The sequence below is a fragment of the Phaeobacter sp. CAU 1743 genome (assembly GCF_039839315.1).
GTDB classification, from domain to species: domain Bacteria; phylum Pseudomonadota; class Alphaproteobacteria; order Rhodobacterales; family Rhodobacteraceae; genus Phycobacter; species Phycobacter gallaeciensis_A.
Map to the genome: position 1 here is coordinate 1 of NZ_JBDOQR010000032.1, position 53,339 is coordinate 53,339.

The following is a 53,339-nucleotide window of genomic DNA, read 5'->3' on the forward strand; positions in this document are numbered from 1 at the left end:
TTCGCAAAGATCAAGGAATTCAGAGCCATAGCGACCCGCTACGAAAAGACAACGTCCAGCTACGCCGCCAATTGGCATCTCGCGGCTGCCATCATCGCCTCACGATGAATGTCCACAGACCCTAGATCAGCCCTGCGAAATGCGTCCTTCGACCATGTCGCGGACCTTCACCGCATAACGATCCGTCATGCCCGAGACGAAATCGCCAAGCGAATGCAGCGCGGTATACTCATCCGTTACCCCGCGCAGGTCCAGATCGACGGCCCGGATCAGTTTCGCCCAATAGCCATGCCGCGCCTTCAGCGCCTCGACGTCCCAGCCGCAGGCCTTCAGATCCTCATAGAGCCCGCTGAAGTGATCCAGCAGCCCATGCAGCACCTGACGACCTGAAATCTCCAGCTCGGTCTTGCGCCGCGCGGTAAAGATGCGGGCGTTCGAGATCTCTTTCAGCTTGGCAAAGGCGTCCGCCTTGGTGGACACCTCCATCAGCCCATCGCTGAACTCCCCCATCATGATGGCATCGTAGTGCGCCATAAATGCCTCGACCGCACTTTCGATCGAGGCCCCGATGGCCATGGCCCGCAGCATTCCGACGCGGTCCCGCAGGGGCATCGCCGCATCGCCCGGGTGGTTCGCCTTGCCGGTGATATCTTCCAGAATGCCCGCCACCAGATCGCTGTCCAAATCGCCCACCGTGGCGGCATCCTCGATATCCAGAATGCGGTAGCAGATGTCATCCGCCGCCTCGACGAGGAAGGCAAGCGGATGGCGCCGCCAGACCTGCGCCGCTCCCGTGCCGTCCGAGGGCAGGCCCAGCGCCGTTGCAGCCTCGGCGAATAGATCGCGTTCAGATTGGAAGACGCCGAATTTCTTCAGGCCCACGTAATTCCCCGAGGACAGCGCCTTGGCCTCTGCCGTGCAAGGGTATTTGGAAAAGGCCCCAAGGGTCGCATAGGACAGGCGCATGCCGCCTTCGCGCTGGCCCATCTCCAGCCGGGCAACGATGCGAAAGCCTTGCGCGTTGCCTTCAAAGGCCTCGAATTCGGGACGCACCTTGACAGGCACAGCAGCGGCAAGGCCGGTGCCGCTGGCAAACTGGCGCGCGAACCACTCGCCGATACTGTCCTCGCCGGAATGACCAAAGGGCGGGTTGCCGATGTCATGCACCAAACAGGCCGCCTGCACCACGCCTGCCATCACATGCTGCTGCCCTTCGGCCAGACTGCCGCGTTCAACCAGTTTCTGCCCCACCTGAATGCCAAGGGAGCGCCCCACGCTGGAGGTTTCCATGCTGTGGATCATCCGGTGATGCACGTGGTCATGGGAATGCAGCGGATGCACCTGCGTCTTTTGCGCAAGACGGCGAAACGGTTCGGAAAACAGGATCCGGTCGTAATCCTGCAAATAGGCGGGGCGGCCCGGCTTTTCCTCAAAATCGGGTCGGCACAAACGCCCCGGGTTCAACAACCTGTCCCATTCCATCGCCATGTGCTGCGCTCCTGCCCTGTGCCTCTTTGGCATGGGTTAAACGGAAACTGGTGCGGAAATGCAATCACCTCAGCGCGGAGATATACCCGTCTTCTCCAGCTTGTGCTCGGGCTCCACGTGGATGTTCACCTTTGCCTCTGGCAACTCGGCCCGGATCGCGTCCTCTACCCGGTCGCAGATGTCATGGGCCGCACGCACCGTCATCATGCCCGCAACCACCATATGAAATTCAACGAACAAAGCTGTGCCCGCCCGGCGCGTCTTTAGCCCGTGCACCTGCAGGGCACCTTCTGCAGAGCGGTGGATGATTTCCTCGATCTCCTCCCGCTCGTCCGGCGGAGCAGCCGAATCCATCAAGCCGTTGACCGAAGAGGCCACCACTCCATAGCCCTCGCGCAGGATGTTAACCGCCACGATCAGTGCCAGCGCCGGATCCAGCCAGCTCCACCCTGTCCACAGTGCCAGACCAAGGCCGAACAGAACCCCAACCGACGTCCAGACATCACTCATCAGGTGACGCCCGCCCGCCACCAGAGCCGGAGACCGCAACGCCCCGCCCCGCCCGATCAGCAGGCGCGCCCAGACCAGGTTGGCCACCATCGCGACAGCGTTGATCCAAAGACCTGCCATTCCCCAATCAGCGGGCGCGATAGGCCGCATTAATGCATAGATCGACTGCTCAAGGATCAGGAAGGCAGCGATGATGATCATGATGCCTTCGGCAACGGCCGAAAAATATTCCGCCTTGTGGTGCCCGAACGGGTGGCCGGCATCCGCAGGACGGCTTGCATAGCGCACCGCAAGCCACGCCAGGAATGCCCCGCCCACATTCACCAGGGACTCAAGAGCATCGGAAAACAGCGCAATGGACCCGGTGACCCACCAGGCGACAAGCTTGAGCGCCAGAACAATCAAGGAGATCGCGATTGATCCAAGCGCAAGCTGGCTTGCATTCAGACGGTTGCCCATGTCGGTCTTCCTGCCCCTGCTTGTCGTCTTCAGGCCCGGATCTGTCTAATCAACGGATACTGATCACAGCATCAGCGCGCGGCGGAGCAAATTCAACCCCGCAACCAGCAGGACGAACAGCGTCAGACGGCGGAAGGCAACCTGATCGATACGATCATGCAGACGTCCGCCGATCCACATGCCCATCACCGCGGGCAGGATCAGTGCCACCGAAAACGGCGCGGTTTCAGCCCGCATGACACCCGAGCCGATGTGCCCCGCCAACAGGGCGACCGCCCCCATGCCGTAGATCACGCCCTGCACACGGATTTGCTCGCTCTTTTCCGTGCCAAGGGCGGTCAGATAGGCCACCGTCGGCGGCCCCCAGATGCCCGACATGCCGCCGATCAGCCCGGCAAAGCCGCCCACCAGCACTTCGGACCGGGGCGTGGGCCTGGCGAGTGTCAGCTGCTTGCCCATCAGCTGTGTCAGGGCGAACAACGATACCGGCACGCCGATAATCAGCAGCATCACCTGCTGCGGCAGAACCCGCACCAGCTGGGCACTGGTCAGAAGAAACACCAGCCCCACCAGAAGGAACAGCCGGAAGCGTTTCAAGGACTGAACCGCTGCGGCAAAGCCGTGACGAAAGGCCTGCATTCCGTTGGTCACAACCGTCGGCAGGATCAGCCCCGCCAAGGCGATTTCCGGCGGCATGAACATACTGAGACCAGAGACGAGAATCATCGGCATGGCAAAACCAACCATCCCTTTGACCGTGCCCGCGACCAGCGCAACAGCAAAGGCCGCCGCCAGTTCAGACGGTGTGAAAGCGGAAAAAAGACTTGTCATGCCTCTTCATAGCGATAGGTCCAGACCGCTGCACCAGCAAAATAAACACGAAACTTTTGGTCGATATGCCGCATCGCGGCGTATTTTTATTGCGCTGCACCTGCGAAATGTTTACCACCAAGCGACCGAAGAAGGATGTGACTCATGGCCCACGACGGACAGGACTTGCAAATGAAGCAGATTGTACTCCCCGACCTTTTGACGCTGACCGCAGCGACGCTTGGCCCGCTTGACCAACTGCTGGAGACTGCCCGCGGCGCGGTCCGCGATCTGGTCACAGCCGATGGCCGCGTTTCCGGCGCACTGGTAGAGCAGCACCAGACTGCGGCCCACGGGCTGTCCTGGCTTGCCACCTACGTCTACAGCCTGCGCCAGATGCAGAACTGGGCCGAGCGGATGCAATCCGAGGGCAAGTTCAACGAAATGGAGCAGCTGATCCACCAGATCGCCTTTGGCGAATACCTGGCGCAGATGCGCGGCGGCATCCAGATGAACCAGGGTGAGATCATCCGCCTGAATGATCTGGGACTGGACGCCTCGGCCCAAAGCCTGCTGGATAGCGCAGAAATCACCACCCTGTGCCAGGCTGGCAACTCCGCTGCCGCCCGCACGCGTCTGGTCGAACTGATGCAGGAACAGGCTGGGTCCGTCATGTTCGGCGCTTCGGGCCTTGATGAAGAGCTGGAGATGATCCGCGACCAGTTCCGCCGCTACGCGCTGGAAAAGGTCGAGCCCTTTGCTCACGAATGGCACCTCAAGGATGAGCTGATCCCGATCGAGATTATCAACGAGTTGGCCGAGATGGGCGTCTTTGGCCTGACCATCCCTGAGGAATTTGGTGGCTTCGGACTGTCCAAGGCGTCGATGTGCGTGGTCTCCGAAGAGCTGTCGCGCGGTTATATCGGTGTCGGCAGCCTTGGCACCCGCTCTGAAATCGCGGCCGAGCTGATCATCGCTGGCGGCACCGACGAGCAGAAGGCGAACTGGCTGCCCAAGATCGCCAGCGCCGAAATCCTGCCCACGGCCGTCTTTACCGAGCCGAACACCGGGTCGGACCTTGGCTCCCTGCGTACCCGCGCGGTGAAGAACGCCGATGGCGATTACGAGGTTACCGGCAACAAGACCTGGATCACCCATGCGGCCCGGACCCATGTGATGACCCTGCTGGCACGCACCAACCCCGACACCACCGATCACCGCGGTTTGTCGATGTTCCTGGCGGAAAAAACGCCCGGCACTGATGAGAACCCCTTCCCGACCGAAGGCATGACCGGCGGCGAGATCGAGGTGCTCGGCTATCGCGGCATGAAGGAATACGAACTTGGCTTTGACGGTTTCAAGGTCAAGGGCGAGAACCTTCTGGGCGGCGAAGAGGGCAAAGGCTTTAAACAGCTGATGGAGACCTTTGAATCTGCCCGTATCCAGACCGCAGCCCGCGCCATCGGCGTGGCACAATCGGCGCTGGATATCGCCATGCAATACGCGCAGGACCGCAAGCAGTTCGGCAAATCCCTGATCAACTTCCCACGGGTGTCGTCGAAACTGGCGATGATGGCGGTTGAGATCATGGTTGCCCGCCAGCTGACCTATTTCTCGGCTTGGGAAAAGGACAACGGCCACCGCTGCGACCTAGAGGCCGGCATGGCCAAACTGCTGGGCGCCCGTGTTGCCTGGGCGGCAGCGGACAACGGTCTGCAGATCCACGGCGGCAACGGCTTTGCGCTGGAGTACAAGATCTCCCGCGTGCTGTGCGACGCCCGGATCCTGAACATCTTCGAAGGGGCCGCCGAAATTCAGGCGCAGGTCATTGCCCGCCGACTGCTGGCCTGACCCCCTTCACACCTATCACTCCCCGGGGACATCCCCGACTGGCCCGGCCTTGTGCCGGGCCTCTTTTTTTATTGAGGTAACGGCTCCCGGCAGGCGGTTTTCCTTTCAATCATCGCTGCGTGCCCCCCATGAAGTGAACCATTTGGTTACCGGTCGGCGCTGGTGTCCCACGGCAATCTGTCCTACCACGCGACGAACCTAATCCCCCGTCGGTTGAAGATCCGCAAAAATTGATCGCGGATTGCTGCTCTGATTGAATACGAAGAAGGCTGCCCTATGCCCGTTTCCCATTTCACAAAAATGATTTCATGGCCCGCCCGTCTGGTACCGGTCCTGCTGGTTGCCCTAACTGCCTGCGCCGGGGACGAAACCCTGTCGGCCTATGGCGCGGCGGGCAAGACATGGCGGCTGAGCCAGATTGATGGCGCGCCCTTCAGCGCCGCCGCGACGCTGGAATTCCCCGCCCCCGGCAAGATCGCGGGGCAGGCGCCCTGCAACGCTTACCGCGCCGAAACCACCGCACCCTACCCCTGGTTCGATACCACAGGCCTATCATCGACCCGCAAGGTTTGCCCCGAATTGCTGGAAGAAACCCGTTTCCTAGAGGCACTGCAAACCATGGGCGAGGCCGAAGTCACCGGCGACGTGCTGATCCTGCGCAATGGGTCGGGGCGTGAGATGCTGTTCAAGGCCGACGGCTGATCAGATCCACCAGCCGCCCGCGCGCCTCGGGCAGCGGGCGATTGCCCAGGGCCCGCGCCAGATGGCTTTCGAGGAAATAACCAGTGGTGCGCAGGGCAATCGCGATCTCGGGATCCTCTGCCGCCCCCTGCCCCAGAAGCACTGGCGGTAACGGCAACAGACGGTCTGCCCAGTCCCCTGCCCCCGCCGCCGACACCGCGCGCCCGGTTTTGGGCGAGACATAGACCAGCCCCTCCTCTGCCCCGGTCACAGCGCAGGCCGTCAGATCAAGGCCAAAGCCCATCTCCTCCAGCAGTGCCACCTCCCAATGCAGATAGGCCAGCGGCCAGAGGTCTTCTTGCTCCAGAAGGTCCAAGAGTTGTTCGGTGCGCGCGTATAGCGCCGGGTAGGCTTCGCGTTCCGGCAGGCAAAAGGACAGAAGCGCCGTCACCGCATTGAGACCCGCGAGAGCCAACCGCCCGGACAGGGCCGCCGCCGCGCGGCTGCGCAGGGGTTCAGCCTGATAACTGCCCAAATGTTCCTCAAGCCGCGCGCGCCAAGTCAGATCCAGCTGCGCCCCCGGCTGCAGGATCGGTGCCATCCGCCGCCCAGATCCGCCGCGCACGACCCCGGCATGACGCCCGTGCCCTTCGGTAAAGACATCGATGATGGCGGCGCTTTCCCCGTGGCGGCGCACGGTCAGCAATATGCCGTGGTCACGCCAGTCCATCGCCTACTCCAGCCCCGGTTCATCCAGCAGGTGACGACCCTGCCGGTCCTCGACCTCGATCACCCAGAGGTCAGGGTCAAACTCGCCCTGCCGCCGGACCGAAGCATCGACATCAGTCTCTGGCCCTTCGGCCAGTAGAACCCACTTACGGTCACCGCTCATCAGATCGTAAGAGCGGTGAAAGGCCTGCGCCTGCCCATCAAGCGTGTTCAGCTTGACCAGAACCGCGCCAGCGGTGTCATCGCCATGCGCGGTCACAAAGGCCGGAATATCAGAAAACCGAAGCCGAGCCAGATAGGCATCGACCCAAAAGCGCGCGGTCAGACGGCTCATGCGTTTCCGTCTTTGAAATCAAGTCCCATCTCCGAATAGCGTTCGGATTCTTCGAGCCAGTTCGGGCGGACCTTGACCTGCAGGAACAGATGCACCTTGCGGTCCAGGAACTCTTCCAACTCGGCGCGGGCGGCCTGGCTGACGGCCTTGATGGTTTCGCCGCGCTTGCCCAGAACGATGCCCTTGTGACCATCGCGAACCACATAAATGATCTGGTCGATCTTGGCGGAGCCATCCTTGCGCTCTTCCCAGTTCTCGGTCTCGACGGTCAACTGGTAGGGCAGTTCCTGATGCAAGCGGAGCGTCAGTTTCTCGCGGGTCATCTCTGCCGCGATCATGCGCATGGGCAGATCAGCGATCTGATCCTCAGGGTAAAGCCACGGCCCCTCGGGGACCTGCTCTGCCAGCCAATGGCGCAGATCCTCGACCCCGTGACCGCGTTCGGCGGAAATCAGGAAGGTTTCGGAGAATTCATAGGCGTCGTTCAGCTTCTTGGTCAGCGCGAGGAGGTCCTCGGCCTGCACCTTGTCGATCTTGTTGATCGCCAGCGCCACAGTGCGGCCCTTGCCGATGTCGGCCAGCCCTTCAAGGATGCGCTCCACGCCTTCGGTAACGCCGCGATGGGCCTCGATCAGCAGCACCACGACATCCGCATCCGCTGCGCCGCCCCAAGCGGCCGCTACCATGGCGCGGTCCAGTCGGCGGCGCGGTTTGAACAGGCCGGGCGTGTCGACAAACACAAGCTGGCTGTCGCCCTCCATCGCCACGCCCCGGATTCGAGCGCGGGTGGTCTGTACCTTGTGAGTCACGATCGAGACCTTGGCCCCCACCATGCGGTTCAAAAGGGTGGATTTGCCTGCGTTCGGCTCTCCGATCAGGGCAATGAACCCGGCGCGTGTGGTCATGTGTCTTGCTCCAATCGTGTCAAAAGCGCCTTGGCAGCGGCCTGTTCAGCCTGCCGTTTCGACCCGGCGCTGGCCTGTTCCTCAGTCCCGTCATCCAGTCGGACCGCGATGGTAAAGATCGGCTGGTGATCCGGGCCTTCGCGGGCAACCTGCACATAGGCCGGCGGGTTCTGGCGGCGCGCCTGCACATATTCCTGCAAAGCGGTCTTCGGGTCGCGGGCGTCGTCCTCGACCTTGCCGATACGCGATCCCCACAGCCGCAGGATCATCTCCTGCGCTGCTTCGAACCCGGCGTCCTTGTAGACGGCGGCGATTACCGCCTCCATCGCATCGCCCAGCAGGGCCTCCTTGCGGCGCCCGCCGGACATCATTTCAGACCGGCCCAGTTTCAAGACGGACCCAAGGTCGATCTCGCGGGCGACATCGGCGCAGGCTTCCTTGCGCACCAGCGCGTTAAAGCGCGGCGCGAGCTGGCCTTCGGTCGCGGTCTTGTCATGTTCCAACAGCGCGGTGGACATCACGAGGCCCAGCACCCTATCGCCCAGGAATTCCAGCCGCTGGTTGTCCTTACGGTTCGGCGAAGACACCGAAGCATGGGTCAGCGCGCGCAGCAAAAGTTCGGGCCGGGCAAAGCTGTGCCCGATCCGATCCTCAAATGCCCGCATGTCTTTAGACAGTTTCACTCGATCCCCTTGAAGAAACGATCACCACGCCAGGTCCAGAAATACAGCATCGAGCGCCCGGCAGAAGAGAACATGATGCGATCCGCGCGCCCGATCAGGTTTTCAAACGGTACGAAGCCGACACCACCGGCAGATTGCGGCAGGCGGCTGTCGCTGGAATTGTCGCGGTTGTCGCCCATGAAGAAATAATGGCCTTCGGGCACCTGATAAACGCCCGTGTGATCCATGCCCTGATTGGCGATATTCAGGATTACATGCTCCACCCCACCCGGCAAGGTTTCGATCTGCCGTGATTTGGCACAGGTCGCGCCCTCACCCACCGGTGCGTTCTCGCAGCGCGGGTAAGAGCCGATCGGCCCCTGACGCTCCATCAGCTCCTCGAAATCGCCTGCGTCCTGCAGCGCGACAGCAGTGCCATTGATCTGCAGAACGCCATTGGTCACCTGAATACGGTCGCCAGGCAGGCCAATCAGTCGCTTGATGAAATCAGTGCCTGTCACCGGATGCCGGAAGACGACAACATCACCGCGCTCGGGCTCGCTACCCAGAATGCGGGTGTTTTCCCCATCCAGAAAGCCGCAGATGTCGCTGGCATCGACGTCGATCCCGATACTGCCCAGCCGTACGCTGGGGCAGGAAGCATAGGAGTAACCGTACGCCATCTTGTTCACGAACAGGAAATCACCAATCAGCAGCGTCTCCTTCATCGAACCCGAAGGGATCCAGAACGGCTGAAAGAACAACGTCCGGAACACGCCGGCAATCAGCAGCGCGTAGACAATGGTCTTTATCGTCTCAAGGATCGAGTGTCCGGCATGGGATTTGGCCGTCATCAGGCTCTCCGGTGTTGTAGGTTGGGTCGGGGGCTACATGCGGCCCGGCTGGGTCTAAGTCAAGCATCCCCGCCGGATTCCCCCGCTGCGTCAGCAAAGGGTCGCGCTTCGATCATCACGATGGCCTGCGCCCAGGGGTGATCATCGGTCAGGGTGACATGGATATGCGCCTCGTGGCCCGGCGGGGTCATCTTGGCGAGTCTGTCCGCAGCCCAGCCGGTCACATGCATGACGGGCTGGCCGGTGCGCAGGTTGCTAACGGACATGTCTTTCCAGGCGATGCCCATGCGCAGCCCGGTTCCCAGCGCCTTGGAACACGCCTCCTTGGCCGCCCAGCGTTTTGCATAGGTGCCCGCCACATCACGGCGACGCTCGGACTTGCGCTGTTCGACCTCGGTAAAGACCCGGTTGCGGAACCGGTCGCCAAAACGGTCCAGCGTGCGCTGGATGCGGTCAATGTTGGCCAGATCGGTCCCGATGCCAAGGATCATGAAGCACCCATGGCGGTCAGTCCCGCTCTTCTTTCTTGAGGATCGCGGTCAGTTGGGATTTCGCACCCATGCCGGTAAAGAACCGCACCAGCACAAGCCCCAGCGCCGCCTGCAGCAGCGCTCCCCCAAACAGGACACTGGCCCCAACCGGATCGCTCATCATCTGACGCAGCGGCGGCATGATGAGGCTGAGAAGCACCACGAAAATCAGGCTCAGCCCAAGGATCATCAGCGCCGCAGCCTTTGCAAACCGCCACAGGACGGCGCTTTCCGGCACCGCACGTTCTGCCTTGGCATATCGTTGCCCTTCGACCATCGCCGCAACGATGGCAGGAATGATGCTCATCCCGCCATTGGCAATGTTATGACCCAAAAGGACCTGCACGGCATAGACAACCGCGATCACCCCCAGGCCCGTAGCGACATAGACCAGCGTAAAGCGTTTGAGGTTCATGCCTCCGCCCCGCTGCGCGCGGCATCCATCCGGCGGCGCATTTCCGCGATGGCTGCAGGCAGCCCCACGAACAGGGCTTCGCCGATCAGGAAATGACCGATGTTCAGCTCCATGACCTGCGGAAGGGCGGCGATGGGACCAACGCTGTCGTAGGTCAGACCGTGTCCGACATGGACCTCCAGCCCCAGATCATGCGCATAGGCGGCCATTTCGGTGATCTTCGCCAGTTCGGCGTCGCGCTCATCCCAGCGACCTTCGGCCCAGGCATCCGCATAGGCACCTGCGTGCAATTCGATCACCGGCGCGCCGATGCGGTGGCTGGCTTCGACCTGAGCCTTGTCGGCAGCGATGAACATCGACACCCGGCTGCCCGCCTCGCGCAGGGGGGTGACATACTCGGCCAGCGCATTGTCATTCCCGGCCACGTCAAGCCCGCCCTCGGTGGTGCGCTCTTCGCGTTTCTCGGGCACCAGGCAGATCGCATGGGGCTTGTGACGCAGGGCGATGGCCTGCATTTCTTCAGTGGCAGCCATTTCAAAATTCAGCGGCGCCTGCAGCACCTGCATCATGCCTTCGATGTCGCTGTCGATGATATGGCGGCGGTCTTCGCGCAGGTGTGCAGTGATCCCGTCGGCGCCTGCGTTCTGCGCCAGCAGAGCGGCGCGCACCGGATCCGGGTTGTCGCCGCCGCGGGCGTTGCGCACGGTGGCCACGTGGTCGATGTTGACGCCCAGCCTCAACCTGTTCTGTGCCTTGTTCTCTGCCATGGTCCTCGGTCCTGAAAGGAATGTCCTGCGCCAGAGACTAGACAGGCAAACTCTGGGGGCAACCCCGATTTTCCATCCTGTTTCGGGAAACCACGGCGGTCTAATCCGCGCGGCGTTTCACACGCGCACCCAGCGATGACTTGAGGCTGGTTTTCAACCCCTTCTTCGCCGGAGGTTCTGTGCTTTCCGCACCTTCCAGCGCGGCGCGGCGTTTGATCTCTTCAAACTTGGCCTTGATCTTGGCCCGGCGGCGCTGCTGATAGGCCCGGATCAGCGGCAGGCTGACCATATAGCAAACCGTAGCGCAGATGATGCCCGGAATGATGCCGCCGATCATATAGGGATAGAACACCTCGTTGTAGAACACCTGCAACCCGTGCCAATCCGCCGGGCGGTCACTGTAGAGGGCAAAGAGGTTGTTCTTCAGATCGTCACCGGCAGCGAAAAATTTGCCCACCAGAGACTTGTCCACTTCCTCGTCAAAATGGGTGCCCAGCAGCCAGTGGCCGGTCTGCAGCGAGGCCACCCCGATCGGCACATAGGTCAGAGGGTTGCCGAAGAAGGTCGAGCTGAGCGCCGCAAGGATATTGCCATTCATCACCCGCGCGATGATCGCCGCCACAACGAAATGCATCCCGTAGAACGGTGTGAAGGTGGTAAAGACCCCAGCCCAGATGCCGCGGGCAATGCGTTCAGGCGAATCGGGAAGCCTGCGAACGCGGTGCTTGACGTAGTGAAACGCCCGGGTCCAACCGCCCCGAGGCCAGAAAAAATCCGCAACCGCACGAAGGGGCGGACGTCTGTCCCGGCGCCTGAATACCAACGGTCTGCGTCCTTCCCGGTTCCAGCCGAACCATTATCCCGGAATTGTGTGCTTTACCGGTTTTTCCCTGAACCGCACCACTTCGGCGACATGACTTTCCGCCTCCAACGTCAACATGAGGGAATGGAGCTGTTCCACATCCCGTAGCTCGACATTGATCATAAGCCGGTAAAAGTCTGGTTTCCGATCTACAAATTCCAGGTCCGAAATATTGGCCTTCTTCTCACCAATCAATGTACAAATCCGCCCCAGCACGCCTGCATCGTTGCCGACGATCATCTCAAGCGTGGTGTTGTAGACGGCCGGGTGGGTGCCGCTATGCCAATGCACATCGACCCAGCGCTCTGGCTGCTCTTCGAATTCGCCCAGCCGGTCACAATCGGCCGCATGCACGACTACGCCTTGGCCGCGGTAGGTGATGCCGATGATCCGCTCCCCAGGCAGGGGCTGGCAGCATGGCGCGCGTTCAAAGCTTTGCCCCGGCTCCAGACCGATCACCGCGCGGCGCGGCGAGATTTCCTCGCTCTCGTGGGCGGTCAGCTCAGGATAGACCGCCTGAACCACATCATGGGCCACGATCTCTGCCGCGCCCAGACGGGCAAGCAGTTCATCGACAGTGCCGACGCGCAGCGCCCGGGCCGCTGTTTCCAGCGCCTTGTCTGTTGCCTTGCGGTTCACATGCTCAAAGGCCGAGCGCGCCAATTCATGCCCCAGCTTGACGAAGCGTGCCCGGTCCGCTTCACGCAGCGAACGGCGGATGGCGGTGCGAGCCTTGCCAGTGGTGGCGATTTCCAGCCAGCTGACCTGCGGCGTCTGTCCTTCGGCGGTGATCACCTCGACCGACTGGCCATTGCGCAGCCGCGACCATAGCGGCACCCGGATGCCATCCACCTTGGCGCCAACGCAAGCATGGCCGATACGAGTGTGGATTGCATAAGCGAAGTCGATCGGCGTCGCGCCCTTGGGCAGCTTGATCACGTCCCCCTTGGGGGTGAAGCAGAAGACCTGGTCGGAATACATCTCCAGCTTGACCGCTTCGAGGAATTCATCGTGATCCTCCTCGGCGTCGAACTGTTCGGTGAGCGAGGAAATCCATTTCGCCGGATCCACCGCAAATGGGTTTTCCGAGCGCACGCCATCGCGATAGGACCAATGCGCGGCAACGCCGGTTTCGGCCACATCGTGCATCTGGCGGGTGCGGATCTGCACCTCGACACGCTTGCCGTCACGCCCCGACACCGTGGTGTGGATCGAACGATACCCGTTGGACTTCGGCTGACTGATGTAATCCTTGAACCGGCCCGGAACCGCGCGCCAGCGCTGGTGAATGGCGCCCAGCGCGCGATAGCTGTCTTCTTCGGACTGGGTGATCACACGGAAACCGTAGATATCGGAGAGGCGCGAGAACCCCTGATCCTTGGCCTGCATCTTGCGCCAGATCGAATAAGGCTTCTTGGCGCGGCCAAAGACTTCGGCTTCGATCCCGGCCTTTTCCAACTCGGCGCGCATATCGCCGGTGATCCGGTGGATCACATCGCCGGTTTCCCGCTGCAATGTCACGAAACGGCGGATGATCGACTGGCGGCCCTCGGGGTTCAGCACCCGGAACGCCAGATCCTCCAGCTCTTCGCGCATCCACTGCATGCCCATGCGTCCGGCCAGAGGCGCGTAGATATCCATGGTTTCGCGGGCTTTCTGCGCCTGTTTTTCCGGGCGCATCGCCTTGATCGTGCGCATATTGTGCAACCGGTCAGCCAGCTTCACCAGGATCACCCGCAGATCCTTGGACATCGCCATGAACAGCTTGCGGAAGTTTTCCGCCTGCTTGGTTTCCCGGCTCGACAGTTGCAGGTTGGTCAGCTTGGTGACCCCATCAACCAGCATGGCCACCTCATCGCCAAATCGGCGGGCAACCTCGTCATAAGACGCTTTGGTATCTTCGATGGTGTCGTGCAGGAGCGCGGTGATGATGGTCGCATCATCAAGGCGCTGCTCGGTCAGGATCGCTGCGACGGCCACCGGATGGGTGAAATAGGGTTCACCCGAGTGGCGGAACTGGCCTTTGTGCATCTCTTCGCCAAAGGCATAGGCTTCGGCGATGCGATCCGCGTTTGTTTTGGGGTTATAGTTGCGGACCAGAGCAATCAGATCTCCGGCGGAAATTTCAGCAGAAGTCATATCCGGTCCGCAGCCTCAGGTAGCAATCTCTGCGCCGCTCAGCCCTGGCTCTGGGCCTCCATCAGCGCACGCAGCAGTTTTTCCTCGGACATGTCGTCCTCGGAGGGTTTGTCGTTGTCGGCCCCCATCAGAAGCGCCATCGAATCCTCTTCGGGCTCGTCGACTTCGATCTGGGTCTGGTTGCTTTCGATCAGACGCTCACGCAGCTCGTCGGCGCTCTGGGTCTCTTCTGCGATCTCACGCAGCGACACGACAGGGTTCTTGTCGTTGTCACGCTCCACGGTGATCGGGGCGCCTGCGGAAATTTCGCGGGCACGATGGGCCGCAAGCATTACCAGCTCAAACCGGTTGGGGACTTTGTCTACGCAATCTTCAACCGTCACGCGGGCCATGGGCGACTCTCCAAAATATTAGTGGGTCCGGAAGGGAGACTTCTACGCCCATATGTTTTTATTGACAAGCGAAGAAAACCCCGAAACGGGTCAATATATCGGGATAACGCTGTCGATATCTGCTCTTGGCAGGGCATCCCGCATCTGGGCGGCTGTTTTTTGCAGCACAGGATGACACCAGTCCGGCGCGATGTCGCACAGCGGCACCAGAACAAAGGCGCGGTCCTGCACCCGCGGATGCGGTAGAATCAGTTGGTCCGGCGTTGCCTTCATCTGCACTTCTAGCGGCAGATCGCGCCAGCGGACATATTCATCCTGATCCGGCAGGACACTGTCTCCTAACGAGATCAGATCGAGATCAAGCGTCCGCATACCCCAGCGCTCTCCGCGCTCGCGGGCATAATGCGCCTCGATCTCGTGCAGCCGGGTCAGCAGTGCCTGCGCAGAAAGGCTTGTTTCGATCTCAACGACAGCATTGGCATAGTCGGGCCCGGCACCCGCAGGAAAACTGGGCGTCCTGAAAAACCGGGAAACCGCGCGCAAGGAAATTCCCGCACCGGGCAATTCCCCGACGGCCGCCGCAAGGGTGTCTTGCGGCAACAAATCGCGCAGGTTCAGGTTTCCCCCCAGCGCGATCAGTGATTTTGACCGGTTTTCGGTCATTTTGGCCTCGCTTCCGAAAATCCTTCCACTTGCGGCAGATGTCAAATAACTTACATTAAGTCCACCTGTTTCGCCGCTTTTTAGCATTCACTCACGGTACACTGGCGGAATAGTTATATCGGAAGGACAATTTTGATGTTTTACAAAGACGAACGGCTTGCGCTGTTCATCGATGGATCGAATCTATACGCAGCCGCCAAGGCATTGGGTTTTGACATCGATTACAAGCTTTTGCGGCAAGAATTCATGCGTCGCGGCAAGCTTCTGCGGGCCTTTTATTATACGGCACTGCTGGAAAATGACGAGTATTCTCCGATCCGTCCTCTGGTCGACTGGCTGCATTACAATGGCTTCACCATGGTTACAAAGCCAGCCAAGGAATACACTGACAGCATGGGCCGCCGGAAGGTCAAAGGAAACATGGATATCGAACTGACCGTCGATGCCATGGAGCTGGCGCCACGTGTGGACCATATCGTGCTGTTCTCAGGAGATGGCGACTTCCGCCCGCTGATCGCCAGCCTGCAGCGGCAGGGCGTCCGGGTATCGGTGGTCTCAACCATCCGCAGCCAGCCGCCGATGATCTCGGACGAACTGCGCCGTCAGGCCGACAATTTCATCGAGCTGGAAGAGCTCAAGGATGTGATTGGCCGCCCGCCGCGCGAATACCCGAACGAGCAGCGCACCCCCGCAGCGGCCCAGTCCTGACCTCACACAGCTAAATATTGGGGCTGCTCCGCCCTTCAGATATCAAAACAAAAGAAAGGCGCCCAACCACTCGGGGCGCCTTTCTTTGTATTCCGGTCCTTTGTCGAACAGAAACTGCAGGAAACACCGGCCGTTCTCGGCTCCCCCGCCCCCTTCTACCTTCGGGCTTTTATCCTCCGGCAGAACGGGCAGCAGGCGGTGGCCGCCCCAGCCCCTGCGGCAGCGCCGAGCCCGATGGCATATGAACGTTCAAAACCTTTTCAAGCGCGGCAATGGTCACCGGCTTTGACAAGTAGTCATCCATGCCCGCCGCAAGGCATTTATCCGCCTCCCCTTCCAGCGCATTGGCCGTGACGGCAATCACCGGCGTATGACCGCGCCCGTCCCGGGCCTCGGCCGCGCGCAGGGCGGCCGTCAGCTCAAACCCATCCATCGTCGGCATCTGGCAATCCGTCAGCACAAGGTCAAACTGACCGGTCTCCCAGGCCTCAAGGCATTCCTTGCCGTCCCGGACAATCGTTGCGGAATACCCCAGCAGTTCCAATTGGGATTCAAAAACGGCCTGATTTATCTCGTTGTCCTCAGCCACCAGGATGCGCCCGCCGACATGTCCCGACGCTTCAGAAACGGGGGCGCCCCGCGTCTGGTCCTGCGGCGCCGCCCTACCGGACAGGTAAGCCAGACCGTCCCAGAAATGTTTGGGGATCACCGGCAGGTCCTGAACCGAATACCGTCCCGGGGCGCGAATGCCCATGACATCAGTCCGGTCGCGGCTCAGGGACAGCAGCTTGACGCCTGGCGCTTCTTCTTCGATCCGGCTGCGCAGCCATTCACTGGTGCGATCCTGCTCGGTCGGTGCCGTCAGCACAAAGATCTTGTCGGGTCCCGCCTTGCGCGCGATCGCCATGTACTCATCCCGGTTTGCGACCCATTTAATATCGCAATCCGCCGCCAGCGCATAAGAAGACCAGCAGGCCCGATCAGTGCCCTTGGGCAGCATGGCAACGACTTGTTTCCCCGACAGCCGCAGGCATTTGAGCGGGCCGGAGGCATCCGCCACCGGCAGCCGCAGGGTAAAAGTCGCCCCGTCTCCCAGAGTACTATCGACCGAGATTTCGCCGCCCATCTTCTCTGCAAGCTGCTTGACGATGGTCAGCCCCAGACCATTGCCCTGGATCATACGCTTGACCACATCCCCAGAGCGTTCAAAGGGCTGAAAGATCGCCTTCTGAACCTCTGCATCCATGCCGATACCATTATCTTCGACAACGAACTCGATCCAGTCGTCCCCCTGCAACTGCACCCGCAAGCTGACCTGGCCAACGGGTTCATCCGACTGCGGTGCCGAAAACTTGATCGCATTTCCGAGCAGATTCAGCAGCACCTGACGCAGACGACCGGCGTCTCCCAAGATAGAATCCGGCAGGTTCGCCTGCACCGACAGGGACAATTCGACCCGTTTCTGATCTGCATGGGCCCGCAGGGTTTCGGCGACGCTTTCGACAACGGGCAACAAACGCATCGGCGCATTCGACAGCTCCATCTTGCCCGCTTCGATTTTCGACACGTCCAGAATATCGTCAATGATCCACAGCAAGGAAGACGACGACTCCTTGATCGCATGCAGGATACGCCGCTGTTCCGGGGAAAGCTCGGTGCTCTCCAGAATTTCGACCATGCCGATGACCCCGTTCATCGGGGTACGGATTTCATGGCTCATCGCGGCCAAAAACTCGCTTTTGGCACGATTGGCCTTGCGCTCTTTCTGATGCGATTTCCACAGTTCCTGACCATAGGAATCCGTCAGCTGCCCAAAGGCCATCATCTCGATCATGATAATGCCGAAGACGGTCAGCATGATCGGTATCGACAGGTAGGTCCGAGAAAATTCCTCGTCAAAGATCGGAGAGCCAAAGTAATCATAGCCCAGCAGCCGGTACCCGATCCAGGCACACAGAACCGCCACGATCAGCCCGATAATATAGGGCTTTTCCCGCTTCAGAGAGAAGGCCATGAACGGCCCGCCGAGAAGCGCCACGAACATGAACTCGACGCTGCTGGCCGGGTGCAGGTTGAAAACCCCGCCCAGAACCGTGCACAGGCCGGCGACGAACCAGATTAGCCGCGCCGCCATTTTGTGCCGCGTGCGCATCAGATACCAGGCAGCCGCTGAACCGGCGCCGGCGATCAGGGCGATTTCGACGACCGTCAGCTCTCCCATGTAGATGCCAAAACCCATCCACAGAACACTCATCACCACAACAAGATTGGCCGTGGTCCGTACCGTACGGAACCGGCGTTCCATACTGTCCTCGACCGCGCGCCATTCAGCGGTGCTGCTGATTTTCTTTGTACTCGCTACGTCCGCCACTCCGGCCCCCAAGACCAAACGCTCGCCCTGTAAAGAGGGTTTCGCGAAAACCGGTGTTTTCAGTCCCACACTCCAACCGCAGGCAAAGCACTGAAATCACCTTATCCAAAACAGTAGCCTGCCTGCATCAGGTTAACATTCCGTCATTTCTGCGACAATCTACAGTCGTTTTCAGCAGGATGCCCTAGGGTGGCCTGCAACAGGCAGCTGCCTCTGGACCTTGCGGCCGGAAAACCCTACCTCTGCCGTGCAAGGAGATGCGCGACCATGACTTCAGACCTGTCCTCCGGCCAGCAGGCCCAGACCAATCAGCCCGCGAAGCCGGCCCTGACCCTTTACCTAGCCGCCCCGCGTGGTTTTTGCGCGGGCGTGGACCGGGCGATCAAGATCGTGGAGATGGCGCTGGAGAAATGGGGCGCACCGGTCTACGTGCGCCATGAGATCGTGCACAACAAATACGTTGTTGATGGGCTGCGCGCCAAAGGCGCCGTCTTTGTCGAGGAACTGGACGAATGCCCCCTCGACCGCCCCGTGATCTTCTCCGCGCATGGGGTTCCGAAATCCGTCCCCGCCGAAGCGGAAAAACGTCAGATGGTCTATGTGGACGCCACCTGCCCGCTGGTGTCCAAGGTCCATATCGAGGCCCAGCGCCACGCCGAGGCGGGCCTGCAGATGATCATGATCGGCCACAAGGGCCACCCAGAGACAATCGGCACCATGGGCCAATTGCCCGAAGGCGAGGTTCTTCTGGTCGAAACCCCCGGTGACGTCGCCTCGGTCGAGGTCCGCGATCCGGACCGGCTCGCCTATGTGACGCAAACCACCTTGTCGGTGGACGACACCAAGGACATCGTTGCAGCGCTTGAGGCGCGGTTTCCCAATATCGTCGGCCCCCACAAGGAAGACATCTGCTATGCCACCACCAACCGCCAGGAAGCGGTAAAGGCCGTGGCGCCAAAATCCGACGCGCTGCTGGTGGTCGGCGCGCCCAATTCCTCCAATTCGCGGCGCCTGGTCGAAGTCGGTGCCAAGGCGGGCTGCGCTTATTCACAGCTTGTGCAGCGGGCCGAGAATATCGACTGGCGCGCCCTGGAAGGGATCCGCAGCATCGCCATCACCGCAGGCGCCTCTGCGCCGGAACTGCTGGTGAACGAGGTCATCGATGCCTTCCGTGCCCGTTTCGATGTCACCGTCGACATCGTGGAAACCGCGGTCGAGCGGGTCGAGTTCAAAGTTCCCCGCGTGCTGCGCGCCCCGGCCTGAAGCGGACCAGAACCGGGTCGGCCTTTATAGCAGACGGATCCCAAACACGCGCGACAGATCTGCCGCGTGCCGGGACTCCCCTGAACAGGCGCGGCGTGTTAGCAGTTGATCAACACCACTGCGCCGCAAGGAGGCCCGAGAGATGATTTCAATGCAGTTCCTGATCACCGCCCTTGTGGTTGTCATCGCGCCCGGCACCGGGGTCGTCTACACGCTGGCGCTTGGGCTTGGTCAAGGGACCCGGGCTGCCCTCTGGGCGGCGCTTGGCTGTACCTTCGGCATCCTTCCCCATCTGGCAGCTGCAACGTTGGGCCTTGCTGCCGTGCTGCACAGTTCCGCCCTGCTGTTTCAGGTCGTCAAACTGGCAGGGGTTGCCTATCTGCTGTATCTGGCCTGGCAGGCGCTGAAATCCGGTGGTGCCCTCTCGATCACCTCGGACAGCCGCCCGCAATCAGGCCTGCGCATCGCCCGGCGCGGCGCGCTGATCAATATCCTGAACCCGAAACTGTCGGTCTTCTTCCTCGCTCTGCTGCCGCCCTTCCTGTCGGGCATCCCGGAGAGCGCCACCGCCGAGATGACCCTTCTCGGCGCCGTATTCATGGTGCTGACCTTTGTGGTTTTTGTTCTTTATGGCATCTTTGCCGCCAAGGCGCGCGACTTCGTTCTTGGCTCTGAACGGGTGCTGACTTGGCTGAACCGTGGCTTTGCCGCGATTTTTGCCGCTCTTGCCGTGCGGCTGGCGGCAGAACGGGCATGAACCGTATCCCGCTTGTTCCTCTGATCCTGGGCCTCACCGGTCTGATCCCCTTTGTCTGGGGCGCGGCCACGCTTTGGCTGCCCGACCTTCAGGCCTGGGGCAGCAGCCATTTGGGTCCGCGGTTCGTCGGCCCCTATGTACAGCTGTTCTATGGCTCGGTAATCCTCAGCTTCATGTCCGGCGTCCTTTGGGGGTTTGCCACAAAAACGAGCGGTGCCAAGGCCGCCGCCGGGTACACCCTGTCGGTGATACCAGCCCTCTGGGCATTCTTCATGACCGGCGGCGGGCCGCTGAGTGCCGGAACCAACCTTATCTACGGTTTCGCAGGGCTGCTGCTGCTGGACTGCGTCTTTTCCATCTGGAACCTGACCCCGCCCTGGTGGCTGCGTCTGCAGGTGCTGCTGACGCTGGTGGTCATCCTCTCCCTCTCAGCCGGAGTATACCTGTGAGCGATACCGAAACCATCAAGGTCTATGATGCCCGCGCGAAAGACTACGCCGCGCTGAACCAGGACTACCTCAGCAGCGATCCTAGGCTAGCCGCCTTTATCGCGGCCTGCCCTGCGAATGGCCGGGTTCTGGATCTGGGCTGCGGGCCGGGCACCTCGGCCGGGGTGATGGCAGAGGCAGGCCTGCGGGTGGACGCCACGGATGCCTCCGCCGAAATGACTGCCCTTGCCGCGCAGATTGACGGCGTCAACGCCCGGCAAGCGCGCTTTGACGAGATCACCGGAGACGGGATCTACGACGGGATCTGGGCCAACTTCAGCCTGCTGCACGCCCCGCGCAGCGACATGCCCCGGCATCTGCAGGATATCCACCGGGCATTGAAACCCAATGGCGCCTTTTACATTGCGCTCAAGCTCGGTAAAGGCGAGGCCCGCGACACCATTGGCCGCCTTTACACCTACTACGAGGAAGACGAATTGATCGATCTGCTGACCACCGCCGGTTTCACCCCTCTGGACCGCAGCCACGGCAAAGGCCCCGGACTGGATGGCTCGGTTTCCCACTGGATTTCGGTGGCCACCCATGGCTGATCTGTTTGCCTATACCGATGGCGCCTGCTCGGGCAATCCCGGTCCCGGCGGCTGGGGCGTGCTGCTGCGCGCGATGGACGGCGATGAGATCGTCAAGGAACGCGAGCTGAAGGGCGGCGAGCCAGAGACCACAAATAACCGGATGGAGCTTCTGGCGGCGATCAACGCGCTGGAGAGCCTCAGCCGTCCGACGAAAATTACCATCGTTACTGACAGTAACTACGTGAAGAACGGCATCACCGGCTGGATCTTCGGCTGGAAGAAGAACGGCTGGAAGAACGCTGCCAAGAAACCCGTGAAAAACGCCGAGCTGTGGCAGCGTCTGGATGCGGCGCAGCACCAGCACGACGTGACATGGGAATGGGTCAAGGGCCACGCCGGGCATCCCGAAAACGAACGCGCCGATGAGCTGGCCCGCGCCGGCATGGCACCTTTCAAACCCGGCAAACGTAAATCGGCCTGAGACGGATCCGTCCCCGGCCCGGCTAACTCCGCAGCACCGCCCAAGGGTCATTGCGACCATGAGTTTTCTGACACTGCTTGATTACGCTTCGGTGCTGGTCTTTGCCCTGACCGGCGCGTTGGTGGCTAGCCGGGCACAACTCGATGTCGTCGGCTTTGCCTTTGTGGCCTGCCTGACTGCGGTAGGTGGCGGTACGGTGCGCGATCTGTTGCTGGACCGGCATCCGGTGTTCTGGGTGGATGATCCCAATTTCATCCTGCTGGCAGCGGGGGCCGCCGGTATCGTCTTTGTCACCGCCCACTTAGTGGAAAGCCGGATGAAATGGGTGATCTGGCTCGACAGTTTTGCCCTTGCCGTGGCGGTCCCGGCAGGCACTGGCGCAGCGCTGGCCATGGGCAAACCGCCGGTGGTCGTGGTCTTGATGGGCATGGCAACCGGATCGCTCGGCGGGTTGATGCGCGATGTGGTCTGCAACGAGGTGCCGCTGGTGCTAAAACAGGGCGAGCTTTACATCTCCTGCGCCATGGCGGGGGCGATCACTGCCGTAACCGCCATCTGGGCGGGGCTGGACACCGGGCCTGCCCTGCTGGCCTGCGGCGCAGTCTGCTGGGGACTTCGCGCGGGGTCCATCGCCTTTGGCTGGCACCTGCCAGTCTACAAAAGCCGACCGCCGCGCAGCTAAGGCTGCTACTTTTGCAGGTATTTCTGCCAGAGCCAGATCAGCAGCAGCGCCCCCAGCACCGCCCCGACCAGACCGGAGAGCATCCCCACCACCGCCAGCAGCGTGCGCAGCACCAACCCGCCAATCAGGGCGCCCGCGATGCCGATCGCCACGGTGGTGATGATATCCGCCTCGATCCGCATCATCCGCGTGGCCAGAAACCCGGCTGCGGCCCCGATGATGATAAGCGCGACAATGGACATCTGATTTCCTCCAATGGCTTGGCACGAGGATCAGCGCCCCGCTAGAGAAAAGGATGGCATTCACGCCCGGCAAAGGAAAGACGCAGCAGACCCGTTAAAGCCTGACACCCCTCGCCACCGGAAAGCCACGCAGAAAGATCTCGCGATCCTGCGCACCCTTGCCCGCCCGCTGCAGGCGCAACAGCTCGACCGCGCCGCTGCCACAGGCAACGGTCAGGGCATCGTCCAGCACCTCACCCGCTTCGCCGCTACCATCGGCAAGGCGCGAGGCAAGCAGTTTTACCCGCTGGCCATCAATCTCGCACCAGGCGCCCGGGAAGGGCGACAGGCCGCGAATCTTGCGATCCACCTCTTCCGCCGGGCGCGACCAGTCGATCTGCGCCTCGCTCTTGTCGATCTTGCTGGCGTAGGTGACACCGTCTTCGGGCTGCACCTCAGGCACAAGCTCGGTTAGCTTCTCCAGCGCCTCGACGATCAGGCCAGCTCCCATCGTGGAGAGCCGGTCGTGCAATTGCGCAGTGGTTTCTTCGGCCCCTATGGCGGTGGCGCGGCGCATCAGAACCGGGCCGGTATCCAGTCCGGCCTCCATCTGCATGATGCAGATGCCGGTCTTCGCATCCCCAGCCATGATGGCACGGTGGATCGGCGCCGCCCCGCGCCAGCGCGGCAACAGGCTGGCGTGGATATTGAGACAGCCATGTTTCGGCGCGTCCAGCACCGCCTGCGGCAGGATCAGCCCATAGGCCACCACCACGGCGACATCCGCGCCGAGAGCAGCAAACTCTGCCTGTTCCTCGGCACCTTTCAGAGAGACCGGATGGCGCACCTCAAGGCCCAGCGCCTCGGCTCGGGCATGGACCGGTGTCGGGCGATCCTTCTTGCCACGTCCCGCCGGGCGCGGCGGTTGGCAATAGACGGCGGCGATTTCGCGACCGGCCTCGACCAGCGCATCCAGCACCGGTACGGAAAAATCGGGCGTTCCCATAAAGACGACACGCATGGGCCAGATCTCCCTTAACCGGTCAGTTTCTTGGATTTGCGGATCAGCATATCGCGCTTCACCTTGCTGAGGCGGTCGATGTAAAGCTTACCATCCAGATGGTCGATCTGGTGCTGCACCGAGGTCGCCTCGATCCCGACGAAATCCCGCTCGGTGATCTCGCCAGTCTCATCCATATAGCGCACGGTGACAGCGCGGGGGCGTTTCACCTTGGCCGACACGCCCGGCAAGTTGGGCGAGGCCTCGTCATGTTCGCGCAGCTGGGTGGAGGAATGCAGGATCTCGGGGTTCGCCATCCGTACTGCCTTGCCGCGCTCGGTCGAGCCATCCACCACCGCAAGGCGCAGCATCACGCCAATCTGGTTGGCGCCAAGGCCAACGCCCGGCATCGCCTCCATCGTGTCGATCATGTCCTGCCAAATCTGCCGGATCTCATCTGTGATCTCTGTCACCTCTTCGGCGCGGGTGCGCAGGCGCTTGTCGGGCCAGGGCAGGCAGGGGCGGACAGTCATTCTGTGGTCCCTTTCCGGGCGTTGTATTCCGCCTCGACCACAGCGCGGGCCTCAGCGTCGAGGTGGTCAAAGGTCACGGTGCCATTGAGATGGTCGAATTCATGCTGGATGCAGCGGGCCTCGAACCCGTCGAAATCGGCCATGTGAATGTCCCCTTCGGCAGCGGTCCATTGCACGGTGACCGCCACGGGGCGTTCGACCTGGACCATGACACCGGGGATCGACAGGCAGCCTTCCTCCATTGTCACCGGCACGCGTTCAACCGCCATGATCGACGGGTTGATCATGACCATGGGGGAGCGCTTCCCCTCTTTCCAGGTGCAATCCATCACGAAAAGGCGTTTCATCACCCCCACCTGCGGCGCGGCAAGACCCCGGCCATTGGCCGCGTACATGGTGTCGAACATATCGGCGATCAGATCGTCGAGCTGCTCCTGCTCCACCGGGGCGCAGCGCTGGCTGAGCCGGGGATCAGGCCATTTCAGGATCGGTAGAACCGCCATGGGCAAGCCCCCTCTTTCAGCGTTCCGGGCAGAGCTTTACTGCTCCCGGGCGCGCTCGCGTTTCAGCTTTTGCATTTTGCGGGTGATCATCTGCCGCTTCAGCGGTTTCAGGTAATCGATGAACAGTTTCCCGTTCAGATGGTCGATCTCGTGCTGCACGCAGGTCGCCCAGAGCCCGTCAAAGGTTTCGCGCTGCGCATTGCCGTCCCGATCCATCCATTCCACTTCGACCACTTTGGGGCGGGTGACTTCGGCGTATTGCTCGGGGATCGACAGGCAGCCTTCCTCGTAGACGTTGGTTTCGTCCGAAGATGCAATCACAGCGGGGTTGAACATCACCAGCGGGCGCGCATCGCCCTCGCCTTCCTTGGCGCAATCCAGTGCGATCACCCGTTGCAGGATGCCAACCTGCGGCGCCGCCAGACCGATGCCCGGCGCCGCATACATGGTTTCCAGCATGTCATCAGCCAGGGTGCGCAGATCGTCCGAAATATCGGCAACCGGTACGCAGACCTTTTTCAGGCGGGGGTCGGGATGGATCAGGATAGGACGTTTCATGCGCTTGATTTAGGCGATTGCACCCCGCCCTGCAACGCCCCCCTTGCGCGCAGCGTCATTGTGCGTAGCTTCTCTGCCAAACAACCGGAGTTTAAACCATGGATTTTGACACCCTGATCGACCGTCGCGGCACCCATTGCGCCAAATGGGACATGATGGAGAGCCTTTATGGCGTCTCGCCCGATGAAGGGCTTGCGATGTGGGTGGCCGATATGGATTTCCCGGTGCCCCCTGCGGTCACCGACAAGATGCGTGAAATGGCAGATCATGGCGTGTATGGCTATGTAAACTGTGACGAACCCTACAAGAACGCGATCCAATGGTGGATGCAGAACCGCCACGGCTGGCAGGTCGAAGCCGATGCGATCTTCACCACGACCGGCCTCGTGAACGGCGTCGGCATGTGCCTTGATACCTTCACCCAGCCGGGCGATGGCATCGTCCTGTTCACCCCGGTCTACCACGCCTTTGCCAAAGTGATCCGCAATGCGGGCCGCGAAGTGGTCGAGTGCCTGATGACCAACAATAACGGGCGTTACGAGATGGATTTCGACGCCTATGACGCGCAGATGACCGGCAAAGAAAAGATGGTGATCCTCTGCTCGCCGCACAATCCGGGCGGCCGCGTCTGGAGCCAGGAAGAGCTGCAGGCGGTTGCGGATTTCGCCAAACGCCACGACCTGATCCTGTTGTCGGACGAGATCCACCACGATCTGGTCTACCCCGGCCACACCCACATCCCGATGCAGAACGCCGTGCCCGAGGTGACCGAACGGCTCTTGATGCTGACCGCACCGTCGAAGACCTTCAACTTTGCCGGGCTGCACACCGGTCAGGTGATCATCCCCGACCCGCATCTGCGCGAACAGTTCCAGCGCCGCATGCTGGCCCTGGCGCTGGCGCCGAATTCGGCCGGGCAATACGCCACCGCTGCCGCCTATTCCCCCGATGGCGCCGCATGGGCAGACCAGCTGATCGCCTATCTGGATGGCAACCGGAAGGTCTTTGACGCAGCGATCGAAAAGATCCCCGGCCTGTCCTCGATGCCGTTGGCAGCCACCTACCTGTCCTGGGTCGATTTCTCCGGCACCGGGATGAGCCGCGAGGAATTCACCAAACGGGTCGAACAGGGCGCAAAGATCGCCGCCAACCACGGCACCACCTTTGGCACCGGGGGCGAGAACTTCCTGCGGTTCAACCTCGGCACCCAGCGTTCCCGCATCGAGGAAGCCTGCCGCCGCCTGACCGAGGCTTTCTCGGATCTGCAGTAATTCCACAGAAGCAGGCGCAGCGATCACGCTGCGCCCGAAAATATCGGCCCGATCTTCGGGCTCGGAATTGGAATAGGTCAGAGCGGGCTCGTTTCAGGCCTCGCCATGCACCCCGTCATAAGCGATCAGAGCCACCGGCGCGTCCGGCGCGCGATAGAAATCCAGCGGCGCGGTGTCGGCGGCAGCAGTGGAACGCTTGAACTCGTACCGCATTTCGCCACCCTCCGCCTCAGAGGCGACGATCAGGCACTGCGAGATGTGGCGGGCACCATCATAGAGATCGACGAGGCCCCGCAGTTGCGGCGCGGTTGCCTCTTCCACCGAAAAACCGGTCTTCCACATGCGCAGAACCGGAAACTGAGACTCTCCGACCTGCACGCGCAGGCGACTTTTCTTTTTCAGCCCCTGAACGCGGGCGGCGTCCAGCGCCTCTTGAACGGCTTTCGGAACATAGGTGGTCATGGCATCTGCCTTTCCGGTGGATCATCTGATCGGCTCTGCTGAGCCTCTCTAGGGTGACTCATAATTGCCTAAAATCAAGTGAACTTTTTTCAATGCTGCGGCACCCGTGGCTGCTGCTTCCTGCAGGTTGTGCAGATCCGCAGGGAGGCTGCGCGCCTGTCGGCATGGGCGACACCCTCCGAAGTGCCTAGTTTGCGGGCATGGAACGGAAGGAGCGAAAACAATGGGTCTTTTGATAGACGGTACCTGGCACGACAAATGGTATGATACCAAATCCACAGGCGGCGCCTTTGAACGCTCCGTATCGCAGTTTCGCAACTGGATTACGGCGGATGGCAGCGCCGGACCATCGGGCGATTCGGGATTTGCCGCCGAAAGCGGGCGGTATCACCTCTATGTCTCTCTCGCCTGCCCCTGGGCCCACCGGACGCTGATCTTTCGCCAGCTGAAAGAGCTGACCGACCATATCTCAGTCTCAGTGGTGCATCCCGACATGCTGGACCGGGGCTGGACCTTTGAGAAAGACGAACATGGTGCCACCGGCGACACCCTTTTCGGTCACGATTACGCCTACGAGATCTACACCCGCGCCGATCCGACCTATTCCGGGCGCGTCACGGTGCCGATCCTCTGGGACAAGCAGCGCGAAACCATCGTGTCGAACGAAAGCTCGGAAATCATCCGCATGTTCAACTCGGCTTTTGATGATCTGACCGGTAACCGGGACGATTACTGGCCCGAGGAGCTGCGGGAGCCGATCGAGGCGGTGAACGCGCGCGTCTATGACACGGTGAACAATGGCGTCTACCGCTGCGGCTTTGCCACCAGTCAGGCTGCCTATGACGAGGCAGTCACCCCGCTCTTCGACACGCTGGACTGGCTGGAGGACCTCCTGTCCGAGCATCGTTACCTGCTCGGCACACGCGTGACCGAGGCCGACTGGCGCCTGTTCACCACCCTCCTGCGGTTCGATCCGGTCTATCACCTGCATTTCAAATGCAACCGCAAACGCATCATCGATTACCCGAACCTCTGGGCCTATACGCGCGAACTGTATCAGTTGCCCGGTGTGCAGCAGACCATCGGTATGGATCACATCGTGCGCCACTATCACTATAGCCATGACACCATTAACCCGAACCGGATTCTGCCCATCAACCCGGTGATCGACTGGCTGGAACCGCACGGGCGAGGCTAAGGAATTCCTTACTTTTGGGGCTTTCGGGCCTGCATTGCAGCTTCTGATTGCGACATTCGGTTGCCTTATCACCCGGGCTGTTTCATACGGCCCGGGTCCGGCACCGGGATGTCCCGTGGCCTTTTCACGAGTCAGGGCCTGCAATGGTAGCAAGCAATACAGCAAGCAAGAACGCGCAGCGCGATCACGGCGGCAATCTCGCGGCCGCGATGGAACAATACGGCGGGACACGAGAGGGTTGGATCGACCTCTCCACCGGCATCAACCCGGCCCCCTACCCGCTTCCATGTTTCACAGAAGCCGATTGGTCGGCGCTGCCTGACAGCGCTGCAAGCCACGATCTGCATCAGGCAGCGCGCCGGTTCTGGAATGTTCCGGAGGGAGCCGAGATCCTTTCCGCCCCCGGTGCCTCCTCCCTGATTGCCCTGGCCCCTGCGCTGGCCGATCCGCGCTGGGTGCGGATTGAGACACCGACCTATAACGAGCACGCGGCCGCCTTTCGCGCCCATGGCTGGAGCATCACGGGCCAAGGCCCCGCCGAAGCCTGCGTCGCGGTACACCCCAACAATCCTACCGGCCGCCAGTGGCAAGCCGAAGAGCTGGCTGCGCCCTTCCGTATCATCGATGAAAGCTTCTGCGACATCTGCCCTGATCAGAGCCTGATCCATCTGGCGGCAGAACCCGGCACGCTGGTGTTGAAAAGCTTTGGCAAGTTCTGGGGGCTGGCCGGTCTGCGCCTTGGCTTTGCCATCGGTGATCCGGAGCTGATCTCCCGCCTCTCTGAACTGCAAGGCCCCTGGTCAGTGTCCGGTCCGGCGCTGAAAAGTGGCATCCAGGCGCTTTCGGATACAGATTGGGCGGCGCAGACCCGCACAAGGCTGGCGGAGGACGCTGCTCGGATGGACGACATGATCCTGCCCAAAGGCGCGGAACTGGCGGGCGGCACCGATCTGTTCCGTCTCTATCACGTCGATGATGCCGCCGCCTGGCAGCAGCGACTGGCGCGCGCCCATATCTGGAGCCGCATTTTCCCCTATTCAGACACCTACCTGCGCCTTGGCCTGCCTCCGGCAGCAGGCTGGGACCGGCTGGAGGCCGCCCTTTGATCACCGCAACCCTTCTGATCCCCGCCCTGATCCTAGATGCCATTCTGGGGGAACCCCGTTGGCTGTGGAACAGATTACCGCATCCGGCGGTGCTGATGGGGCAACTGGTTGGTGCCCTCGATGCACGGCTTAACTCCGGCGCCGGGCGCCGGGCCAAGGGCGTGGTCGCCGTTCTGGTCCTTGTCATCACCGGACTGCTGATCGGTTGGCTGCTGTCACTCTTTGGCGCCTTGATGGAGATCCTCGTGGCCGCAATCCTGATCGCCCAGCGCTCGCTCTGCGATCATCTGCAGGCGGTGGTTCAGGGCCTGCAAAAGGACGGTCTGCACGGCGGCCGCGCGGCAGTTGCCATGATCGTCAGCCGCGACACCACCGAGATGACCGGCCCACAGGTCGCCCGCGCTGCCATCGAAAGCGGCGCCGAAAACATGTCGGACGGGGTGATCGCACCCGCCTTCTGGTTTCTGATCGCCGGGCTACCCGGATTGCTGGCCTACAAGATGATCAACACCGCCGACAGCATGATCGGCTACCGCAACGCGCGTTATCGCGACTTTGGCTGGGCGGCGGCGCGGCTCGATGACCTGGTGAACTGGATCCCGGCGCGGCTGACGTCGCTTTTGATGGCGCTGGCCGGAGGAACCTTGCGGGACTGGTCCGCGATTGCCGAGGACGCCCGCAAGCATCGCTCCCCGAATGCCGGCTGGCCCGAGGCTGCCATGGCGCGGGCGCTTGATGCTGCCCTATCGGGCCCCCGCTCCTATGACGGCGAGATGCAAGAATTTCCCTGGGTGCACGAAGATGGTGCCAAGGGCATCGGCGCCGAGGCAATCCGGCGCTGCACCGAGATGCTTTGGAAAACCTGGGGACTTGGCCTGCTGCTGACGGTTGCTATTGCGTTGATCTTCTAGCACACACTTGGGGCAATCACGGTCTAGAAAGGACGCCCAAGACATGCGCAAACTGATCCTGGCCCTGGCAGCCGCGATGCTGCCCACCGGCACCTTCGCCCAATGTGGCGGCAGCTTCTCTGACTTCGTACAGGGCCTGAAACAGGAAGCGGTGACAGCGGGCTACGATGCTGCCACAGTGAATGCGTTCTTCAAAGGCACCAAACAGGACCCCAAGGTGCTGCGCGCAGACCGGGCGCAGGGTGTGTTTCAGAAACCCTTCATCGAGTTTTCGCGGCGACTGATTTCCCAGAACCGGATCGACCGGGGCCGGGCCATGTCGAAAAAGCATGACAGCACCTTCCGCCGCATCGAAAACACCTACGGCATCAACCGCGGTGTACTTCTGGCCTTCTGGGCATTTGAAACCGACTTTGGCGCCTTTCAGGGCGATTTCAACACCCGCAATGCGCTGGTCACCCTTTCGCATGACTGCCGCCGTCCCGAATTATTCCGCCCGCAGATTTTTGCCGCGCTTGAGCTGTTCCGGCACGGCGATTTTGACCCGGCCCGCACCACTGGCGCCTGGGCCGGAGAGATCGGCATGGTACAGATGCTACCCCGCGATATTCTGGACAATGGCGTTGATGCCGATGGCGACGGGCATGTCACCCTGAAAACCTCGGCACCGGATGCACTGATGTCGGGAGCCAAGATGCTGTCGCATCTGGGCTGGCAGCCGGATCAGCCCTGGATTCAGGAGGTGACGCTGCCCAAGGGTATGGACCTGTCGCTCACCGGACCTGCGCAAAAGCTGTCGGTGGCGGACTGGCAGCGGATGGGCGTCGTACCCCGCGAAGGGCGCCTGCCCGATCCAGCCATGCGCGCCTCGCTGATCGTCCCGCAGGGCCATAAGGGACCTGCCTTCCTCGCCTACCCCAATTTCGATGTTTATTTCGAATGGAACCAAAGCTTCACCTACGTGATGACGGCCGCCTATTTCGCAACCCGGCTGGAAGGCGCGGCGATCTATGACGCCGGAAGCCCCGATCAGGGCCTCAGCGGCGCCGGGATGAAACAGTTGCAACAGAAACTGCAGGCGCGCGGTCACGACGTGGGAGACATCGACGGCATTCTGGGCGCCAAGACCCGGATCGCGGTACAAAAAGAGCAAGAACGCCTTGGCCTGCCCGCTGACGCCTGGCCCACTCCGGCCCTGCTAAACCGGCTCTAACGCACGGGAAACCGGTCGCCAGCCTGGTTGATCAGCACCACCCGGCCATGGCTGTGCACATAGAGATCGCAGCGCGAAAACCCGTCGACATAATCGATGCAGACGCTGCCATCTTGTGCGATCCGGTAGCTGCCCCAGCTGGTGGCCCCGCCATTGGCGGCCGAGTTGGTATAGGAATAGGCACCATCCTTGCCGAACCGCGCCTCACCGTCATCAAAGAACACGAAGGCCTGCCCAGGCAGCGCCGCGAGCTCAGACGGAGCAAAGGGTTGGTCGGCGGGTTTCAGATTCCAGTCTTCCGCATCGGCCGAGGCTGCGCCAAGACAGATCATGGCGGCGGCAAGAGAGCAGGCAATAAGGGAAACACGTGTCATGCCCCCGGTATATCGCAAAAGCCGCCGGGCGCAGGTCACGATCCGGTGACGCCGAAAATACCTGTCCCGCGTGCCTGCCTACCAGTCGATGAAGGTTTCGAAGTCTTTCATGGCCCGTGCCCAGAGTGACACCTGCTGGGCAAAGTCATCAGCACTGACACCGTCCCGGCCCAGATAGATATCCATCTCGATGCGGGCCGACCCTTCATCCGAGATATAGGCACGTGCAAACCGGTTCTCCGTGTTCCATTCATTGATCTTGGCCAGCCGTACCGATCCTTCGGTCTGGTAGCCGGAAAAGAACTGGACCGCGTTGCAGTCGGTGTTGTTGTCACAGCCGTAGTAATAGACTGAGAAATCACTGCCGTAATAAGTCACGCGCAGCTTGGGATCGCCAACATTGTCCGTTGTCGCTTCGACCTCTGCCCCTTCATTTTCGAAGAACCTGTAAAGGCTATCGCCATCCGTCGCAAAAACGGGTTCGGCCTGTGCTGCAATGGGCAGAGTCAGCGCAGCGGCCGTGAGGATGGCGAGGCATCGTGAAGGGTACATACTAGGTCTCCTGAAAACACTTGTACCGATCCTAAGCAGGACGTCTCGGCCACACAAGGAAGTCGCCCGCGCCATAACCTAAAGTCGCCTTGCTTAGATCGAGGATCAGGCGACCAGCGCTTCTGCCTTTTTCAGATCGACAGAAACCAGCTGGCTGACGCCTTTTTCCTGCATCGTCACCCCGAACAGCCGGTCCATGCGGGCCATGGTGACCGCGTGGTGGGTGATGATCAGGAACCGGGTATCAGTCTGGCGGCACATTTCGTCCAGCAGATCGCAGAACCGGGTCACATTGGCATCATCCAGCGGCGCGTCGACCTCGTCCAGCACACAGATCGGCGCCGGGTTGGACAGGAAGACGGCAAAGATCAGCGCCATCGCCGTCAGGGTCTGCTCACCACCCGAGAGCAGCGACAGGGTCGACAGTTTCTTGCCCGGCGGCTGGCACATGATCTCAAGTCCCGCATCCAGCGGATCGTCGCTTTCGACCATCACAAGGTTGGCCTCGCCGCCGCCGAACAGATGGGTGAACAGCATCGCGAAACTGGCGTTGACCTGCTCAAACGCGGTCAGCAGCCGTTCGCGCCCTTCGCGGTTGAGGCTGGCGATGCCGCTGCGCAGGGTCCGCACGGCCTCTTCCAGGTCCTGTTTTTCCGACACCAGCTCGTCATGTTCGGTCTGGATCTCCCGGGCGTCTTCCTCGGCCCGCAGGTTCACCGCGCCCAGCGCATCGCGCTGCCGCTTGTGACGAGAAACCTCGGCCTCCAGCGTCTCGGCCGTGGGCATCTGATCGGGGTCGGTATCAAGCTGTTCCAGCAGCGCCTGCGGCGCGCAGTTCTGCTCTTCTGCGATCCGTTCCGCAGCATGGGTCACGGTTTCCCGCGCGGCCTCGAACCGGGCTTCGGATCTGGCCCGCGCCTCGCGCGCTTCGGAGGCCAGACGCTCGCAATCGCGTTCAGCCTGCACCGTCTCGCGCAGCACCGCCTCTGCCGCGATCAGCGCATCGGTCGCTGCTGCCTTGCGTGCTTCGGCCTCTTCGATGGCCTCATTCAGCTCTTCGCGCTTTTCGGCAATCTCGGCGGGTACCGCGTGGGCGTCTTCCAGCTCTTCCTGAGAGGCCTCGCGCCGTTCGGCCAACTCAGCGATCCTGCGCTCGGCAGTGTCTAACCGGTGACGCCAGCCCGACAGGTCCTTGGTGACCTGCTGCGCCCGTTTGGTGCGTGCTTCGCCTTCGCGGCGCAGCTCATCATGGGCCGAGCGGTGGGTCAGCATGGTGATCCGCGCCGCCTCGACCTGCTGCTTGATCTCCTCGACCATGGCGCGGGCCTGCTCCAGATCCCCGAGTTCTGCCAACGCGGTCTCGGCATCTGTCAATTGCAGGCGGGCGGCCATGGCGTCTTCTTCATGCCGGGTCACCGCGATGCCCAGGGTTTCCAGCTTGCCCTCGGCCATATTCCGGTCAGCCTCCGCCCTGCTCAGCGCCCGGGCGGCATCGGCAACGCGTTGATCGGCGGCGCGGCGGGCCTGGCGAGCCAGCTGATCCGCCTGAGACACCTCTTCCAATTTGCGCAGCAGCGCATCATGGGCGGCGCGGGCGCCATCCGCGCGGGCACCGACGCGTTCCAGATCCTGTTTCAGCGCCTCCAGCCGGTTCAGCTGTTCCAGCCGCAGGGCGGCGGCGCTTGGCGCATCTTCGGCCCAGGACCGATAGCCATCCCAGCGCCACAGATCGCCCTCCAGCGTTACCAGACGCTGCCCCGGTTGCAGCTGCGACTGCAGATCGCGGGCCGTGTCACCATCTACCAATCCGATCTGTCCGATCCGCCGCCCCAGCGCCACCGGGCCAGACACATATTTCGCCAGCGGCTCTACCCCATCAGGCAAAGGCACATCGCGATCATATCCCGCCAGTGTGACCCAGCCGGTCGGCCCGTCCACATCGGCCATCGGCGCGCGCAGATCATCGGCGAGCGCCGCGCCAAGCGCCTTTTCATAACCCGGGGCCACGCTCAGCTCATCCAGGATCTGGCCGCCTTCAGCGGTGTCCCGTTCCACCAGTTTCGCCAGTGCCGTGACCTCGGCCCGCAGGGTGCCCAACTCGCCCTCGGCCTCAGATCGCTGCGCGCGCGCCTCGGTTTCGCGTTCCTGCGTGTCCGCCCGCATTTCATCGGCAGCAGCGAGTGCCTCTTCGGCGGCCTCTGCGGCCTCGCGGGCGTCTTCCTCGGCAGTGACAGCCTCTTCGAACCGTTCGGTTGCTTGCTCCAGTGCCTCTTCGGCCTCTGCCTGGGCACCGCGGGATTTCTCGCCTTCGTCCGTGGCCCGTTGCAGCGCACGCTGGCAATCCTCGACCAGACGCCGCGCCGATTGGTGACGGGCCACCAGACGGGCCACATCCTCGGTGACCTGCGACAGGTGGTCCTCGCGGGCCTCAAGGATCTGCCCGGCATCGCGCGCCAGATCAGAGGCCTCGGCCAGACGATCCTCGTGGCCTTCGCTGGCCTTGGCCAGTTCCCGTTGTTCCCAATCCAGCCGTTCGATGGTTTCGCCCGCATCCCGGTTCAGACCAGTCTCACGCTCGATATCGTTGCCGAGCTGCTGAATACGGGAGGTCAGCCGTTCAATGGCCTGACGCGCCTGCGCGTCCTGATCGCTCAGCGCATCGCGCTGTACCATCAGGCGCTGCAGGATTGCCGCCGCAATTGCTTCTTCTTCGCGCAGGGGCGGCAGGGCGGCCTCATCTTCGGCCCGCTTGGCGCCCGCCGCACGGCTCAGCGCCTCTGCCTTGGCCGCCTGTGTGACGCGGGTACTCAGCTCTTCCTCGGCGGCGGCGCGGGCGTCGTCTGCCTCGCGCCAGCGGCGGTACAGCAGCATGCCCTCGGCGAGGCGCAGTTTTTCCCCGATATCACGATAGCGCTGCGCCTGTTTCGCCTGACGCGCCAGCTGCGAAAGCTGCGCCGCCAGCTGTTCGATCACATCATCGACGCGAAGCAGGTTCTGTTCAGTGTTCTTCAGCTTTAGCTCTGCCTCGTGGCGGCGCTGATAGAGCCCCGAGATGCCGGCCGCCTCTTCCAGAATACGGCGGCGCGCCTTGGGTTTGGCATTGATCAGTTCGGAAATCTGCCCCTGCCGCACCAGCGCAGGCGAATGCGCCCCGGTCGAGGCATCGGCAAACAGCATCTGCACGTCCCGCGCGCGCACATCCTTGCCGTTGGATTTATAGGCGCTGCCCACATCGCGGGTGATCCGGCGCACGATTTCCAGCTGATCGCTGTCGTTGAACCCCGAGGGTGCCAACCGGTCGCTGTTGTCGATCTGCAGGCTGACCTCGGCGAAATTGCGCGCCGAACGGGAGGTCGTCCCGGCAAAGATTACGTCCTCCATACCGCCGCCACGCATGGCCCGGGCGCGGGTTTCGCCCATCACCCAGCGCAGCGCCTCCAAAAGGTTCGACTTGCCACAGCCATTCGGCCCGACAACGCCGGTCAGCCCATCCGCGATGATCAGATCGGTCGGATCGACAAAGCTTTTGAAGCCGTTGAGCCTGAGTTTGGAAAAGCGCAAAGCTGCCCCTGAGTGATTCCGTGATAGTGAACCTCAGCAGGTTCGCGGGTCTTGAGTCAACGCCACAGCCCCCAAATCGGGCAAGCCTGCCTGCTTTGGCCACTATATCTTGTGGATAATCCCGAGAAATACAACCTCAGCGGGAAAAATTTCCGGAACTGGCCTTTTACGGGCAGGACAAACGCCCGACAAGCACCGCCTGATCACCGCTGACCCAGAGGACACGGCAGCCGGTAGAGGCCGCCATTGCCCGTCTGGCCCGGTGCCGCAGTGGTCCCAGCCGGGGCGCATATTGCGGGTTGATGCGCACCGCCTCGACCAGAGTTCCGCGCTGACGGATATCAAAGGTGCTGCCCTCGACCGTAATCCGCGCAGGCGCAACACCCCGGAAATGCGCACTCGGGGTATCACAGCCCGCCACCAGCAGAACGCACAGAAGACTTAGTACACGCATGGCCGCCTCACGGTTGCTTCCTCGCCCTCAATACGAGAGGCTCGGAAGTGATCATACCACCTCTGCGCTGACCTGCCGAGGCGACACAGCGTCCAGCTCTGCCAGAGTCTCTGCGATCAGACGGGCCAGACGAGCGATCCCCTCTTCAATCGCCGCCTCATCCAGCACCGAGTAGCTGAGCCGGATCGTGTTGGGGCCACCGCCATCGGCAAAAAAGGCCTGACCGGGCACAAAGGCCACCTTCACGCTGTCCAGCGAGCGCGCCAGAAGCTGCGCCCCGTTCAGCCCCGCAGGCAGAGTAATCCAGATGAACATGCCGCCTTCGGGGCGGGTCCAATCCACGCCCGGCGGCATGTGCTGCTTCAGCGCGCGCAGCATGGCGTCCCGGCGCGCCTTGTAAGCGGCGCGGACCTTTTCCACATGGCTGTCGAACTGCTGACGCGCAACGGCGTTTACTGCCATCTGGTTCAGGGTTGGCGAGTGCAGATCCGCCGCCTGTTTGATCAGCACCATCTGTGCAATCACCGGCCGGGCCGCGACGATCCAGCCAACGCGAAGCCCTGGCGACAGGGTTTTGGAAAAGGTGCCGCAGTAGATTGTGCGGCAGTTGTCCAGCGTTCCCTTCTTCGCCTGCTCAAGCGCCAGAATGGGCGGCACCGGATCGCCGTCATAGCGCAGGTCCTGATAGGCACCGTCTTCGACGATGGCGCATTGCAGGTCTTCGGCGAGATCCAGCAGACGTTCCCGGTCGGCCTGACCGACGGTCTCCCCAGTCGGGTTGGCAAAATCCGCTGAAAGATAGGCGAATTTGACCGCCCCACCATTCTGTGCAGCGCCATCGCGATAGCTTTGTGCCGTGCGGTTCCCGGACAGGTTCAGCTGATCATAGCGCGGTTCATAGGCGTTGAAGGCGGCCAGCGCCCCCAAATAGGTCGGCGCCGTCACCAGCGCGGTGTCCCCTGGCGACAGGAACAGTTTGCCAAGGTAATCCAGCCCCTGCTGCGAGCCTGAGGTGATCAGGATGTTGTCCGGGTCACAGTCAACGCCCATGCGCGCCATCTGACCAACGATCCATTCTTTCAGCGGCAGGTATCCTTCGCTGACCGAATATTGCAGGGACTGTGCTTGCTGTCCGCCGGACAAGGCGCCTTGGAACGCTTCGGCAAAAGCCTCGGCCGGGAACAGGTTCGGGTCGGGAATGCCACCTGCAAAGGACAGAATGCCTGGCTGATCCAGAAGTTTCAGCAACTCGCGAATTTCCGACGCCTTCATCCGCATCGCACGACTGGCAAATATGTCTTTCAGCTGCATGAAACCCTCCTGACTGCACGCCTTTGGGTGATTGGCAATCTTTCTTGCAGGTAAGTCAATATAACTGACCTTTTATTTCAAAAAGGTGATCGGGATTTTACGGATCTTGCGCATGACTTGCGGTCTTGCCTGAGATGCGGTCATATGATTTGACCAATTCGGGAAAACCACTCCCGTCCTGCAATACACAGATCCCGAGGCTCCGATGCCGTTTCAGAAAGTTCAGCCGGAAAAACTCTCGACCTCGGTCGTGCGCCAGATCGAGCAGCTGATTCTGCGAGGTATCCTGTCGCCTGGTGAGCGCCTGCCGGCCGAGCGGGAACTAGCGGAACGTCTGGGCGTATCACGCCCCTCGCTGCGCGAAGCCATCGGCGAGCTGCAGGAACGCGGGCTTTTGACCTCGAAAGCGGGATCAGGTGTTTTTGTCGGCGATGTTCTGGGCTCGGCCTTTTCCCCCGCGCTAGTGCAGCTGTTTTCCAGCCATGATGAGGCGCTGTTCGATTACCTGTCCTTCCGCCGCGACATGGAAGGTCTGGCCGCCGAACGTGCAGCGCGGCTGGGGTCAGACGATGATCTGAAAGTAATCCAGACCATCTTTGACAAGATGAAAGCCGCTGGAAACCCCGCCGAATCCGAAGAAGCTGCAAAGCTGGATGCGCAGTTTCATTCCGCGATCATGGATGCCAGCCACAACGTGGTGATGCTGCATATGATGCGGTCGATGATCGATCTGCTGCGCGAAGGGGTGTTCTACAATCGCAAGGTCATGTTTCAGCAGTATACCTCGTATGAGGCGATCCTGGAGCAGCACGAAGCCATCAATGCCGCACTGCAGGCGCGTGATCCCGCGGCAGCGCGCGCAGCCGTGGAACGGCATCTGGATTATGTGAAACAGGCCCTGATGGACCACCAGCGCGCCGAGCGGAACGCCGATGTTGCCCGGCAGCGGCTGGAACACGAAAAAAGCAAATCCTGACCCAGACGGGCGGACTTTGGATGACTGCGCCCACGCGACACAGCCATCTGCGCCTAGTGCAGGCTTTTCCGCCAGTCGATGATCGCCTTGCCAAGCCGGTCCGCGATCTTCTGAAAATCGCCACTGCTCAGCAGCTCTGCCGCCGCATCCCGCCGGTTCTTTTCCACACAGGTCGCGATATGACCCGCCGCCTGATGAAAACGACTATGCGCCTGCGCTACAGCCTGAAAGTACGGAGAGTCACCGATTTCGGGATCCTGACGCAGCTTTACCAGCCATTTTCCAAAAGTGCATTGGTCGTCCTGGGAAATCTGCTCTGCCGACCAAGGCAGCTTGCCGGTCGCAACGGCCTCTTTCAGCTGTAGTTTCCAGCATCCATGCGCGCCGACCGCGTCTTTAATCTGCCGGTCCAGATCTACCTTGTCCATCCGGACACCTTTCAAAACTGCTACTCATAACAACCATAAAACCATAACCGAGCATACGTAAATGATGGTTAACGCCGCCGGGCTGCTGATCCGTGAAATACATCCGGCCCGGTGGCGCCGCCTGTGGAGAGAGCACAGGCACGTCCATCCGGGCGGGAGAAGGGGCGTGTTGCAACCCGTTTTAATCTTCTTCAGGCGGCTGCAAAATCCATCAAGAAGCCACGCGACGGATCGGTCTCTGCCAGCCGTTTGCGAACCGGTCCCAAGGCGCCAAGGCATTGCGTGTCGATGATGCTTGCACCTGGGGTTTCCAGCGCCACGGCGATTGCCAGCGGTTCAAACGCACCCGACGGTCCCATCGGGTGAAATGTCTTCAGGCGGCTTTGCTGCGGCGTCATAGCGTCCTCCGGTTCCTTGGAACGTTGCTTAATCCACCATACCCGACAGGCCTGCGCGCCGCAGCGCGGCAGGAGAACAGTCCGCGATGCTGACGGGTTAGCCCTCCTATCCAAAAGGATGGGAAACGGTCCCGGCCCGCAGAAGCCCCCCGGAAAACAAAAAAAAACCCGGGCGTTATCGCCCGGGTTTTCTAAGGTTTTAAACTGACTGAGGATCAGTGCAGTTTGGCGTCCACATCCGCGATGGCCGCGTCGATCAGCTTGTTCGCCTCAGTCGCAGTCATCTGCTTGGCGATAACCTGATCCGCAGCTGCAACCGCGATGGAAATGGCCTGATCACGCACTTCCTTCACAGCCGATGCTTCGGCAGAAGCGATCTGCTCTTCGGCTGCGGCCAGACGGCGTGCAATCGAGGTTTCCAGATCGGATTTTGCTTCATCTGCGGCTTTGACGGCGTCCTCGCGGGCGGCCGCAACGATGCGGTCGGCCTGCGCCTGGACTTCCTGCTGCTTACGCTCGTAGGAGGCCAGGATGGTCTGGGCTTCTTCCCGCAGGGCGCGGGCTTCGTCCAGCTCTTTCTGGATACCTTCGGCGCGCGAATCCAGCTGGCTGCCCAGCAGGCTCGGCACCTTCACGAACAGCAGAATGCCGACGAACAGAAGGAACGCGATCAGAACAACAAAGTTGGTGTTGCTCATGGACAGGAACGGACCACTTGCGGCAAAGGCCGGGGAAGTGGCGCCAAGGGTCAGGGCAATTGCCAGAACTGTGCGCATGTCCTTATCCTTTCATCCGTTCATCGACCGCAGCCGATACCGCTTTCGCGTCCGCCTTGCCGCCCAGTGCTGCAACCAGCGCCTCTGCGGTGTCGGTCGCCACAACCTTCACGCTTTCCAGCGCGTCGGCTTTGATCTCTGCGATGGCCTTTTCGGACTCGGCGGCCTTATCGGCGATCTGTGCATCCGCCTTGGCGATTGCATCGTTCAGATCGGCCTGAATTTCCGCGCGGGTCTCGGCGGCGATGCGTTGCGCCTCGGCGCGTGCGTCGGCCAGAGCCTTGTTATATGCGTTTTCGGCCTCGACCGCTTTGGCTTTCAGATCTTCAGCCGCGGCGAGGTCATTGGTGATCGTTCCCTGGCGTTCCGCCAGTACCGCCGCAATGCGGGGCAGAGCCACGCGCGACAGAATGAGGTAGATCACGACCAGCGAAACGGCGAGCCAGAATATCTGGTTTCCGAAGGTCGAGAAATCCAGTTGCGGCATGCCCGGTGCAGACCCGTGCGCTGCGTCCGCCGCGCCGTGTGCTGCCTCTTGCGTATTTGATGCCATGTCGTTCTCCTTGGGAACTTGCCGTTACACCGGGCAGCGCGATGATCCGCACTGCCCGGCCGTAAGGATTGAGGTTCCTGAGGTCTTAGACAGCGAACATCAGCAGCAGAGCGACCAGGAACGAGAAGATGCCCAGAGCTTCTGCAAAGGCGATGCCGATGAAGAGAGTTGCGGTCTGGCCGGCGGCTGCCGACGGGTTGCGCAGAGCGCCTGCCAGGAAGTTGCCGGCTACGTGGCCCACACCGATTGCGGCTGCGCCGGAACCGATTGCTGCCAGGCCTGCGCCGATGAACTGACCGAGTTGTGCGATATCGCCTTCCATGGGTTTTCTCCTTACGATGGAATTGGTGATTTAGGGTCTCGGGTGAGCCGGACAGCTCACCCGGATGAGGGAACGATCCTGCCTTAGTGGCTCGGGTGCAGTGCGTCCTTGAGGTACACGCAAGTCAGGATGGTAAAGACGTAGGCCTGGATGAAGGCCACGAGAACTTCGAGAGCGTAAACTGCGGTGATGGCAAAGATCGGCAGGAAGCTGAATGCGCCCAGAGCGGCGGCAAAACCTGCGAACACCTTCAGAACCGCGTGGCCAGCCATGACGTTACCCGCAAGACGAATGGAGTGGCTGACGGGGCGCACGAAGTAGGAAATCAGTTCGATAATGGCCAAGATGGGGCGCAGCGGCAGCGGCGCGCTCGACACCCAGAACAGGCCTAGGAAACCGGCGCCGTTTTTGACGAAGCCAACGATGGTCACGGTGAAAAACACCAGCGCAGCCAGAACCGCGGTCACGGCGATGTGCGAGGTGGTGGTGAAGGACATCGGCAGCAGACCCAGGAAGTTCGCCATCACGATGAACATGAACAGGGTCATGATGTAGGGGAAGAACTTCACACCGTCCTTACCTGCAACGTCTTCAACCATCTTGTAGATGAAGCCGTAGGCCAGTTCCGCAACCGACTGGGCACGGCTCGGCACGATGGCGCGGCGCGAAGAGCCCAGAACCAGCAGCGCGAAGACTGCAACAACCGCGAGGCCCATCCACAGGGTCACGTTGGTGGGGGTGTACCAGGAAATGTGGTCACCGCCGAACAGCGGGGTCACGATGAACTGATCCATCGGGTGGATCGCCAGGGCGGCGTGCTCGGGTGCAAACACAACCCCTGCTACAAGGGCCAGCACCAGTGCCGCGTAAAAGAAAATCTTGCCCATCTGTCCGTGTCTCCTGTCGCCAGTGCCTCCCCCCTTAGGGTCAGCCCCGGTCTTGCGCATTTTTGTCGGCCTCTTCGGCCAGTTTCTCGTTCTGGATCTCCTGCGCCGTGCGAAGCATCGTCTTCACCCCGGCGGCAAGCCCCAGCATTATGAACAGCACCATGAAGATGGGCAGGGTTCCAAACAGGTGGTCCAGCCCGTATCCGATGCCAAAGCCGATCCCGAGACCGGCTACCAATTCGATCACCATCCGCCAGGCCTGATTGGCCAGAGAGTAGTGTTCATCCACGCGCGGCTTGGGCTCCTGGGCCTTACGCGCCTCCGCCAGCTTTGCCTCCAGCTGCGCCATGCGCTGCTTTTGGTCGTCATCTGTCACGGGCGCCATCCTCACGTGAATTCTGAAGAGGGTGCTAAGGGGTGCGGGGCTCAGAGTCAATTGCCCAGATAGGGCTGCGACAAGCAGTCTACCGCATTGAAATTAAATCACATTCCAAACTGTCGCCTTCACCGGATTTGTCGAACAGGGGGCCTGCTGCGTCGATTCCGGGCAAAAACCCTTATTCAACTTTTCGGTTAAGTAAGAAAACAGCGCCTAAGCGCAGCCCACAACCGAAGTGCCAACTTCCCCCGTCCCCTTATGCTGACAGCCGATGTTCACTCTTGCGTCTCCCCGCGACAGGACCGAGTGTGCGGAGATTAATTCAGGAGAGCAGCATAGACGTTCAAATCTTCGCGGCACTGGCCTCTGGCGCGCTGACGGCCGGTTTTATCAATGGCTTCGCCGGGTTCGGTACCGCGCTTGTCGCGTCAGGTTTTTGGTTCCTTGTCCTGCCGCCCCATATCGTGCCGCCGCTCATCATCGTGTCCGCATTGGCGGCGCAGCTTGTAGGCCTGCTTGGCCTGTCGGCCGAGTTGAACTGGCGCAAGAGCAGCTATTTGATCTCAGGTGGCATTCTTGGCGTTCCCATAGGCGCGGCCATGCTGGCCCTGCTTGACCCGGTCCTTGTCAAATCTGCGGTCGGGGGCTTTCTGGTTGCCTACGCGCTGCTGCAATTTGCAGGCTGGCCCAAAAAACGCACCAAAGCCCGGGCGGAAGGACACGCGGATCGTTTTGTCGGACTGGCCGGTGGCGTCATGGGCGGTTTTGCCGGGCTGTCGGGTGTCGCACCGCTGGTCTGGCTGCAGCTCAGAGGCTTTAGCGCCAACGAACAACGGGAACGCTATCAACCGTTCAATCTATTGGTATTGGCATTTGCCGCTGGCGCCATGCTGCTGATCGGGAAACTGGACCAAGAGCTGATGTCCTTCGCTGCAATCTCAGCCCCCTTTACCCTGATCGGCGCGTTTGTGGGTGTCAGGGCCTTCAAAGGCATAAGCGACGCGGGTTTTCGCAGAGCGGTTCTGCTTCTCTTGTTGATCTCTGGCGGGCTTATCGTCGCGCAAAGCCTGTAGCCCAGAGCCATCTCATCGATGCTTCCCTTTGCAGACGGCACAGAATACTGTGCGCGAAGATGTCTAGTGATCTCGATACCGTCTTTGCCGCTCTCGCCGATCCCACCCGGCGGGCGATCCTGACCATGTTGCTCGAAGACGACATGGCCGTCACCGATGTGGCCGACCCGTTTGAGATGTCGCTGGCGGCGATTTCCAAGCATTTGACCATCCTGACCCGGGCCGGGCTCATCGCGCAGGAAAAACGTGGTCGGGTGAAATGGTGCAAGCTGCAACCGGACGCCCTGCGCAGCGCCTCGGTCTGGATGCAGGGGTTCGGCCAGTTCGAGCCGGTGAACCTTGATGCCTTTGAACGGTTCCTCGCCACCGAACTGGGCAACGATACGGCAGAGACTCGCGATTAACCCCCTCTGGCCCGGCGCTCAGGTCGGGGCGCGGGCCGGTTTCGCGTCATCTTCCAGCAGCAGCACGAGCGCGATGACCGTCAGAGCGATCCCTACCAGCAACAGCCCCGATGGCACCGGACGCCCTAACGCGATTTCCCAGACAATCACCCAACTGGGCGTCAGATAGGTATAGGCCATGACCTTGGCCGAGGGCAGGTGCAGGGTTGCGTATTGCAACAGCACAAAGGTCGTCGCGCTGGCAAAGATCGCAAGATAGAAAAGTCCGATCCAGACGATGCCCGGCAGGTTCATCCAATCCGTGCTGCGGATATCGTTCCAGCCAAAGACGGTCAGGATCACCCCGCCAGCGATCAGCATCCCGAAGGTGAAGACCACCGCAGGTTCACCGCGGTTCAGCTTGCGCACCATAGGGGTATAGATCGCGTGGGAAACACAGCCGATGAAATAGATCATTTCGCCCTGCCCGATCTCAAAGGCGGTAAAGGCGGACCAGTCGGCGCGGAAAATGACCCAGAGCGCGCCGGTGGCTCCGATGGCCAGCGCCAGCGCCATACGCGGCGTTGTCACCTGCCGCAGAAGGATCCAGCCGAAGACGCCGCTCATCACCGGGGTCAGGGTAAAGACCGCTGAGGCGCTGACCGGATCCGCTGTCTTCAGCCCATAGAACATCAGCACAAAATAGGCCGCGAACAGTCCGCCCAGCACCAGAAACCGCCAGGGAGCGCGAAAATGGCTGGCGCGGAACTTCCGCGTGCCGAGCGCCACAGCGCCGATCAGCACCGCCGCAAGGGCAAACCGCGCCGCATTGAGCGCCGCCGGGGCGATTTCATTGGCAACCATGACCCCGAGCGAGAAAGACCCCGCCACCAGAGCCGAAAACAAAAGCATGGCGATGTGGCCGCGCAGCGCCGGGGTCAGGCCACCCATTCTTTCGACCTTTCCTTCAGGAACTTCAGGAAGCTCTGCACCTTGTTGGTGCGGTGCAGGTCGACATGGGTGACCAGCCACAGGCTGCCTTCCCACTCCTTCAACGGCTCCATCATCGGCACCAGATTGCTGTGCCGGGCGGCTTCCCACAGGGACATGAAACCGATCCCGGCATCGGCAAGAATGGCCTCCTGCATCGCGACACCGTCCGTGCAGCGGAACATGATCGTCTCGGGCGTCGTGTGATCCCGCAGCCACCTGTTAAAGGGCGCCCGGCTGTCTGCGTTGTCGCTGCCGACGAAACGGTGGTTCGGCAGATCCTCGACACCGTTCAGCATGCCGTGCTTATCCACGTAACTCTGGGTGGCGAACAGCCCCACTCGCTGGCTCAGGAAGGGTTGTACCACGTTGTCGGGCTGATCGGGGGCATTGCCTGCCCGCAGCGCCACATGCGCCTCACCGTACTCCAGCCGAAACAGGCGCTCTCCGGTCAGATAGCGGATGATCAATCCAGGATGCATCTGCTGGAACTCGGTCAGCACCGGCACCAGAAGATGCGACAGGGACGACAGAGAGGTCACCACCAGTTCACCCGTGACTTCATCCCCCTGCCCTTTGAGCCGCCCGGCCAGCTGGCTGAACTGATCGTCCGTGGTCTGCGCCACCCGCAGCAGATCCTGCCCCGCTTCGGTCGGGGTATAGCCGCGCGCGTGACGCTGGAACAGTTTCACCCCCATCCGGGCTTCGATTGCGTCGATATGGCGGATGACCGTGGCGTGGTGGACCCCCAGAACCTCTGCCGCGCCGCTGACCGTTCCCATGCGAGCCACCTGATAGGCCGTACGCACCTCATCCCAGTTTTCCATTCCGGTCTCCGTCTGCAAATTACCCAGTTGCGCACGCACGCACAAGAGCTGTGATTTATCAGCGATTGTGTTCAGTTTTGCAATCGTACATCTCAATAGCAGAGCTTCACTCGTGAACAGGAAAAAGACAATGACCAAGACCGTATTGCATATCGACTCCTCGGCCCGCCGCGAAGGTTCGGTGTCCCGTGACCTCAGCGCCAAGATCGTTGACCGCCTGGCAGCAGACACAGTTGTCCGCCGCGATCTGGCCACGCCGCTGCCGATGCTGAGCGAGGACTGGATCAATGCCAACTTCACCCCGGCCGATCAGCGCAGCGACGAGCAGAAACAGCTTCTGGCCCAGTCCGATGCCCTGGTGGAAGAACTGAAAGCCGCAGACACACTGGTCATCGGCGCGCCGATCTACAACTTTGCCGTTGCCTCCAGCCTGAAAGCCTGGATCGATCTGGTTGCCCGCGTCGGCGTGACCTTCAAATACACCGATCAAGGCCCGGTTGGCCTGCTGGAGGGCAAGCGCGCGATCATCGCCCTCGCCTCCGGCGGCACCGAAATCGGCTCCTCCATCGACTTTGCCTCCGGGTACCTGCGCTACATGCTGGGCTTCATGGGCATCACCGACGTCGAAATCGTGGCAGCTGACACGCTGGCCGTCGATGCGGATGCAGCCCTGGCGCGCGCCAACACCCAGATCGAGTCGCTGGCGGCCTGATCCCCGGCCCTTCTCGGGACACACAAAAAACAAAAGAGCCCCCGCATCGGGGGCTCTTTGCGTTTAAAATGCTGCCTGAATGGCAACAGGCCGGGCGATCAGGCCTCGATCTCTTTGATCATGTCGACGCGTGTTGCGTGGCGGCCACCTTCGAATTCGGCAGACAGAAAAGCGTCAGCGATCTCCAGCGCCAAACCTTCACCCACCACGCGGGCACCGATCGACAGGATATTGGCATCGTTGTGCTCGCGGATCATCCGGGCGGAGAACGGGTCGGAGCAGACGCCGCAGCGGACGCCCTTCACCTTGTTCGCCGCCATCATGATGCCCTGCCCGGTGCCACACAGGATGATGCCCAGATCGCAGTCACCCGAGGCCACCTTTTGCGCGGCCGCTTCGCCGTGCTTGGGGTAATGGGTGCTTTCCGGCGTGGTGGGGCCGATGTCGACCACCTCCCAGCCTTTGGCCTCGATATGTTTGGCAATGGCCTGCCGCAGATCGATGGCGGCGTGATCACTGGAGAGGACGATACGTTTGCTGTCTGCCATGATGAAGTTCTTTCCTTGATGATGTTGCGGCTCGGGTGGGGGCCCTGCCTCAGATCCAGTTTACCGCGACGCCGATGCGGTCGAAAAACGCCAGCAGATCGCCGCGCGGCATGACCACGGTGCGGTCGTTGACCAGCGGATGCATGTTGATCACATCCACGTCCTGCGCGGCGCGATCCAGGTAGAATGTCACGTTCTTTTCGACGCCGGTGATCATCGCCAGCGGGCTGACAGCGCCGGGCCGGATGCCCAGATGCTCCATCAACCGGTCTGCCGATCCAAAGCTGAGCCCGGGCGCGCCAATCTCCTTGCCCAGTGCCTTCAGGTCAACCTCGCGGTCCTGTTCGACCGAGATCAGATAATTCCGCTTCTTGCGGTCACGCAAATAGAGGTTCTTGATCTTCAGCGCCGAGACACCCGGCTCGGCCATGTCGGCCTCGACCGTCTTAGCCTCTTCCACGGTGCGCAGCGGCACGTGTTCATGCAGCTTGTAGGTCAGCCCCCAATCCTCCAGCCGCGCCAAGAGGGCGTCCGAGGAAACAGGCATGTCATCATGTTGATCGGCTGTGGCGTCCGCTTTCGCTTCCATAGGCTCGCATTCCGCTCTATCTGAACTGTCCAGTGGGCACCTCTATTGCCGCAAATCGGCCGCAGGCACAATGCGGCCCCATCGCAGGCGCGCTCTGCACCGGTCTGCTCTGGCCCGCGGTTGACTCCTGCCCCCATCCGGCGTATCGACAGCCAACTTCCCGGAAGATCGCCCGAGTCTTCCGGTCCCCGTGCATTTGCCGGGGATCGCCCTCCACCAGCGTGTTACGCCCGTGGGGGCATTTGTGCATGGGCGTCATGGTCCCTACATACGGGGGCAGGAAACCGTAACCGGCTCAGGAGGCCGCAAGGCATGTTTGAAAATCTATCCGAACGCCTTTCCGGTGTTTTCGACCGGCTGACGAAACAGGGCGCCCTGTCCGAGGAAGACGTCAAGACCGCCCTGCGCGAGGTGCGTGTCGCGCTGCTGGAGGCGGACGTATCGCTGCCGGTCGCCCGCGAGTTCGTCAAGAAGGTTCAAAACCAGGCCACCGGTCAGGCCGTGACCAAATCGGTCACCCCCGGCCAGCAGGTCGTCAAGATCGTGCACGATGCGCTGGTCGAGACTCTGCAGGGCGAAGGCGATCCCGGTGCGCTGAAAATCGACAACCCGCCCGCACCGATCCTGATGGTCGGTTTGCAGGGCTCGGGTAAGACCACCACCACCGGTAAGCTGGCCAAGCGCCTGAAGGAAAAAGACGGCAAGAAGGTCCTGATGGCCTCGCTCGACGTTTATCGCCCGGCGGCGATGGATCAGCTGGCCGTTCTCGGCACCCAGATCGGCGTCGACACCCTGCCCATCGTACCGGGCCAGAAACCCGTCGACATCGCCAAGCGCGCCAAACAGCAGGCTGCGCTGGGTGGTTATGACGTCTATATGCTGGATACCGCCGGTCGCTTGCAGATCGACGAAGTCCTCATGCAGGAAGTCGAAGACGTGCGCGATGTTGTCTCGCCGCGTGAAACCCTGCTGGTCGTCGACGGTCTGACCGGTCAGGTCGCGGTCGAAGTCGCCGAGGAATTCGATGCCAAGATCGGCATCTCCGGCGTGGTCCTCACGCGGATGGACGGCGACGGACGCGGCGGTGCGGCGCTTTCTATGCGCGCCGTCACCGGCAAGCCGATCCGCTTTGTCGGTCTGGGCGAGAAGATGGACGCCATCGAAACCTTTGAACCGGACCGGATCGCCGGCCGGATTCTGGGCATGGGCGACATCGTGGCCCTGGTCGAAAAGGCCCAGGAAACCATCGAGGCCGAACAGGCCGAGCGTATGATGAAGCGCATGATGAAGGGTCATTTCAATATGAATGACCTGAAGATGCAGCTGGAACAGATGCTCCAGATGGGCGGCATGCAGGGCATGATGCAGATGATGCCCGGCATGGCAAAGATGGCCAAACAGGTCGAGGATTCCGGCATGGACGACAAGGTGCTGAAGCGCCAGATCGCCATGATCCAGTCGATGACCAAGAAAGAACGCGCTAACCCCGCGCTGCTGCAGGCCTCGCGCAAGAAACGCATCGCGGCCGGCTCCGGCATGGAGGTCTCCGACCTCAACAAGCTTCTGAAGATGCACCGCCAAATGGCGGATGTGATGAAGAAAATGGGCAAGATGGGCAAAGGCAAGATGCTGAAACAGGCCATGAAGGGCATGTTTGGCAAAGGCGGCGGCATGCCCGATATGGCAGGCGGTCTGCCCGGCGGCATGGATCCCAGCCAGATGGACCCCAAGGCGCTCGAAGCCGCGGCCAAGGCGATGGGCGGCAAGGGTGGCCTGCCCGGCGGTCTGCCGGGTCTTGGCGGCATGGGCGGTCTGCCCGGTGGTCTCTCCGGTTTTGGCAAGAAGAAGTAACAGCTTATGACCGTGACCATTCCCACCATCGAAACCGAACGCCTGATCCTGCGCGCGCCTGACATGTCGGATTTCGACGTGATGTGCGAATTCTACGCGTCCGAACGCGCCACCTACGTCGGTGGCCAGATGAAGCCCGAGCAGGTCTGGCGCCACCTCGCCTGCGAGATCGGCCACTGGCACATGCTGGGCTATGGCCGCTGGATGGTGGATGAGAAATCCACCGGCAAGGTCGCGGGCAACATTGGCCTCTGGAACCCGCACGGCTGGCCCGAGCCGGAAATCGGCTGGGACCTGTTCGAAGGTTTCGGCGGCAAGGGATACGCCACCGAGGCGGCAACAGCTGCGCGCTCTTTTGCTTATGACGTTCTGAGTTGGGACACCGTGATCAGCCTGGTGAACCCGGAAAACCACGCCTCGCGCGCGGTGGCAAAACGCCTTGGTGCGCGCCGCGATGGTGATTACACCCATCCGCGCCTTGGCACGCTGGAGCTTTGGCGCCACCTGTCCCCGGCAGAGGTCACCGACGGCGGCATGGAGGCTTATGCCTGATGCCAGCCTCCATCCCGACCATTGAAACCAAGCGTTTGATCCTCCGCGGCCCCGAGCCCGAGGATTATCCGAACTTTAAGGCGACATTTTCGTCTTATCGCGCGCGTTTCATGGGCGGGCCGCTGAACCCGTATGAATCCTGGATGCTTTATGCCGCTGAAATCGGCCACTGGCAGATCCGCGGCTTTGGCATGTGGATGATCCACGACAAGGTCACGGACGAGACCTACGGCATGGCGGGCGGCTGGAAACCCGCAGGCTGGCCCGAGCGTGAAATCGCCTGGATCATCTGGCCTGAAAAGGCTGGAAAAGGCTACGCGCTGGAGGCGACCAGCGCCGCGCGGAGATATTTCTACGACACATTGGGCTGGGATGGGGCGGTCAGCTACATCGACCCCAAGAACCTCGATTCCATCCGCCTGGCCGAACGCCTTGGCGCCAAGAAGGACAATGACGCCGAGACCATCGACGGCAGCGACGCCGTCTACCGGCATCCCTCGCCCGCGGCACTGAAAGGCAGCCAGATCGCCCATGGCATCGAGATGGAAATCAGCCACTACGCCGACCCGCTGTTCAAACCGAAAGGATGGGCCATTGACTGACATGAGCAATGATCCTGTTGCACGCGCCGCCGAAATCCTGAAAGGGCACCGCGAAAGCATCGACCGGCTGGACGCGATCCTTGTCTATACCCTCGGCGAGCGCTTCAAGCACACCCAGGCAGTGGGCAAGCTGAAAGCCGAACACGACCTTCCCCCGTCCGATCCGGCCCGCGAGGCAAAGCAGATCGCGCGGCTTGAAGACCTGGCAACTCAGGCGGACCTCGACCCTGAATTTGCCAAGGCGTTCCTGAACTTCATCATCGATGAGGTCATTCGCCACCATAAGAAACACCAAGAATAAGCGGGATCGAACCGACTACCGGAAATCCCGTTCAACGCCATCAAAGGAGAATGAAACCATGGCAATGAAAATTCGTCTGGCCCGCGGCGGCTCTAAAAAGCGTCCCTTCTACCGCATCGTGGCTGCTGACAGCCGCATGCCCCGTGACGGTCGCTTCATCGAGAAGCTCGGCACCTACAACCCGCTGCTGCCCAAAGACAGCGAAGAGCGCGTGAAAATGGACATGGAGCGTGTTCAGGCATGGCTCGACAAGGGCGCCCAGCCCACCGACCGTATCGCCCGGATGCTGGAAGCTGCCGGTGTGCGCGCCAAGACCGAGCGCAGCAACCCCAAGAAAGCTGTTCCCGGCAAGAAAGCGCAAGAGCGCGCAGAAGAGAAAGCCGCCAAGGCCGCCGAAGCTGCTGAAGCCGCTGAAGCACCCGCAGACGCGGAATAAGACCATGACGCTGCGAAAGACCCGTGATCAGGGCGCCTTCCCTGAGGGCTTTCGCAGCGAATTGGACCGGTTGATGCGGCTTCGGCGCGATGTGCGCCGTTTCCGCAGGGACCCTGTGGACGAGGCAGTGCTTGCGCGCTGCCTCTCTGCGTTTCTGCTGGCGCCTTCGGTGGGGCTCAGCGAACCCTGGCGCGTTCTACGTATCGAAAGCGATACCGCCCGCGCCGCAGCCCTTGAGAATTTCAAGGCCGCCAACGCCGAAGCGTTGCAAGGCTACTCTGGCGCACAAGCCGAACGTTACGCCGGACTGAAACTCTCAGGCATGCAGGAGGCGCCGGTGCAACTGGCGATCTATTGCGACGATGCCACCAGCAAGGGGCACGGTCTGGGCGCAGGCAGCATGCCGGAAATGCGGCGATATTCCGTGGTCTGCGCCATCACCCTGTTCTGGCTGTCGCTGCGCGCCGAAGGGTTGGGCCTTGGCTGGGTCTCGGTGCTGGATCCCGAGCAGCTGAACCGCGATCTAAAGGCCCCGGAAGGTTGGCAACTGATCGGCTATTTCTGCATTGGCCACCCCGAAGTCACCGAGGACGAGACCCCGGAACTAGAACAGCAAGGCTGGGAAAGCCGCCGGGACGGCCTGCCGGTCGAAACCCGCTGATCCGCAAGACGGCATCTGCCGACCTCTTGGAGGCGGCCAGCGAAACTTCGCCTTGTCATGAACACCCCAATGGCTCAGATAGGGTTGGATGAAACCGGTCTGCGATCAACAGTTACACAGGATACAGCCATGAGCGATCTGATTTGCACCGGCGCGGTGGCCGGCGCCTTCGGGGTACGGGGTGAAGTCCGCCTGAAAAGCTTTTGCGCCAATCCCGAGGACATTGCGACGTATGGCCCGCTCAGTTCCGAGGACGGCAGCCAGAGCTATACCGTGTCACTGACATCGGTAGTCAAAAACGGCTTTGCCGCGCGCCTTGGCGGGGTGGAGACCAAGGAACAGGCGGATGCGCTGAAGGGGCTGCGCCTTTTTGCTCCGCGCGATCGCCTGCCAAGCCTGCCGGATGATGAATATTATCATGCCGACCTGATCGGTCTTGATGTCTATGACACCGGCGGCACCCTGCTGGGGCAGGTGAAATCGGTACAGAACCACGGCGCTGCCGATCTGTTGGAACTGCACGGCCCGGGGATGAAGAACACGGTTCTGCTGCCCTTTACCCTTGCGGCGGTCCCGACAGTGGATCTGGAACAGGGCCGGATCATCGCCGACCCACCCGAAGGGCTGTTCTGAGCCGGGCTGTACGCTCCCCGACCCTTATGTTTCAGCCACGATCGTTTTTCTGAAACCAGTCAAAAACCATCTCCACCCCGCTCAGAAGGGTGCTGTCCCGCGCCTGCAGATCTGCGCCCGGCGCGGGCAGGCGCAGCCATGAGCGGTAGAGGCGATGCAGAAACAGGAACCGGAAGACCGGGTCCTCTGTCAGCCCGGCACCATAGCCCGCTTCAAAGGCGGCCCAGTCGCTCTGCGCGACGCCGCCAAATCCAACCGCCTCCCCCTGGGCCCCGGCCCCTGTGGCCAGATGGTCGGGCAGGTTCGTCAGCCAGAGATTGGCAATATCCGAATGCGGCAGGGAAAACCGGGCGTTGGAAAAATCGATGAACGAGACCAGATCCTCGGTGATCAGGATGTTCCTGAAATGCAGATCCCCATGCTGCAGCGCCGCCTGATAGGGCAGCCCCCGCGCCTCCCTGGCAAAGCGGTGCAACATCGCACAGAGACCCAGAAACCTGTTTGGCTTGCGGATCTGCAAATCGCCCGACCTCACCTTGGCGGCGCGGTCTTGCACCTGCTCCAGATGCGATTTTGGCCAGAACCGGCGCTCCTCCACTGCCCCGGCCGCGTGCAACTGCGCCACGGCACCGCCAATTCGGCGCAGCAGATCCGCCCTATCGCCCAGACCATGGTCCGCAAAGGACAGCTCGCGATAGGCGGTTTCGCCGGGCGCAAACTCAAAAAGCGCGATGGGACGCTCCGGATCCAGCCAGATCAAGTCCGGCACATTGACGCCCGGTACATCGCGCAGCGCCTGCGCCGCCGCGCGGTGGCGTTCGTGGTGGGCGCGCAAGGCCGCCAGATTGCCTTCGGCAAAATCCGCCCGCAGCACGAAACGACGTTCGTCCGCCGTCCGGA

General features: G+C 61.6%; 64 protein-coding genes and 1 pseudogene (1 of these 65 running past the window's edge). 26 read left to right on the top strand and 39 right to left on the bottom strand.

The genetic code is table 11. The features are described 5' to 3' along the window. Nucleotides 1-108 (top strand): annotated as a pseudogene (locus AAFO90_RS13350) (IS5/IS1182 family transposase); the annotation flags it as partial. An 18-nt stretch (nucleotides 109-126) separates the two neighbouring features. Here the strand turns inward: AAFO90_RS13350 and dgt are convergent. From dgt to AAFO90_RS13365, 3 genes are all read right to left on the bottom strand, one after another. Then, nucleotides 127-1,482, bottom strand: coding sequence for a dGTP triphosphohydrolase (dgt, locus tag AAFO90_RS13355; RefSeq protein WP_347509742.1), 1,356 nt, complete (start codon nucleotides 1,480-1,482; stop codon nucleotides 127-129). A gap of 75 nt (nucleotides 1,483-1,557) precedes the next feature. Then, entirely contained in the window at nucleotides 1,558-2,457 is a 900-nt protein-coding gene (locus AAFO90_RS13360; protein ID WP_347509710.1) for a cation diffusion facilitator family transporter, read from the bottom strand. Between the two features lie 63 nt (nucleotides 2,458-2,520). After that, nucleotides 2,521-3,288, bottom strand: coding sequence for a sulfite exporter TauE/SafE family protein (locus AAFO90_RS13365; RefSeq protein ID WP_274830282.1), 768 nt, complete (start codon nucleotides 3,286-3,288; stop codon nucleotides 2,521-2,523). Between the two features lie 144 nt (nucleotides 3,289-3,432). Between AAFO90_RS13365 and AAFO90_RS13370 the strand changes: the two genes are divergently transcribed. Together AAFO90_RS13370 and AAFO90_RS13375 are read left to right on the top strand one after the other, a co-directional pair. After that, on the top strand, nucleotides 3,433-5,118 hold the full coding sequence (locus AAFO90_RS13370; protein ID WP_065271517.1) for an acyl-CoA dehydrogenase family protein: 1,686 nt from the start codon (nucleotides 3,433-3,435) through the stop codon (nucleotides 5,116-5,118). A 276-nt stretch (nucleotides 5,119-5,394) separates the two neighbouring features. Then, complete coding sequence (locus tag AAFO90_RS13375; protein WP_347509711.1) at nucleotides 5,395-5,820, top strand: META domain-containing protein; 426 nt, start codon at nucleotides 5,395-5,397, stop codon at nucleotides 5,818-5,820. Here the strand turns inward: AAFO90_RS13375 and recO are convergent. The 12 genes from recO to folK form a co-directional block, all read right to left on the bottom strand. Then, on the bottom strand, nucleotides 5,804-6,529 hold the full coding sequence (gene recO, locus AAFO90_RS13380; RefSeq protein ID WP_347509712.1) for a DNA repair protein RecO: 726 nt from the start codon (nucleotides 6,527-6,529) through the stop codon (nucleotides 5,804-5,806). The genes AAFO90_RS13375 and recO overlap by 17 nt on opposite strands. A 3-nt stretch (nucleotides 6,530-6,532) precedes the next feature. Next, the gene (locus AAFO90_RS13385) at nucleotides 6,533-6,862 is read right to left on the bottom strand and encodes a DUF1491 family protein (RefSeq protein ID WP_065271519.1); all 330 of its coding nucleotides are present in this window, start codon (nucleotides 6,860-6,862) and stop codon (nucleotides 6,533-6,535) included. After that, entirely contained in the window at nucleotides 6,859-7,767 is a 909-nt protein-coding gene (era, locus tag AAFO90_RS13390; protein WP_065271520.1) for a GTPase Era, read from the bottom strand. Before era ends, AAFO90_RS13385 begins: the two co-directional genes overlap by 4 nt. Continuing rightward, on the bottom strand, nucleotides 7,764-8,450 hold the full coding sequence (gene rnc / locus AAFO90_RS13395; protein ID WP_065271521.1) for a ribonuclease III: 687 nt from the start codon (nucleotides 8,448-8,450) through the stop codon (nucleotides 7,764-7,766). Before rnc ends, era begins: the two co-directional genes overlap by 4 nt. Then, nucleotides 8,447-9,283: a signal peptidase I gene (lepB, locus tag AAFO90_RS13400; protein ID WP_065271522.1), complete on the bottom strand. Its 837-nt coding sequence runs from the start codon at nucleotides 9,281-9,283 to the stop codon at nucleotides 8,447-8,449. Before lepB ends, rnc begins: the two co-directional genes overlap by 4 nt. 59 nt (nucleotides 9,284-9,342) lie before the next feature. Continuing rightward, a complete protein-coding gene (gene acpS / locus AAFO90_RS13405; protein WP_065271523.1) occupies nucleotides 9,343-9,774 on the bottom strand; it encodes a holo-ACP synthase in 432 nt (143 codons plus the stop codon). Nucleotides 9,775-9,790: 16 nt separating this feature from the next. Beyond that, on the bottom strand, nucleotides 9,791-10,228 hold the full coding sequence (locus AAFO90_RS13410; protein WP_347509713.1) for an ABZJ_00895 family protein: 438 nt from the start codon (nucleotides 10,226-10,228) through the stop codon (nucleotides 9,791-9,793). Then, a complete protein-coding gene (locus AAFO90_RS13415) occupies nucleotides 10,225-10,995 on the bottom strand; it encodes a pyridoxine 5'-phosphate synthase (protein WP_347509714.1) in 771 nt (256 codons plus the stop codon). Before AAFO90_RS13415 ends, AAFO90_RS13410 begins: the two co-directional genes overlap by 4 nt. 100 nt (nucleotides 10,996-11,095) lie before the next feature. Beyond that, complete coding sequence (locus AAFO90_RS13420; protein ID WP_065271526.1) at nucleotides 11,096-11,818, bottom strand: DUF2062 domain-containing protein; 723 nt, start codon at nucleotides 11,816-11,818, stop codon at nucleotides 11,096-11,098. 33 nt (nucleotides 11,819-11,851) lie between these two features. Then, nucleotides 11,852-13,996, bottom strand: coding sequence for a bifunctional (p)ppGpp synthetase/guanosine-3',5'-bis(diphosphate) 3'-pyrophosphohydrolase (locus AAFO90_RS13425; protein WP_065271527.1), 2,145 nt, complete (start codon nucleotides 13,994-13,996; stop codon nucleotides 11,852-11,854). Between the two features lie 38 nt (nucleotides 13,997-14,034). Further along, a complete protein-coding gene (gene rpoZ, locus AAFO90_RS13430; RefSeq protein ID WP_065271528.1) occupies nucleotides 14,035-14,388 on the bottom strand; it encodes a DNA-directed RNA polymerase subunit omega in 354 nt (117 codons plus the stop codon). 90 nt (nucleotides 14,389-14,478) lie between these two features. Further along, nucleotides 14,479-15,051, bottom strand: a complete 573-nt coding sequence (gene folK / locus AAFO90_RS13435) for a 2-amino-4-hydroxy-6-hydroxymethyldihydropteridine diphosphokinase (RefSeq protein WP_347509716.1) — start codon at nucleotides 15,049-15,051, stop codon at nucleotides 14,479-14,481. A gap of 135 nt (nucleotides 15,052-15,186) precedes the next feature. On the opposite strand from folK, the gene AAFO90_RS13440 reads away from it, so the two are divergent. Beyond that, the gene (locus AAFO90_RS13440) at nucleotides 15,187-15,759 is read left to right on the top strand and encodes an NYN domain-containing protein (RefSeq protein WP_274830289.1); all 573 of its coding nucleotides are present in this window, start codon (nucleotides 15,187-15,189) and stop codon (nucleotides 15,757-15,759) included. Nucleotides 15,760-15,928: 169 nt separating this feature from the next. Here AAFO90_RS13440 and AAFO90_RS13445 read toward each other — a convergent pair whose 3' ends face one another. Next, nucleotides 15,929-18,130 (bottom strand): ATP-binding protein, encoded by a 2,202-nt coding sequence (locus AAFO90_RS13445; RefSeq protein WP_347509717.1) that lies wholly within the window; start codon nucleotides 18,128-18,130, stop codon nucleotides 15,929-15,931. Between the two features lie 267 nt (nucleotides 18,131-18,397). Here AAFO90_RS13445 and ispH point away from each other — a divergent pair, with 267 nt between their 5' ends. The 6 genes from ispH (at nucleotide 18,398) to AAFO90_RS13475 (ending at nucleotide 22,334) form a co-directional block, all read left to right on the top strand. Beyond that, nucleotides 18,398-19,393, top strand: coding sequence for a 4-hydroxy-3-methylbut-2-enyl diphosphate reductase (ispH, locus tag AAFO90_RS13450; RefSeq protein WP_065271532.1), 996 nt, complete (start codon nucleotides 18,398-18,400; stop codon nucleotides 19,391-19,393). Between the two features lie 142 nt (nucleotides 19,394-19,535). Then, the gene (locus tag AAFO90_RS13455) at nucleotides 19,536-20,150 is read left to right on the top strand and encodes a LysE family translocator (RefSeq protein WP_274830291.1); all 615 of its coding nucleotides are present in this window, start codon (nucleotides 19,536-19,538) and stop codon (nucleotides 20,148-20,150) included. Next, nucleotides 20,147-20,599 carry a DUF3429 domain-containing protein gene (locus AAFO90_RS13460; protein WP_347509718.1) on the top strand — a complete coding sequence of 151 codons (453 nt, stop codon included), beginning with the start codon at nucleotides 20,147-20,149 and terminating at the stop codon, nucleotides 20,597-20,599. The genes AAFO90_RS13455 and AAFO90_RS13460 overlap by 4 nt, the downstream gene beginning before the upstream one ends. Next, on the top strand, nucleotides 20,596-21,189 hold the full coding sequence (locus tag AAFO90_RS13465; protein ID WP_065271535.1) for a class I SAM-dependent methyltransferase: 594 nt from the start codon (nucleotides 20,596-20,598) through the stop codon (nucleotides 21,187-21,189). The genes AAFO90_RS13460 and AAFO90_RS13465 overlap by 4 nt, the downstream gene beginning before the upstream one ends. After that, nucleotides 21,182-21,652: a ribonuclease HI gene (gene rnhA, locus AAFO90_RS13470; protein WP_065271536.1), complete on the top strand. Its 471-nt coding sequence runs from the start codon at nucleotides 21,182-21,184 to the stop codon at nucleotides 21,650-21,652. Before AAFO90_RS13465 ends, rnhA begins: the two co-directional genes overlap by 8 nt. A 58-nt stretch (nucleotides 21,653-21,710) precedes the next feature. Then, nucleotides 21,711-22,334, top strand: a complete 624-nt coding sequence (locus AAFO90_RS13475; RefSeq protein ID WP_274830294.1) for a trimeric intracellular cation channel family protein — start codon at nucleotides 21,711-21,713, stop codon at nucleotides 22,332-22,334. A 5-nt stretch (nucleotides 22,335-22,339) separates the two neighbouring features. On the opposite strand, the gene AAFO90_RS13480 is transcribed toward AAFO90_RS13475, so the two are convergent. The 5 genes from AAFO90_RS13480 to def (AAFO90_RS13500) form a co-directional block, all read right to left on the bottom strand. Then, the gene (locus AAFO90_RS13480; RefSeq protein WP_347509719.1) at nucleotides 22,340-22,576 is read right to left on the bottom strand and encodes a GlsB/YeaQ/YmgE family stress response membrane protein; all 237 of its coding nucleotides are present in this window, start codon (nucleotides 22,574-22,576) and stop codon (nucleotides 22,340-22,342) included. Between the two features lie 94 nt (nucleotides 22,577-22,670). Next, on the bottom strand, nucleotides 22,671-23,576 hold the full coding sequence (gene fmt, locus AAFO90_RS13485; protein WP_347509720.1) for a methionyl-tRNA formyltransferase: 906 nt from the start codon (nucleotides 23,574-23,576) through the stop codon (nucleotides 22,671-22,673). A gap of 14 nt (nucleotides 23,577-23,590) precedes the next feature. Further along, nucleotides 23,591-24,088: a peptide deformylase gene (def, locus tag AAFO90_RS13490; protein ID WP_274839978.1), complete on the bottom strand. Its 498-nt coding sequence runs from the start codon at nucleotides 24,086-24,088 to the stop codon at nucleotides 23,591-23,593. Further along, nucleotides 24,085-24,591 carry a peptide deformylase gene (gene def, locus AAFO90_RS13495; RefSeq protein ID WP_347509721.1) on the bottom strand — a complete coding sequence of 169 codons (507 nt, stop codon included), beginning with the start codon at nucleotides 24,589-24,591 and terminating at the stop codon, nucleotides 24,085-24,087. Before def (AAFO90_RS13495) ends, def (AAFO90_RS13490) begins: the two co-directional genes overlap by 4 nt. Before the next feature lie 36 nt (nucleotides 24,592-24,627). Then, complete coding sequence (gene def, locus AAFO90_RS13500; protein WP_274833349.1) at nucleotides 24,628-25,149, bottom strand: peptide deformylase; 522 nt, start codon at nucleotides 25,147-25,149, stop codon at nucleotides 24,628-24,630. Between the two features lie 98 nt (nucleotides 25,150-25,247). Between def (AAFO90_RS13500) and AAFO90_RS13505 the strand changes: the two genes are divergently transcribed. After that, nucleotides 25,248-26,420 (top strand): MalY/PatB family protein, encoded by a 1,173-nt coding sequence (locus AAFO90_RS13505; protein WP_347509722.1) that lies wholly within the window; start codon nucleotides 25,248-25,250, stop codon nucleotides 26,418-26,420. Between the two features lie 93 nt (nucleotides 26,421-26,513). Here AAFO90_RS13505 and AAFO90_RS13510 read toward each other — a convergent pair whose 3' ends face one another. Next, nucleotides 26,514-26,882 carry a hypothetical protein gene (locus AAFO90_RS13510; protein WP_274830300.1) on the bottom strand — a complete coding sequence of 123 codons (369 nt, stop codon included), beginning with the start codon at nucleotides 26,880-26,882 and terminating at the stop codon, nucleotides 26,514-26,516. A gap of 223 nt (nucleotides 26,883-27,105) precedes the next feature. Between AAFO90_RS13510 and AAFO90_RS13515 the strand changes: the two genes are divergently transcribed. From AAFO90_RS13515 to AAFO90_RS13530, 4 genes are all read left to right on the top strand, one after another. Then, the gene (locus tag AAFO90_RS13515; RefSeq protein ID WP_347509723.1) at nucleotides 27,106-28,080 is read left to right on the top strand and encodes a glutathione S-transferase family protein; all 975 of its coding nucleotides are present in this window, start codon (nucleotides 27,106-27,108) and stop codon (nucleotides 28,078-28,080) included. A 143-nt stretch (nucleotides 28,081-28,223) separates the two neighbouring features. Continuing rightward, nucleotides 28,224-29,186 (top strand): threonine-phosphate decarboxylase, encoded by a 963-nt coding sequence (locus tag AAFO90_RS13520; RefSeq protein ID WP_347509724.1) that lies wholly within the window; start codon nucleotides 28,224-28,226, stop codon nucleotides 29,184-29,186. After that, nucleotides 29,183-30,097 (top strand): adenosylcobinamide-phosphate synthase CbiB, encoded by a 915-nt coding sequence (cbiB, locus tag AAFO90_RS13525; protein WP_347509725.1) that lies wholly within the window; start codon nucleotides 29,183-29,185, stop codon nucleotides 30,095-30,097. Before AAFO90_RS13520 ends, cbiB begins: the two co-directional genes overlap by 4 nt. Nucleotides 30,098-30,140: 43 nt before the next feature. Continuing rightward, nucleotides 30,141-31,310: a lytic murein transglycosylase gene (locus AAFO90_RS13530; protein ID WP_347509726.1), complete on the top strand. Its 1,170-nt coding sequence runs from the start codon at nucleotides 30,141-30,143 to the stop codon at nucleotides 31,308-31,310. Here the strand turns inward: AAFO90_RS13530 and AAFO90_RS13535 are convergent. The 5 genes from AAFO90_RS13535 to AAFO90_RS13555 form a co-directional block, all read right to left on the bottom strand. After that, a complete protein-coding gene (locus AAFO90_RS13535; protein WP_347509727.1) occupies nucleotides 31,307-31,684 on the bottom strand; it encodes a hypothetical protein in 378 nt (125 codons plus the stop codon). The genes AAFO90_RS13530 and AAFO90_RS13535 overlap by 4 nt on opposite strands. A 78-nt stretch (nucleotides 31,685-31,762) precedes the next feature. Beyond that, entirely contained in the window at nucleotides 31,763-32,236 is a 474-nt protein-coding gene (locus AAFO90_RS13540) for a YbjN domain-containing protein (protein ID WP_065271550.1), read from the bottom strand. 105 nt (nucleotides 32,237-32,341) lie between these two features. Beyond that, a complete protein-coding gene (locus AAFO90_RS13545; protein ID WP_347509728.1) occupies nucleotides 32,342-35,797 on the bottom strand; it encodes an AAA family ATPase in 3,456 nt (1,151 codons plus the stop codon). Between the two features lie 166 nt (nucleotides 35,798-35,963). Continuing rightward, nucleotides 35,964-36,251, bottom strand: coding sequence for a hypothetical protein (locus tag AAFO90_RS13550; RefSeq protein ID WP_274833341.1), 288 nt, complete (start codon nucleotides 36,249-36,251; stop codon nucleotides 35,964-35,966). Nucleotides 36,252-36,302: 51 nt separating this feature from the next. Then, nucleotides 36,303-37,562 (bottom strand): PLP-dependent aminotransferase family protein, encoded by a 1,260-nt coding sequence (locus AAFO90_RS13555; RefSeq protein WP_347509729.1) that lies wholly within the window; start codon nucleotides 37,560-37,562, stop codon nucleotides 36,303-36,305. A gap of 205 nt (nucleotides 37,563-37,767) precedes the next feature. Here AAFO90_RS13555 and AAFO90_RS13560 point away from each other — a divergent pair, with 205 nt between their 5' ends. Further along, nucleotides 37,768-38,538, top strand: coding sequence for an FCD domain-containing protein (locus tag AAFO90_RS13560; protein WP_065271554.1), 771 nt, complete (start codon nucleotides 37,768-37,770; stop codon nucleotides 38,536-38,538). A 53-nt stretch (nucleotides 38,539-38,591) separates the two neighbouring features. Here AAFO90_RS13560 and AAFO90_RS13565 read toward each other — a convergent pair whose 3' ends face one another. The 7 genes from AAFO90_RS13565 to AAFO90_RS13595 all read right to left on the bottom strand — a co-directional run bounded on the left by AAFO90_RS13565 (nucleotide 38,592) and on the right by AAFO90_RS13595 (nucleotide 42,287). Then, a complete protein-coding gene (locus AAFO90_RS13565; RefSeq protein ID WP_274830310.1) occupies nucleotides 38,592-38,966 on the bottom strand; it encodes a CZB domain-containing protein in 375 nt (124 codons plus the stop codon). Between the two features lie 191 nt (nucleotides 38,967-39,157). Then, nucleotides 39,158-39,364: a hypothetical protein gene (locus tag AAFO90_RS13570; protein ID WP_347509730.1), complete on the bottom strand. Its 207-nt coding sequence runs from the start codon at nucleotides 39,362-39,364 to the stop codon at nucleotides 39,158-39,160. Between the two features lie 215 nt (nucleotides 39,365-39,579). Next, nucleotides 39,580-40,140, bottom strand: coding sequence for a F0F1 ATP synthase subunit B (locus tag AAFO90_RS13575; RefSeq protein WP_065271557.1), 561 nt, complete (start codon nucleotides 40,138-40,140; stop codon nucleotides 39,580-39,582). Nucleotides 40,141-40,144: 4 nt separating this feature from the next. Then, a complete protein-coding gene (locus AAFO90_RS13580) occupies nucleotides 40,145-40,693 on the bottom strand; it encodes a F0F1 ATP synthase subunit B' (protein WP_347509731.1) in 549 nt (182 codons plus the stop codon). An 85-nt stretch (nucleotides 40,694-40,778) separates the two neighbouring features. Beyond that, complete coding sequence (locus AAFO90_RS13585; protein ID WP_008205040.1) at nucleotides 40,779-41,015, bottom strand: F0F1 ATP synthase subunit C; 237 nt, start codon at nucleotides 41,013-41,015, stop codon at nucleotides 40,779-40,781. 83 nt (nucleotides 41,016-41,098) lie between these two features. After that, entirely contained in the window at nucleotides 41,099-41,902 is an 804-nt protein-coding gene (locus tag AAFO90_RS13590) for a F0F1 ATP synthase subunit A (RefSeq protein WP_347509732.1), read from the bottom strand. Nucleotides 41,903-41,942: 40 nt separating this feature from the next. Then, nucleotides 41,943-42,287 carry an AtpZ/AtpI family protein gene (locus AAFO90_RS13595; protein ID WP_197492345.1) on the bottom strand — a complete coding sequence of 115 codons (345 nt, stop codon included), beginning with the start codon at nucleotides 42,285-42,287 and terminating at the stop codon, nucleotides 41,943-41,945. A gap of 32 nt (nucleotides 42,288-42,319) precedes the next feature. Between AAFO90_RS13595 and AAFO90_RS13600 the strand changes: the two genes are divergently transcribed. Beyond that, entirely contained in the window at nucleotides 42,320-43,354 is a 1,035-nt protein-coding gene (locus AAFO90_RS13600) for a sulfite exporter TauE/SafE family protein (protein WP_347509733.1), read from the top strand. Nucleotides 43,355-43,413: 59 nt separating this feature from the next. Further along, entirely contained in the window at nucleotides 43,414-43,758 is a 345-nt protein-coding gene (locus AAFO90_RS13605) for a metalloregulator ArsR/SmtB family transcription factor (RefSeq protein ID WP_347509734.1), read from the top strand. A gap of 18 nt (nucleotides 43,759-43,776) precedes the next feature. On the opposite strand, the gene AAFO90_RS13610 is transcribed toward AAFO90_RS13605, so the two are convergent. After that, nucleotides 43,777-44,688 (bottom strand): DMT family transporter, encoded by a 912-nt coding sequence (locus AAFO90_RS13610; RefSeq protein ID WP_347509735.1) that lies wholly within the window; start codon nucleotides 44,686-44,688, stop codon nucleotides 43,777-43,779. Further along, nucleotides 44,676-45,554, bottom strand: coding sequence for a LysR family transcriptional regulator (locus tag AAFO90_RS13615; protein WP_065271561.1), 879 nt, complete (start codon nucleotides 45,552-45,554; stop codon nucleotides 44,676-44,678). Before AAFO90_RS13615 ends, AAFO90_RS13610 begins: the two co-directional genes overlap by 13 nt. Nucleotides 45,555-45,684: 130 nt before the next feature. On the opposite strand from AAFO90_RS13615, the gene AAFO90_RS13620 reads away from it, so the two are divergent. After that, a complete protein-coding gene (locus AAFO90_RS13620) occupies nucleotides 45,685-46,266 on the top strand; it encodes an NAD(P)H-dependent oxidoreductase (protein ID WP_065271562.1) in 582 nt (193 codons plus the stop codon). A 98-nt stretch (nucleotides 46,267-46,364) separates the two neighbouring features. Here the strand turns inward: AAFO90_RS13620 and rpiB are convergent, their stop codons facing one another. Both rpiB and AAFO90_RS13630 read right to left on the bottom strand, forming a co-directional pair. After that, nucleotides 46,365-46,814, bottom strand: a complete 450-nt coding sequence (gene rpiB / locus AAFO90_RS13625) for a ribose 5-phosphate isomerase B (RefSeq protein WP_347509736.1) — start codon at nucleotides 46,812-46,814, stop codon at nucleotides 46,365-46,367. Nucleotides 46,815-46,863: 49 nt separating this feature from the next. Next, a complete protein-coding gene (locus AAFO90_RS13630; RefSeq protein WP_347509737.1) occupies nucleotides 46,864-47,403 on the bottom strand; it encodes a prolyl-tRNA synthetase associated domain-containing protein in 540 nt (179 codons plus the stop codon). A gap of 312 nt (nucleotides 47,404-47,715) precedes the next feature. Between AAFO90_RS13630 and ffh the strand changes: the two genes are divergently transcribed. The 7 genes from ffh (at nucleotide 47,716) to rimM (ending at nucleotide 52,439) form a co-directional block, all read left to right on the top strand. After that, on the top strand, nucleotides 47,716-49,254 hold the full coding sequence (gene ffh / locus AAFO90_RS13635; RefSeq protein WP_274868442.1) for a signal recognition particle protein: 1,539 nt from the start codon (nucleotides 47,716-47,718) through the stop codon (nucleotides 49,252-49,254). A 6-nt stretch (nucleotides 49,255-49,260) separates the two neighbouring features. Further along, nucleotides 49,261-49,806, top strand: a complete 546-nt coding sequence (locus AAFO90_RS13640; RefSeq protein ID WP_347509738.1) for a GNAT family N-acetyltransferase — start codon at nucleotides 49,261-49,263, stop codon at nucleotides 49,804-49,806. Further along, nucleotides 49,806-50,408, top strand: a complete 603-nt coding sequence (locus AAFO90_RS13645; protein WP_274868440.1) for a GNAT family N-acetyltransferase — start codon at nucleotides 49,806-49,808, stop codon at nucleotides 50,406-50,408. The genes AAFO90_RS13640 and AAFO90_RS13645 overlap by 1 nt, the downstream gene beginning before the upstream one ends. Before the next feature lies 1 nt (nucleotide 50,409). Then, nucleotides 50,410-50,709, top strand: coding sequence for a chorismate mutase (locus AAFO90_RS13650; protein ID WP_065271567.1), 300 nt, complete (start codon nucleotides 50,410-50,412; stop codon nucleotides 50,707-50,709). Between the two features lie 58 nt (nucleotides 50,710-50,767). Then, the gene (rpsP, locus tag AAFO90_RS13655) at nucleotides 50,768-51,145 is read left to right on the top strand and encodes a 30S ribosomal protein S16 (protein WP_274833327.1); all 378 of its coding nucleotides are present in this window, start codon (nucleotides 50,768-50,770) and stop codon (nucleotides 51,143-51,145) included. A 4-nt stretch (nucleotides 51,146-51,149) separates the two neighbouring features. After that, nucleotides 51,150-51,806 carry a 5,6-dimethylbenzimidazole synthase gene (gene bluB, locus AAFO90_RS13660; protein WP_065271569.1) on the top strand — a complete coding sequence of 219 codons (657 nt, stop codon included), beginning with the start codon at nucleotides 51,150-51,152 and terminating at the stop codon, nucleotides 51,804-51,806. A 129-nt stretch (nucleotides 51,807-51,935) separates the two neighbouring features. Beyond that, entirely contained in the window at nucleotides 51,936-52,439 is a 504-nt protein-coding gene (rimM, locus tag AAFO90_RS13665; protein ID WP_347509739.1) for a ribosome maturation factor RimM, read from the top strand. Between the two features lie 31 nt (nucleotides 52,440-52,470). Here the strand turns inward: rimM and AAFO90_RS13670 are convergent, their stop codons facing one another. Then, nucleotides 52,471-53,339, bottom strand: partial view of an aminoglycoside phosphotransferase family protein gene (locus AAFO90_RS13670; protein ID WP_347509740.1) — the 3' portion only. Its footprint extends 187 nt past the window's final position; 869 of the gene's 1,056 nt are visible here — the last part of the coding sequence; its start codon lies off the right edge, out of view; its stop codon occupies nucleotides 52,471-52,473.

What these genes read in the sequence shown, in the direction of transcription:
- dgt (WP_347509742.1), bottom strand. Translation starts at nt 1,482, where the DNA reads ATGGAATGGGACAGGTTGTTGAACCCGGGGCGTTTGTGCCGACCCGAT.
- AAFO90_RS13360 (WP_347509710.1), bottom strand. Translation starts at nt 2,457, where the DNA reads ATGGGCAACCGTCTGAATGCAAGCCAGCTTGCGCTTGGATCAATCGCG.
- AAFO90_RS13365 (WP_274830282.1), bottom strand. Translation starts at nt 3,288, where the DNA reads ATGACAAGTCTTTTTTCCGCTTTCACACCGTCTGAACTGGCGGCGGCC.
- AAFO90_RS13370 (WP_065271517.1), top strand. Translation starts at nt 3,433, where the DNA reads ATGGCCCACGACGGACAGGACTTGCAAATGAAGCAGATTGTACTCCCC.
- AAFO90_RS13375 (WP_347509711.1), top strand. Translation starts at nt 5,395, where the DNA reads ATGCCCGTTTCCCATTTCACAAAAATGATTTCATGGCCCGCCCGTCTG.
- recO (WP_347509712.1), bottom strand. Translation starts at nt 6,529, where the DNA reads ATGGACTGGCGTGACCACGGCATATTGCTGACCGTGCGCCGCCACGGG.
- AAFO90_RS13385 (WP_065271519.1), bottom strand. Translation starts at nt 6,862, where the DNA reads ATGAGCCGTCTGACCGCGCGCTTTTGGGTCGATGCCTATCTGGCTCGG.
- era (WP_065271520.1), bottom strand. Translation starts at nt 7,767, where the DNA reads ATGACCACACGCGCCGGGTTCATTGCCCTGATCGGAGAGCCGAACGCA.
- lepB (WP_065271522.1), bottom strand. Translation starts at nt 9,283, where the DNA reads ATGACGGCCAAATCCCATGCCGGACACTCGATCCTTGAGACGATAAAG.
- acpS (WP_065271523.1), bottom strand. Translation starts at nt 9,774, where the DNA reads ATGATCCTTGGCATCGGGACCGATCTGGCCAACATTGACCGCATCCAG.
- AAFO90_RS13410 (WP_347509713.1), bottom strand. Translation starts at nt 10,228, where the DNA reads ATGAACCTCAAACGCTTTACGCTGGTCTATGTCGCTACGGGCCTGGGG.
- AAFO90_RS13415 (WP_347509714.1), bottom strand. Translation starts at nt 10,995, where the DNA reads ATGGCAGAGAACAAGGCACAGAACAGGTTGAGGCTGGGCGTCAACATC.
- AAFO90_RS13425 (WP_065271527.1), bottom strand. Translation starts at nt 13,996, where the DNA reads ATGACTTCTGCTGAAATTTCCGCCGGAGATCTGATTGCTCTGGTCCGC.
- rpoZ (WP_065271528.1), bottom strand. Translation starts at nt 14,388, where the DNA reads ATGGCCCGCGTGACGGTTGAAGATTGCGTAGACAAAGTCCCCAACCGG.
- folK (WP_347509716.1), bottom strand. Translation starts at nt 15,051, where the DNA reads ATGACCGAAAACCGGTCAAAATCACTGATCGCGCTGGGGGGAAACCTG.
- AAFO90_RS13440 (WP_274830289.1), top strand. Translation starts at nt 15,187, where the DNA reads ATGTTTTACAAAGACGAACGGCTTGCGCTGTTCATCGATGGATCGAAT.
- ispH (WP_065271532.1), top strand. Translation starts at nt 18,398, where the DNA reads ATGACTTCAGACCTGTCCTCCGGCCAGCAGGCCCAGACCAATCAGCCC.
- AAFO90_RS13455 (WP_274830291.1), top strand. Translation starts at nt 19,536, where the DNA reads ATGATTTCAATGCAGTTCCTGATCACCGCCCTTGTGGTTGTCATCGCG.
- AAFO90_RS13460 (WP_347509718.1), top strand. Translation starts at nt 20,147, where the DNA reads ATGAACCGTATCCCGCTTGTTCCTCTGATCCTGGGCCTCACCGGTCTG.
- rnhA (WP_065271536.1), top strand. Translation starts at nt 21,182, where the DNA reads ATGGCTGATCTGTTTGCCTATACCGATGGCGCCTGCTCGGGCAATCCC.
- AAFO90_RS13475 (WP_274830294.1), top strand. Translation starts at nt 21,711, where the DNA reads ATGAGTTTTCTGACACTGCTTGATTACGCTTCGGTGCTGGTCTTTGCC.
- AAFO90_RS13480 (WP_347509719.1), bottom strand. Translation starts at nt 22,576, where the DNA reads ATGTCCATTGTCGCGCTTATCATCATCGGGGCCGCAGCCGGGTTTCTG.
- fmt (WP_347509720.1), bottom strand. Translation starts at nt 23,576, where the DNA reads ATGCGTGTCGTCTTTATGGGAACGCCCGATTTTTCCGTACCGGTGCTG.
- def (WP_274839978.1), bottom strand. Translation starts at nt 24,088, where the DNA reads ATGACTGTCCGCCCCTGCCTGCCCTGGCCCGACAAGCGCCTGCGCACC.
- def (WP_347509721.1), bottom strand. Translation starts at nt 24,591, where the DNA reads ATGGCGGTTCTACCGATCCTGAAATGGCCTGATCCCCGGCTCAGCCAG.
- def (WP_274833349.1), bottom strand. Translation starts at nt 25,149, where the DNA reads ATGAAACGTCCTATCCTGATCCATCCCGACCCCCGCCTGAAAAAGGTC.
- AAFO90_RS13505 (WP_347509722.1), top strand. Translation starts at nt 25,248, where the DNA reads ATGGATTTTGACACCCTGATCGACCGTCGCGGCACCCATTGCGCCAAA.
- AAFO90_RS13510 (WP_274830300.1), bottom strand. Translation starts at nt 26,882, where the DNA reads ATGACCACCTATGTTCCGAAAGCCGTTCAAGAGGCGCTGGACGCCGCC.
- AAFO90_RS13515 (WP_347509723.1), top strand. Translation starts at nt 27,106, where the DNA reads ATGGGTCTTTTGATAGACGGTACCTGGCACGACAAATGGTATGATACC.
- AAFO90_RS13520 (WP_347509724.1), top strand. Translation starts at nt 28,224, where the DNA reads ATGGTAGCAAGCAATACAGCAAGCAAGAACGCGCAGCGCGATCACGGC.
- AAFO90_RS13530 (WP_347509726.1), top strand. Translation starts at nt 30,141, where the DNA reads ATGCGCAAACTGATCCTGGCCCTGGCAGCCGCGATGCTGCCCACCGGC.
- AAFO90_RS13535 (WP_347509727.1), bottom strand. Translation starts at nt 31,684, where the DNA reads ATGACACGTGTTTCCCTTATTGCCTGCTCTCTTGCCGCCGCCATGATC.
- AAFO90_RS13540 (WP_065271550.1), bottom strand. Translation starts at nt 32,236, where the DNA reads ATGTACCCTTCACGATGCCTCGCCATCCTCACGGCCGCTGCGCTGACT.
- AAFO90_RS13550 (WP_274833341.1), bottom strand. Translation starts at nt 36,251, where the DNA reads ATGCGTGTACTAAGTCTTCTGTGCGTTCTGCTGGTGGCGGGCTGTGAT.
- AAFO90_RS13555 (WP_347509729.1), bottom strand. Translation starts at nt 37,562, where the DNA reads ATGCAGCTGAAAGACATATTTGCCAGTCGTGCGATGCGGATGAAGGCG.
- AAFO90_RS13560 (WP_065271554.1), top strand. Translation starts at nt 37,768, where the DNA reads ATGCCGTTTCAGAAAGTTCAGCCGGAAAAACTCTCGACCTCGGTCGTG.
- AAFO90_RS13565 (WP_274830310.1), bottom strand. Translation starts at nt 38,966, where the DNA reads ATGGACAAGGTAGATCTGGACCGGCAGATTAAAGACGCGGTCGGCGCG.
- AAFO90_RS13570 (WP_347509730.1), bottom strand. Translation starts at nt 39,364, where the DNA reads ATGACGCCGCAGCAAAGCCGCCTGAAGACATTTCACCCGATGGGACCG.
- AAFO90_RS13575 (WP_065271557.1), bottom strand. Translation starts at nt 40,140, where the DNA reads ATGCGCACAGTTCTGGCAATTGCCCTGACCCTTGGCGCCACTTCCCCG.
- AAFO90_RS13580 (WP_347509731.1), bottom strand. Translation starts at nt 40,693, where the DNA reads ATGGCATCAAATACGCAAGAGGCAGCACACGGCGCGGCGGACGCAGCG.
- AAFO90_RS13585 (WP_008205040.1), bottom strand. Translation starts at nt 41,015, where the DNA reads ATGGAAGGCGATATCGCACAACTCGGTCAGTTCATCGGCGCAGGCCTG.
- AAFO90_RS13590 (WP_347509732.1), bottom strand. Translation starts at nt 41,902, where the DNA reads ATGGGCAAGATTTTCTTTTACGCGGCACTGGTGCTGGCCCTTGTAGCA.
- AAFO90_RS13595 (WP_197492345.1), bottom strand. Translation starts at nt 42,287, where the DNA reads ATGGCGCCCGTGACAGATGACGACCAAAAGCAGCGCATGGCGCAGCTG.
- AAFO90_RS13605 (WP_347509734.1), top strand. Translation starts at nt 43,414, where the DNA reads ATGTCTAGTGATCTCGATACCGTCTTTGCCGCTCTCGCCGATCCCACC.
- AAFO90_RS13610 (WP_347509735.1), bottom strand. Translation starts at nt 44,688, where the DNA reads ATGGGTGGCCTGACCCCGGCGCTGCGCGGCCACATCGCCATGCTTTTG.
- AAFO90_RS13615 (WP_065271561.1), bottom strand. Translation starts at nt 45,554, where the DNA reads ATGGAAAACTGGGATGAGGTGCGTACGGCCTATCAGGTGGCTCGCATG.
- AAFO90_RS13620 (WP_065271562.1), top strand. Translation starts at nt 45,685, where the DNA reads ATGACCAAGACCGTATTGCATATCGACTCCTCGGCCCGCCGCGAAGGT.
- rpiB (WP_347509736.1), bottom strand. Translation starts at nt 46,814, where the DNA reads ATGGCAGACAGCAAACGTATCGTCCTCTCCAGTGATCACGCCGCCATC.
- AAFO90_RS13630 (WP_347509737.1), bottom strand. Translation starts at nt 47,403, where the DNA reads ATGGAAGCGAAAGCGGACGCCACAGCCGATCAACATGATGACATGCCT.
- ffh (WP_274868442.1), top strand. Translation starts at nt 47,716, where the DNA reads ATGTTTGAAAATCTATCCGAACGCCTTTCCGGTGTTTTCGACCGGCTG.
- AAFO90_RS13640 (WP_347509738.1), top strand. Translation starts at nt 49,261, where the DNA reads ATGACCGTGACCATTCCCACCATCGAAACCGAACGCCTGATCCTGCGC.
- AAFO90_RS13645 (WP_274868440.1), top strand. Translation starts at nt 49,806, where the DNA reads ATGCCAGCCTCCATCCCGACCATTGAAACCAAGCGTTTGATCCTCCGC.
- AAFO90_RS13650 (WP_065271567.1), top strand. Translation starts at nt 50,410, where the DNA reads ATGAGCAATGATCCTGTTGCACGCGCCGCCGAAATCCTGAAAGGGCAC.
- rpsP (WP_274833327.1), top strand. Translation starts at nt 50,768, where the DNA reads ATGGCAATGAAAATTCGTCTGGCCCGCGGCGGCTCTAAAAAGCGTCCC.
- bluB (WP_065271569.1), top strand. Translation starts at nt 51,150, where the DNA reads ATGACGCTGCGAAAGACCCGTGATCAGGGCGCCTTCCCTGAGGGCTTT.
- rimM (WP_347509739.1), top strand. Translation starts at nt 51,936, where the DNA reads ATGAGCGATCTGATTTGCACCGGCGCGGTGGCCGGCGCCTTCGGGGTA.